Raw genomic sequence first — 56,081 nt, forward strand, 5'->3', positions numbered from 1 at the left:
CTCCTTCCACTCCCCGCCCTGAAGGACGGGGTTTCTCGGAGCACATCTGATGAAGGCCATTCTTCTCGCATTGCCTGCGCTGCTGGCCGCCGGCGGCGCGGCGCGCGCGCAAACGCTGCCCGATGTGCTGCTGCAGGAATTCCAGCGCCAGTCCGGCGTCACCGGCATGGCGGCTGCCATCGTGCGCGACGGCCAGCTGGCCTGGCACGGCGAAGCCGGCTACGCCGATGCGGCGCACAAGCTGCCGGTCACGCAGCAGACGGAATTCCGCCTGGGCAGCGTCTCCAAGTTCGTCACCATCGCCATGCTGGCGCGCCTGGTCGAGCAGGGCAGGATCGATCTGCAGCGGCCGGTGCGCGCCTACCTGCCGGACTACCCGGCCAAGCAGTACGAATTCACGCCGCTGCAGCTGGCCACCCATACGTCCGGCATGGGGCATTACGAGTTCGGCGACGGCCGCTTCGACGAGCGCGCCGAACCCTACAAGACGGTCGGCGAAAGCCTGGCCGTGTTCCAGGAGCGGCCGCTGCGCAGCCAGCCCGGCACGAAGTATGAATACTCAAGCTACGGCTACAACCTGCTGTCGGCGGTGATGGAAAAGGCGGCGCAGGAAGACTTCCGCGCCATGCTGGCCGGCGCGGCGCAGCTGGCCGGCACGCCGTCGCTGCAGCCGGAATTGCTGGCGCCGGCGGGCGCCCACTGGTCGCGGCTGTACGCGCAGGACGGCAGCGAGCTGCCGCGCCGGAATATCACCTACAAATGGTCGGGTGGCGGCATGCTGGCCAACGCGCCCGATATCGCGCGTTTCGGCCTGAAGACGCTCGATCCGGCCTTCATTGCGCCGGGCACGCTGGCCATGTTCACCGCGCCGCAGCAGTTTGCCGACGGCACCGGCATCAGCGGCAAGGACTACCAGCAGGCCATCGGCTGGCGCGTCAGCACCGATTACTACGGCAGGCGCTACTTCCACCACGCCGGCTCGATCGAGGGCGGGCGCTCCCAGCTCAGCGTCTACCCGGCGCAGAAGGCCGCCGTCAGCCTGCTGGCCAACGCCAGCTTCACGTCGGCGGTGGCGCTGAGCGCCGAATCCCTGCTCGACGCCCACAGCGCGGCGCCGGCCGGCCCCTGCCGCGAGGGTACGCGCGCCTTCAAGGGCCGCTGGCGCGAACAGGACATCGCCGGCCGTGCGCGCTTCTCGCGCGCCGGCGCCTACTGCAAGGTGGAGCTGTCGGCCGACAATGCGCTGGGCGACGCCGTGGCGCGCAAGGGCGCGGCGCCCGCCATCATCGGCTACAGCCGCGCCGCCGACGGCGCGACCTACTTCGTCACCCCGGTCGGCATCTATCCCGGCAAGGCGGCGGGCGACGTGCTGGCCTTGCAGACCTCCGCCGGCCCGGCCGAACTGCGCCTCAATTAAGCTGCGTCAGGTGCCGCCCCAGCCGCCGGCCGAGTGCCAGCAGGGTCAGGGTGGGCGGCAAGCCCCATGGCGCCGGCAGCACGGCGGCATCGCACACATACAGGCCGGGCGTGGCCGTGCGCAGGTTGCTGTCCACCGCTGCCGGTCCACCGCCGCCCAGTGCCAGCGCGCCGCCGGGATGGGCCGCGAAATGCCAGCTCTGGAACACATGGCGCGCGCCCGCCTCGGCCAGGATGCGGCGCGCCAGCGCCGTGCCGCGCTGGAAGCGGGCCCGGTCCTCCGCCTGCAGGCGCTTGTCGACCCAGCGCGGGCCGATGCCGCCGCCGGCCGCATCGCGGATCTTTACCATCAGGCTCAGTGTGCGGCCATGCGCCCACAGGCGGTCGATGCGGCCGACCTGCAGGGCGAAGGCCTGGTACATGGGGCGCGGCAGGGTCAGGTCGGCGAAGGACAGGCCGTCTTCGGGCAGCGCCATGCCGGCCGCCATCGGCACTTCGGCCCCGGCGCCGGGCGCGTCCAGGCCGTCCACCGCGCCCATGACGGCGACCACCGGATCGCTGAAGAAGGGCAGGCTGCGCGGCGCCAGGCCGGACGCATGCAGCAGGCGCGGGCTGCCGATGCCGCCGCCCGCCAGCACCACATTGCGCGCGCGTGCGCTGTGCAGCGCGCCAGCGTGCAGGTATTCCACGCCGGCCGCACGGCCGCCTTCCAGCAGCACGCGCGTCGCGCGTGCATTGTCCAGCAGGCGAGCGCCTTGCAGGCGCGCCTGCTCCAGCAGTTCGCGCGCGCTCCACTTGGCGCCGTACGGGCAGCCGTAGACGCAACGCCAGCAGCCGGTGCGGCACAGGGCAGGGCGGATCATCTTGTCGAGTTTCTGCCAGGGCAGGCCGGTGGCGCGCGCAGCCTGCAGGATGCGCTGCGCCAGCGGTCCCACCAGCTCGTCCGGCAGCTGGCCGATCGGCAGCTCGGCGCGGCATTCGGCCAGCGCCGGCGCCAGGTCGACGCCCAGCGCGGCAAAGCGCTCCAGCGGCGGCGCGGCGGCGGTGGCGAAGTTCAGGGTGGAGGTGCCGCCGGCGGTCAGGCCGCGCACCAGCAGCGAGGCGTCGCTGTGCAGGAAGGCGCCACGGCCGGGCACGGCGGCGATACGCGCCATCTGCGCCAGGGTGCCGCGCAGCGGTTCGGCGCCGCCTTGCTCCAGCAGCAGCACGCGCTGGCCCAGGCGCGCCAGCGTCTGCGCCACGCTGGCGCCACCGGGGCCGCTGCCGACCACGATGGTGTCAAGCACGGGCCGCCGCCTCCTGCTGCGCCGCCTGCGCCAGTTGCGCCGGCGTCAGGCCCATGGCGCGCAGCGCGCGCGCCGTCACGCCCTGCTGCGCAGCGCTGGCCGCCAGCAGCACGTGCGCCCCCAGCAGCGGCCGGCCCGCCTTGTCCAGCGCCGCCAGCGCCTGCAGCAGCGCCTGGCCCGAGGCGCCGGCGCGGTACAGCCCATCGCTGGCCGCCACCGGCGCCGGCGGCGGCAAGCTGGCGCCGGCCACGCCCAGGCCGGCCAGCGCATCCGCATACTGCTGCTCGACCGCCGCGCGGAAGGCGGAGGGCTCGGCCTGCAGGCGGCGCAAAGCGGCAGCGGCGCTGCCGTCCGGCAGCTCCAGCGCCGCCAGCACGAAGTGCTCGGCGCCGGGCTGCTGCTGCCCGGCCGCATTGGCATGCCGCTCGGCAGCCGTGCACAGGGTCTTGATGGTGGCCATATCGCCCAGGCGGCGTTTGAGGGTACTGAACATGGTGCTGCTCCTATGGATGGTCGGGACGGGACAGCCGCTTGTGCGCGGCCTGCTTCGACACGCCGAGCGCTTCCGCGATTTGCGCCCAGCTCCAGCCTTGCGCCAGCGCGGCATCGACGGCGCCGCGCTCGAGCCGGTCGGCCATCAGGCGCAGCGCCACGACAGCCGCCAGGGCCTCGGCCGGATCGTCGGGTGAGGGAAGGGATTTCAGGTTCGCCATATCGTCAACTCTAGTTGACGATATCGGGCGTGTCAACCTTTATTGACGCAGGAAGCCCTGCAAGTCCTTCAGCGCGCCGGCCGACAAGCCGTCCAGCTCCGGCGAGCGGCGGTCGATTTCGTTGGCCAGGTCGGCCAGCAGCCAGTCCATCTCCTCCAGCAGGGCGCGCAGCTCGGCCAGCATGGCCGGATCATCCTGCACCAGGGCCAGCATGCTGTTCAGGTTATCGGGGTCGAAGCCGGCCTGCAGCACCAGCGAACGGATGGTGGCCATGCGGTCGAACAGGAAGGCCATGGGCGAGCCGGGTGCGTCGGCCATGGAGTGCTGCTGCAGCAGCTCCTTCAAAGTGAACCAGGCCTGCAAGGAGCTGGACAGGTGTTCCAGGCGTGCCGCCGTATCGCTGCTGGAGCCAGCGGCGGCCGCCGCCGGCTTGCCCTGCAACTGCAACAGATCGCGCAGGGCCGACGCCACGCTGTGATCGAAGCGCGCCTTGTTAATCCGGTACAGCATCTCCAGGCGCGCCATGTCGAGCCGGCGCAGCACCGCCTCCGCCACATCGGCCGCCGCCACGATGCGCGCCAGCTTGTCCACCTGCTCGCCGCGCAGGCCGTGCGGATAGCCGCTGCCGTCCAGCCGCTCATGGTGCTGCAGCACCGCCCTGGCGGCGGACGGCGGGAAGCCCTTCAAATCCTTCAGCAGCAGGTAGCCGGTCAAGGGATGCACATGCACGAAGCGGCGCTCGTCGCTCGTGATCTGGTGCGACTGGTCCAGGATATGCGGATCGGTGTGCATCTCGCCGAAGTCATGGCACAGCGCCGCCAGCAGCACCGCCGGCAGTTCGCCCGGCGCCACGCCCATGCGCTGGGCGCAGGCAAAGGCGATCACCGCGCTATGCAGCGTATGCAAGAACATTTCCGGATGCTTGTCCGACATGACGGTGAGGCGCAGCTCCAGGGTCGAATGCAGCTGCAGGTTGGCGGTGCAATGTTTGAGCTGGCGTGGATCGCCGGCGCGCGCCAGCAGCTGGCGGTACGGCCCCTCATTCTCCAGCAAGCGGTCGAACTCGATGGCCAGCGCCGCGCCATCGATTGCCTTCTCCGACGACAGTACCTGGTCCAGCGGCGCCGACAGCTTATAGCGTGTGAGCTTCTCGAACTGCCGGCTATCGATGCGCGCGCCCTTGGCCAGCAGCTTGGTGCCGTTGCTGGCATAGATATCCTCGCTGGCGACGACATCGCGCGTATCGCCCATCTCCGTGACCGAACGCACGAAGTGCGGGCTCTCGCCAGGGACCTCCATCGCTTGCATTTCGCTAGCCATAATGTCCACCTTGGGGTCAGGAAGGAATGTGGACATTTTCTCAGAAAATGTCCACTTTTAGTCCTGACCCCAAGTAGGACACTCAGCTATTGTTGCTAAGGCGTATGCGGATGGGGTGGGCGGCGCGCTGGGCGGCTTGGGCGACGTAGGCTTCCCATTGGGCGCGGCTGGTGATGTCGCCGGCGCGGCTCCAGGCGCCGCCGGCGTAGTAGCGCAGCGGCTGGCCGGCGCGCACCGGGGCGAGGATGAGCTCGTTCAGCGCGTCTTCGGCGAAGCCTTGCGCGCTGGGCACGATGACGGCGGTGCCGAAGGCGCCGTTGCTGGCCTGTTCGATCCATTGCAGCAGCACCTGGCCTGCGCGCTGGGTGGCGATCCGCGGCTCCTGCCCCTTGTCGGCGGGATTTTTGTTCAGGCCCACGGCCACCGTCAGCGGCTCGCCGCCGGCGTAGCTGAAGGTGGACTCGATCAGGTCCAGCTGCTGGCCGGCGTCCACCGTGAAGCGCTTGGTTTCGCTGACCGGCAGGCCGGCCGCGTCCCAGGCGGCGTATGTCAGTTCGAATACCGTGCGCACAGGGCCGTTGGCCAGCACCTTCCAGCTGGCGTAGTTGGTGGAGACGTACAGTTTGCCGCCCTGCCAGACGCCGGTGCCCCCGGCGCCGCGCGAGCGGCCCACGTTGTACATGTCCATGCCTTCGCCTTCGTCATGGTGGTAGTGGTCGTGGCCCTTGTTGTACCAGCGGTCGACAACCGGGTACGGCACGCGCTTGAACCACAGGTCCAGGCCGGAAGTCACCAGTACCTCCTTCACCACCCCGGCCGGCGCGGGCGCGGCGAGGGCGGGACCGTACGTGCGGTGCGCCAGCTTGTCGTTCTCCCAGGCGAAATCGTCGAGCCGCTCGGGCACATAGCGGGCGAAGGTTTGCGGCGGCGCGGGCGGCGCCACCGTGTCGATCTTTTCCACCGTGTAGGTGGCGCTCTTCTCGCCGGCCGCGAAGCTGTGCTGGAACAGCAGCTCGCCATAGGCGATGCCGATGTTCTGCGGGTCCTTCGCTTGCGGCGCTACGTTGGTGACCTGGTGCGGCACCACGCGGCCGCTGGCGTCGCGCACGGCGATCTTCTGCACCAGCGCGTGCGGCAGGGCCTTGTTCACTTCGGACCAGGGCACGGCCACCGTCTCGGACGGGCGCGCAATGTCGAGGTCGTGCTGCAGCGTGATGGTCAGGCGCTCGCTGGCGCTGGCCGCCAGCGCGGGCAGGGCTGCGGCCAGCGCGGCCAACAGGCGGGTGGTCGTCATGGCCTCTCCTCAGTGGTGTTCGCGATAGTCGGTGGCGCCGCCCTTGGGCACGTAGTGGTACGTGCGCACGCGGAACTGGATGTCGAACCTGGGGTTGGTGACCAGCTTGATCATCTCGGCGCCGGCCAGCAACAGCGGGCCGTAGCCGTGCAGGGCGTGCTTGCTGGTGGGGCGGTTGTAGTAGTACACCATGTCGCCGGCCAGCGTGGTGCCGACGCAGGTGCCTTCCACCTCGCCCTTGTCGGTGACCCTGGTCTGCAGGCCGGCCCAGCCGGCTTGCGCAATGGAGCCGTACGGCGCCGGCGAGACCCAGCCCTGGTTGACCGCGTGCGCGATCACATAGGTGAAGATGGCGGAGGCCGAGGTTTCCAGGTAGGAGTCGTTACGGTCGATCATCTGGTGCCACAGGCCGCTGCCGGACTGGCGCTCGGCAATGCCTTTCAGCGCCAGGCGCAGCTGCGCCAGCACTTTCGGGTAGCCGGGATGGTCTTTCGGCAGCACGTCCAGCAGGTCGGACATGGCCAGCACCGACCAGCCGTTGGCGCGCGACCAGTAGAAGTTCGGCGCGTCCTGCATGCCGGCGTGCCAGCCGTGGGTGTACAGGTTGGTCTGCGGGTTGAACAGGTAGGCCGACATATTCAGCACATTCTTCACCGCGTCGTCGAAGTGTGCGCGCTTGCCGCTCATGCGGCCCAGTTCCGCCAGCGCAGGCACGCTCATATACAGGTCGTCGGCCCACAGCGATTCGGCCTGCGGGCGCTTGCGCGCCAGGGTGCCGTCCTGCAGGCGGAACTGCTGGTTGGCGACCCAGTCGCTGCAAGTGGCGATCATGTCCGCCAGGTCGGGCCCGACCCTGGCGGCGCGCGCACGCATCAGGGCCGCGCACATCGAACCCGAATCGTCCAGCGAGCGCGGGTCGAGGAAGCGCGAGAAGCTGTTGCCGCGTTCCAGCTTGAACAGCTTTTCCTGCGCGGCGAAGTAAGGCTTGGTCGCCTTGAAGAAGTTGAAGTGGCGCTCAGTCATGGCGGTGAAGCTCTTGTCGCCGGTGGCTTCGGCCGCGCGCAGCAGGCCGGAATGCACCACGCCCATCTCATACACCTGGATGCCGAAGTCGCCTTTGCTCGGCTCGAAGATGGCATCGGCCACCGGCGTTTTCAGGTCGCTGATGGCGGCGCCGGTCTTCTTGCTGATGATGCGGGTCGGCGTGACGCTGTCCATATAGCCGCGCACCTTGTGCAGAGTGCCGGTGATCTCGGCCACGGTCGGCATCTTGTACGGCACCGGGTAGGTGCCTTCGCCCACGTCGTTCGGGTTCTTGTTGTCGGGATTGCGGTAGGGGCCTTCGGCGTGCGCGGGGCTGAGGGCGAACAGGCAGGCCAGGGCGGCTGCCAGCAGGGGCAATTTCGGCTTCATAGGTCTCCGGGTGCGACGTTTTAAGTGTGGTGAAAGTGCGTCATCTGGTCAGGCCATTCTAATTTGGTCAGACCAAAACTGCAAGGTGGACTAGCCAATCTCATTTTGTGTGTGGCATACTGAAAACGTAGGCTGGACCATCCAAAGGACTTCTCATGAAAATCGCACGCTACATCAAGATGCACGAGGCAGACAATGTTGCCATCGTCGTCAATGACGGCGGCTTGCCGGCCGGCGCCGTGTTCGACGACGGCCTGGTGCTGGTCGAGGGCGTGCCACAGGGGCATAAAGTGGCGCTGGCCGACCTGGCCGAGGGCGATGCGGTGACGCGCTACAACGTGACCATCGGCTATGCCGACCGCGCCATTGCGCGCGGGTCCTGGGTCTCGGAGAAAGTGCTGCGCATGCCGGGCGCCCGTTCGCTGGACGGCCTGCCGGTCGCTACCCGCAAGCCGGCCCCGCTGCCGCCGCTGGAAGGCTATACCTTCCAGGGCTACCGCAATGCCGACGGCTCGGTCGGCACGCGCAACATCCTGGCCGTGACCACCACCGTGCAGTGCGTGTCGGGCGTGGTGGATTTTGCGGTGCGGCGCATCAAGGAAGAGCTGCTGCCGCGCTACCCGAACGTGGACGACGTGGTGGGCCTGGAGCATATCTACGGCTGCGGCGTGGCGATCGATGCGCCGGGCGCCGATGTGCCGATCCGCACGCTGCGCAATATCAGCAAGAACCCGAATTTCGGCAACCAGGTGATGGTGGTGTCGCTCGGCTGCGAGAAGCTGCCGCCGAGCCGCCTGTTCCCGGCCGGCTCGATCCCGATCGCCTCGGCCAACGCCAGCGCGCCGGCCGGCGAGCCGGACGTGGTGTGCCTGCAGGACGGCGCCCACGTCGGCTTCATGTCGATGATCGAATCGATCATGCGGACCGCCGAGCACCACCTGGAAATCCTGAACGCGCGCCGCCGCGAAACCGTGCCGGCCTCCGAGCTGGTGGTGGGGGTGCAGTGCGGCGGCAGCGATGCGTTTTCCGGCGTGACCGCCAATCCGGCGGTGGGCTTTGCCACCGACCTGCTGGTGCGCGCCGGCGCCGCCGTGATGTTCTCGGAAGTGACCGAGGTGCGCGACGGCATCGACCAGCTCACCGCGCGCGCCGAATCGCCGGAGGTGGCCGCGGCCATGATCCGCGAAATGCAGTGGTATGACGATTACCTGAAGCGCGGCGGCGTGGACCGCAGCGCCAACACCACGCCGGGCAACAAGAAGGGCGGCCTGTCGAACATCGTGGAGAAGGCCATGGGTTCGATCGTCAAATCCGGCTCGGGCGCCATCCACGGCGTGCTGTCGCCGGGCGACAAGCTGGCGCGGAAAGGGCTGATCTACGCCGCCACGCCGGCCAGCGATTTCATTTGCGGCACGCTGCAGATGGCGGCGGGCATGAACATCCACGTCTTCACCACCGGACGCGGCACGCCATACGGCCTGGCGGCGGTGCCGGTGATCAAAGTCGCCACCCGCAACGAACTGGCGCAGCGCTGGCACGACCTGATGGACGTGAACGCGGGCCGCATCGCCAGCGGCGAAGCGACCATCGAAGACATCGGCTGGGAGCTGTTCCGCCTGATGCTCGATGTCGCCAGCGGCAAGAAGACCTGGGCCGAACACTGGAAGATCCACAATTCCCTGGCGCTGTTCAACCCGGCGCCGGTTACCTGAAACGGAGCAAGACAACATGACGCAAACCGCAAAACCCTTCAAGCGCATCCTGATGACCGGCGCCGCCGGTGGCCTGGGCAAAGTGCTGCGCGACCGCATCAAGCCGTGGGCGGAGGTGGTGCGCCTGAGCGACATCGCCGACATGGGCGAGGCGCGTCCGGGCGAGGAGCTGGTGCGCTGCGATCTGTCCGACAAGGCGGCGGTCATGGCGCTGCTGGAGGGCGTGGATGCGGTGCTGCACTTCGGCGGCATCTCCACCGAGGCGCCGTTCGAGGACATCATGCAGGCCAACATCCTGGGCGTGGCCAACCTGTACGAGGCGGCCTACAAGCACGGCGTGAAGCGCCTGGTGTTCGCCAGCTCCAACCACGCCATCGGCTACTACAAGACCACCGATGTGCTGGACGCGAACATGCCGACCCGGCCGGACAGCATGTACGGCATCTCCAAGGTATTCGGCGAGCAGATGTCGCGCTACTACTACGACCGCTTCGGCGTGGAGACCGTGTGCATCCGCATCGGCTCCAGCTTCCCCGAACCGGCCAACAAGCGCATGATGTCCACCTACCTGTCCTACGACGATTTGACCGAGCTGCTGCGCTGCTCGCTGTTCGCACCGCGCGTGGGCCACACCATCGTGTTCGGCATGTCGGACAACGATTCGGTGTGGTGGGACAACCGCTATGCGGCGCACCTGGGCTACCGCCCGAAGGATTCCTCGGCCAAATTCGCGCACCTGTTCCCGGACACCAGCGAGTTCCCGGCCAAGGATGACGTGACCACCATCTACCAGGGCGGCAAGTTCCTGCTCGACGGCCCGATGTTCAAATGATCGAGCTGCGCACGGGCAGCCTGCGGGCGGTGGTCTTGCCCGCTGCCGGCGGCGGCCTGGCGCGCTTCGACCTGCTGCGGGACGGCGCAGCACCCGGCGCTGCCGCCGACGTCGTGCCCATCCTGCGGCCTGCGCCCGACGGCGTGGCGCAACCCTTGCCGGGCCAGCTGGCCTGCTTCCCGCTGGTCCCCTGGTCCAACCGCATCGCCCCGGACGGCTTTGAATTCGAAGGCCGCCGCTACAGGCCCGCGCCGACGCGCGAAGGCGAGCCATGCCCGATCCACGGTGACGGCTGGCGCCTGCCGTGGCAGGTCGAATCACGCGACGAATCCAGCGCTGTGCTCACGCTCGACCGCCGCAATGCGAGTCCGTTCGCCTTTACCGCCCACATGGCCTACACGCTGCGCGCCGACACCCTGCGCGTGACGCTGAAGGTCACCAACCACGGCGCCCACGCGCTGCCCTTCGGCCTGGGCCTGCACCCGTGGATGCCGCACCCGGAAGATGCGCTCCTGCGCGCCGCTGCGGATGGCGCCTGGCTGTCCGGCGCGGACAAGCTGCCCAGCGGGCATGTGCCGCCGCCGGCAGCGTGGGACTTTTCCAGCGCCGAGCCGCGCCCCTTGCCGCGCGAAGGCGTGGACAACGCCTTCACCGGCTGGGACGGCCGCGCCCAGATCGACTGGCCGGCGCGCAAGCTGCGCCTGCGTATCGTGGCCGACATGGACTACTACATCCTGTACGCCCCGCCGGGCAAAGACTTCTTCTGCTTCGAACCGGTCGACCATCCGGTCAACGCCTTCAACCTGCCGGGCGGCGCAGCAGCCAACGGCCTGACCGTGCTGGCGCCGGGGCAGGACCTGTGGCGCAGCGTGACGTTCGCCGTTGAGGAGATCACATGATGCCATCGCGCCCGCGCACGCGCGCTACCGCTCCTTTTGCCAACGTCGCGCGCCGCGCTCTGGCCGGCGCCTTGCTGCCGCTGGCCGCCCTGGCCGCCGCCGAGCCAGCCCGTCCAAGCGTGCCGTGGACGGCGGACCTGGGCAATGGCCGCTACCGCAACCCCATCCTGCACGCCGACTACTCCGACCCCGATGCCATCCGCGTCGGCCAGCGCTACTACATGACGTCGTCCAGCTTCAGCAACGTTCCGGGCCTGCCCCTGCTGGAATCGGACGACATGGTGAACTGGCGCCTGGTCGGCCACGCGCTACCCCGGCTGGTGCCGGAAGCCGCCTTCCGCGCGCCGCAGTACGGCAAAGGCGTCTGGGCACCAAGCCTGCGCCACCATGCCGGCAAATTCTGGATCTTCTACCCCGATCCAGACCACGGCATCTACGTCATCACCGCCAAAACTTTCGCCGGACCGTGGAGCAAGCCACGCCTGCTCATGTCCGGCAAGGGCTTGATCGACCCCACGCCATTGTGGGACGAAGACGGCAAGGCCTGGCTGCTGCACGGCTGGGCGAAATCGCGCGCAGGCTTCAACAACGTGCTAAGCCTGCGCCCCATGGCGCCTGACGGCAGCCGCATGCTGGACGACGTCAGCCGCGTGGTCATCGACGGCAATACGCTGCCCCGCTACAAGACGCTGGAAGGCCCCAAGTTCTACAAGCACAATGGCTGGTACTACGTGTTCGCGCCAGCAGGCGGCGTGGAATTTGGCTGGCAGTCCGTATTCCGCTCGCGCCATGTCGACGGCCCTTACGAAGCGCGCATCGTGATGGAGCAGGGCGCAACCGCAACCAACGGCCCGCACCAGGGCGCCTGGGTGCGCGCCGAAGATGGTAGCGACTGGTTCTTGCACTTCCAGGACAAGCGTGCCTTTGGCCGCGTGGTGCACCTGCAGCCAATGCGCTGGCAAGATGATGGCTGGCCGATCATCGGCGGACCTTCCGACAAGCCCGGCGTGGGGCAGCCGGTGAGCGAACACGCCAAGCCGATGGCGGCGCGCTCGCGTGCCGTCGGCGCGGCATCACCTGCCGTCGGAGACGAGTTCACCGCCCCGCAACTGGCGCTGCAATGGCAATGGGTCGCCAATCCGCAGCCGGGCTGGTATTCACTCAACGCGCGTGCGGGCCATCTGCGCCTTCATGCACAGCCCCTGCCGGCTGGCGCTGCGCCATTGCGCGCCATGCCATCCGTGCTGACGCAAAAGCTGCCTGCACCGGCTTTCACCGCTGTCGCCAAACTGGAACTGCACGCCGTCGCCGACGGCGATGCCGCAGGCCTGGCGATGTACGGCCAGAACTACGCCTGGATCGGACTGCGCCGCGAAGGCGGAGAGCTGCGTGTGGTGCTCGTGCGCTGCGAAGCGGCCAATGAGAAATGTCAGGAGCAGAGCGCCGCTACCTTACCCGTGTCTACGTCGGCGGCGGCCATGCACCTGCAAATGCAAATCGCCGCCAGCGGCCAGACTACGTTCTCCTTCAGCGCCGACGGCGCAACGTTCACGCGCATCGGTACTCCATTCGAGGCCGCCATGGGCCGCTGGGTCGGCGCCCAGATAGGCCTGTTCGCGCGCGGTGCCAATGGCGCTTACGCAGACATCGACTACCTGCGCATCACCCCTTAAAACGGGAGCAGTCGGAGACATATATTGTTTTCGGGTTCTGACTCTTTCCAACTCTCTTATACGCAAGTGCACTCTTTTTCACTCTTTTTGTCTAAGCGTATTTGACGCGGAGACAGAAATGGAAGACCTAAGCGAATTCACTTTTAGCGTACCAGCAACTGCGCAGGCATTTACCGATATCTGTGCTTACATGGATGCGCACAATATCAACGATCCCTTGGTTGTGATCGTCACACGCGCTTTGTACGATTGGATGGCGGCGCAGGATGCCGCACGAGACCCGCGCAGTTCGTTAACCTTGCGCATGGCTTCCGCTGCAATGCCTGGTCGGGGATCTGGTTGTTGCTACCAGGCCAAAAAGAGTTGAAAAGAGTCGCAAAGAGTTAGGCCCCCAATTCCACATAGGTCACCCGGCGCGGCGCATTTAGCGCGGAGCGGGCCGCAACAGGCCGAGGCGGCCCGCGCCCGCGTTGGACATGACGTTGGGCTGCACGTCCGCCGCAGGCAGGGCAGTGAACGTGTAAGGCACGCTCCAGCCCACATCCCCCGGCAACCCGCACTCGGCCAGCGGCTTGCCGTTCAGCTGAGAACCGCGATCGAGCACCGCGCCGCCCTCCGTCCCGCCTGGATTGCGCAGGACGTCGCCGCAACCGCGCGCGCCTTCGATCTCGTAGGCGTTGGCATCGATGATCACGCGTGCCTGTTTGGCGATGCCCACGCTGTAGCTGTGCGCATACTCGGCATGCTTGCGCGAGCCCTTATGGAAGTTGTTCAGCAAATGCACCTGCCCGAAGCGCACGCGCGGCGCGCGCGACGACACATGGTCGAAGAAATTGTGAGAGAACGTCACCCGCAGGCGGCCCTCGTCGCCGCTGGCGTTATCGCTTGCCCCGACCAGCGTGTTCTTCTCATGCAGCGAGAAGTGGTTGTACGACACGGTGACAAAGTCCGAACCGCCCGTAATATCCAGCGCGCCGTCGTGGCACTGCTTCAGCATGCCGTTCTCGCGCTGCGCCTGGCCGTCAGTCTGCGGCGCATCGGTAAAGCTGTTATGGTCGATCCACACATGGTGCGAACCGAAGACGGTGATGCCGTCATAGACCGAATTCCAATTGCCATGCGCGCCATCCTGCGGGTCCCACTTCGGCGCAGGATCGCAGGGATTGCGGATCGACAGGTTACGGATGATGACCTGGCTGGCGTTCGACACCACCAGGCTCGCGTTGACGAAACCCGCATCCTCGCCAAGTCCGATCAGCGTTGTATTGGAAGGCAAGCGCACTACGCCCGGCTTGGCGCCATCCGCCATATCGAGCGTGCCGCGCACCTGCACGATGCGCGCGGATGGTGCGGCAGGTGTGGCAAGCGCCGCGAGCAGCTCCGCCCGCGATGCAACGGTATGCACGGCAGACGGCGCCGCGTCCGCACCGCCACGCGTTCCGCCCTCCATGCCCGCCCAGCCATCGGACGGCGCATGCTCGCGCGCCACGCCCCGCGCCGTGTCGGCGGGATCGACCAGCGGGCCCAGGGCGGGGAACAGGCGCGCCAGCTCGCGCGCCGCCATATCGCCGAAGATGCGGCCGCCCTTAGGGCCAAGATGGGTGTAGTCGAAGCCCGCCCCCTTAGGCGCCGCCAGCGTATCGGCCTGCTCCGGCCCCATCTCCTGCACCGCCGCCAGCGACAACGCATTCAGGTCCAGCAGCGCCGCACCTTCACGCCGCGCCACCTCGCGCGCCCCCGCCGCCCACGGCGCCAGGTCGTTCCACACATAGCCATTGCGGAAGCTGCGGCGGGTGAGGGAAGTCACCAGCACCGGCACGCCGCCGCCGGCCTTCACATCCGCCACGTAGCGCGCCAGGTTGGCCGGGTATTCGCGCACCAGGTCGGTCGAGCGCCCCGGCTTGCCCGGCTGGTCGTTGTGGCCGAACTGCACCAGCACATAGGTCTTGTCGAAGCCCGCACGATCGCGCAGCAAAGCCTGCACCTGCTCCCAACGTCCTTCCGCGCGGAAGGAGCCCGAGCTGCGGCCATTCTTGGCCAGGTTCAGGCACAGGGTGCCGGGACGCTGCCGGCGGCACAGGTAATCGCCGTAACCGCCGCCGCTGGCGACTGTCGAATCACCGACCAGGATGATGCGGTCAGCCGCCTGCGCGGCGGGGAGGGAAACGAGACAAGCGAGGGACAGCAAGGCGTGGCGCAGCATGAGGCTCCTCCATAGGATGCCCCATTCTATTTTGGCCTGACCGCATATGCAAGTGGTCAGGCCAAAAAATATTGATCTTAGCCGCGCGAGAAGGTTTTGGTGACGCGTTCCAGGTGGGCGCGCATGGCCTGGCGCGCGCCGGCCGCATCGTGCGCTGCGATGGCCGCCACGATTTTGCGATGGTCGTCCAGCGTATGCTGGCGCAGCTCTTCGGTCTGGAAGTGTTCTTTCAGCTTATGCCACATGGTGCCGCGCTGGTTCCACAGCGTTTCCACCACGCCCACCAGCGCCGTATTGCCGGTCGCGCGCGCAATCGCCAGGTGGAAGTTGCGGTCGGCCTGCTCGTTGCTGGCGCGGTCGTCGTGGTGGCGCTCCATATCGGCCGCCGCGCGCAGGATGGCGTCGATGGCCGAATCGGTCGCCATCTTGGCCGCAATGGCCGCCACCTCGGACTCGATCAGGCGGCGCGCCGCCAGCACTTCGAAGGGACCAGGGCCGCCTTCTGCCACATCGGAAGGGGAGGACGCCTGCTCGCTGACGTACACGCCGGAACCGCCGCGCACCTCCACCACGCCCGACAGTTCGAGCGCGATCAAGGCTTCGCGCAGGGAAGCGCGGCTGACGTTCAGCTTGACGGAGAGTTCGCGCTCGGCCGGCAAGCGCGTGCCGGGCTTGATGTTCTCGGCGCGGATCAGTTCCTGGATCTTGGCGGCGACCACGCGGTACAGGCGTTGTTCGCTGGCTGGATGCGACTCCGTTGCGACAGTCTTTTTGTTCATGCGGCCAATCTCTTTAAGTGGTCGCCCGATTTTAATTTGGTCTGGCCAATTTCGCAAGAAATGCGCGGGCAGAGATGTCTCTGATATGATGTCAGACATCTTTTTCGCATGTATAATGTGCCCATGACTATCCCCCCACGCAAGCGACACACCCTGGCCCAGGGCGTGGTCGAACAGATCAGTGCCAGCATCAACGGCGGCGTGCTCAAGCCCGGCGACAAGCTGCCGACCGAATCGGCCATCATGGAGCAGCACGGCGTGAGCCGCACCGTGGTGCGCGAAGCGATCTCGCACCTGCAGGCGGCCGGCCTGGTGCAGACGCGCCACGGCATCGGCACCTTCGTGCTGGACAAGCCGCGCCAGGGCAGCGGGCTGGGGATCGACGCCGAAAGCATCGTCACCGTGCGCGACGTGCTGGCCATTCTCGAACTGCGCATCAGCATGGAAACCGAGACTGCCGGCCTGGCCGCCGCGCGCCGCAGCGAAGAGCAGGTGGCCGAACTGGCGCAAGCGCTGGCCGACATGCGGCAAGCGATGGAGCAGGGTCGCGCCTCGGTCGAAGCCGACCGCCGCTTCCACCTGGCGATTGCCAAGGCCACCGGCAACCGCTACTTCGTCGACATCCTCGGCCAGCTGGGGCAAGCCATCATCCCGCGCGCCCGCGTCAACACCGCCGGCCTGGCGCAAGACCGCCCCGCCGACTACCTCGAACGCGTGCACCGCGAGCACGAAGACATCTACCGCGCCATCCAGCGCCAGGACGCCGAAGCCGCCCGCGCCGCCATGCGCACCCACCTCTCCAACTCCCGCGAACGCCTGCTGCAAGCCCAACAGCGCTTCGAAAGCGAAAAAAAAATGGGGACGTACCCCATTTAATTAGCAACATTCTCGAAGAGAATGTTTCAAATTAAATGGGGTACGTCCCCATTTTTTTTCCATTTTTTTCTTGCGTGCGTTTCGATTGAGTTGTACGATGACTTACAACTGATCACCACTTCAAGGAGTCAAAGATGTCGCTGTCCCCGCAAGAACTGAAAAAAGTCATGTCGTCCGGCTTGCTGTCCTTCCCGATCACGGACTTCGATGCCCAGGGCAATTTCAATGCGCAGTCGTATGCCGGCCGCCTCGAGTGGCTGGCGCCATACGGTGCGAGTGCGCTGTTTGCGGCGGGCGGCACGGGTGAGTTCTTTTCGCTGACGGCGCCGGAGTATTCGCAAGTCATCAAGGTGGCGGTGGAGAGCTGCCGCGGCAAGGTGCCGCTGCTGGCCGGTACCGGTGGTCCGACCCGCCAGGCCATCGCGCTGGCGCAGGAGGCGGAGCGCCTGGGCGCGGATGGCTTGCTGTTGCTGCCGCATTACCTGACCGAGGCGAGCCAGGATGGTTTGATCGAGCACGTGGCGGCGGTCTGCGCGTCGGTGAAGATCGGCGTTATCGTCTACAACCGCGCCAACTGCCGCCTGTCGGCCAATTCGCTGGCGATCCTGGCCGAGCGTTGCCCGAACCTGATCGGCTTCAAGGACGGCATCGGCGACATCGAACTGATGGTGCAGATCTACCGCAAGCTGGGCGACCGTTTCTCCTACCTGGGCGGCCTGCCGACGGCGGAAGTGTATGCCGGCGCCTACAAGGCGCTGGGCACGCCGGTGTATTCGTCGGCCGTGTTCAACTTCGTGCCGAAGCTGGCGATGGACTTCTACCACGCCACCGCTGCCGGCAACACGGCGGAAACGGACCGCATGCTCGATGAGTTCTTCCTGCCTTACCTGGAGATCCGCAACCGCAAGGCCGGCTACGCGGTGTCGATCGTGAAGGCCGGCGCGCGCCTGGTGGGCCATTCGGGCGGTCCGGTGCGCGCGCCGTTGACCGACCTGACGGCGGAGGAAGACGCGATGCTGCTGGCGCTGATCAAGAAGCAGGGTGCCCAATAATGCAGCCCACCGGTGAAATGATCATTGGCCGGCAGCTGGTGCGCGGCGCGGCCGGTACCCAGCTGGCCTTCAACCCGGCCACCGGGGCGACCATGCTGCCGGAGTTCGGCCTGGCCGAGACGGCCGATGTGGAGCGCGCCTGCGCGCTGGCGGAGCAGGCTTTCGATGCCTACCGCAGCACCACGCCGGCGGCGCGCGCCGCCTTCCTGGAGGCGGTGGCCAGCAATATCGATGCGCTGGGCGCGACCCTGACCGAGCGTGCCATGGCCGAAACCGGCCTGCCGCAGGCGCGCCTGGAAGGTGAGCGTGGCCGCACCGTGAACCAGCTGCGCCTGTTCGCCAAGGTGGTGCGCGATGGCCACTGGCAGCAGGCGACGCTCGATTCGGCGCTGCCGCACCGCACGCCGCCGCGCCCCGACCTGCGCCTGCGAAAAATCGCGGTGGGTCCGGTGGCGGTGTTCGGCGCGTCCAACTTCCCGCTGGCGTTCTCGGTGGCGGGTGGCGACACCGCGTCGGCCCTGGCGGCTGGCTGCCCGGTGGTGGTGAAGGCGCATGGCGCCCATCCCGGCACCTCGGAACTGGTGGCGCGCGCGGTGCAGAAGGCGGTGGCCGATTGCGGCATGCCGGAGGGCGTATTCTCCATGCTCCACGGCGATGGCCGTAGCGTGGGCCAGGCGCTGGTGGCGCATCCGTCGATCAAGGCGGTCGGCTTTACCGGCTCGCGCCAGGGCGGCACAGCGCTGATGCGCACCGCCGCCGCGCGCCCGGAACCGATTCCGGTCTACGCCGAGATGAGCAGCATTAACCCGGTCTTCATGCTGCCCGCCGTGCTGGCCGGCGGCGCCGAGGCGCTGGGTGTGGCTTTCGTCGAATCGCTGACCATGGGCGTGGGCCAGTTCTGCACCAACCCTGGCCTGGTGATCGGCGTGGCCGGTCCCGACTTCGACCGTTTTGCCGCCGCTGCCGCCGCTGCGCTGCAGCCGAAGGGGGCGGGCACCATGCTCACCGCCGGCATCCACAGCGCCTACCAGGCGGGCGTGGGCCGTCTGTCGCAGGCTGCGGGCGTGCAGGTGCTGGCGCAGGGGCAGCAGGAGGGCGCCGGCTGCGCCGCGCGGGCCGCGCTGTTCCGCGTCGACGCCGAGACCTTCCTCGCCAGCCACGCGCTGCAGGAGGAAGTGTTCGGCCCGGCATCGCTGCTGGTCGCCTGCCGCGACGAGGCGGAAGTGCTGCGCCTGGCGGCCGGTCTGGAAGGCCAGCTGACCGCCACCGTGCATTGCACGGCAGGCGACCATCCGTTTGCAGCGCAGCTGCTGCCGACGCTGGAGCGCAAGGCGGGCCGCGTGCTGTTCAACGGCTTCCCGACCGGCGTCGAAGTGTGCCACGCCATGGTGCACGGCGGCCCGTTCCCGGCCACTTCCGACACGCGCAGCACGTCTGTCGGCGCCACGGCCATCGAGCGCTTCCTGCGCCCGGTGTGCTACCAGAATGTGCCGCAAGCCTTGCTGCCGGCGGCCCTGCAGGACGATAATCCACTGCGCCTGGCGCGCCTGGTGGATGGCGAGCTGCGGCCGGCAACTTAAAATGTGTAGTACGGCCGGGGGAGACACCGGCCGCTTTGACTGATATTAAAACTATGAATCAGCACAACCCGCAAGCCGTCGGCCTGGCCGACGCGCCGCCTGCCGCCATCGGCAAGTACCGCTGGACCATCTGTGGCCTGCTGTTCTTCGCCACCACCATCAACTACCTGGACCGCCAGGTGCTGTCGCTGCTGGCGCCCGCGCTGTCCAGGGAATTCAACTGGTCGAACACCGACTACGCCAATATCGCCGCCGTGTTCCAGTTCGTGTACGCGATCTCGATGCTGTTCGCCGGCCGCGTGATCGACAGGATGGGCACGCGCCGTGCCTTCGTGCTGGCCATTGTGGTGTGGTCGTTCGGCGCCATCCTGCACGCCTATTCGGTGGCGATCGGCACCGCCGTCAGCAACCTGTTCGTGGCGGTCGGCCTGGCCGCCGTGCCCATTTCGGTGGCCGGCTTCATGGTGGGCCGCGCCGTGCTGGCGCTGGGCGAGGCCGGCAACTTCCCGGCCGCCATCAAGGCCACCGCCGAATACTTCCCCAAGAAGGAGCGCTCCTTCGCCACCGGCATCTTCAACTCCGGCGCCAATATCGGCGCGATCCTGGCGCCGATCACGGTGCCGATGATCGCCGAGGCCTGGGGCTGGCAGGCCGCCTTCATCGTCATCGGCGCAGTCGGATTCGTGTGGATGGGCTTCTGGCTGCACTTCTACGAAACCCCGGCGCGCCAGAAGCGCCTGTCGCGCGCAGAACTCGATTACATCAACAGCGATGCGGCCGATGCCGTCGCCGCGCCGGCCGCCGCCAGCGCCGCGCCAGCGCCGCGCAAGGCATCCTGGTTCAAGCTGCTGGCCTACCGCCAGACCTGGGCCTTCACGGCCGGCAAATTCCTGACCGACGGCGTGTGGTGGTTCTTCCTGTTCTGGCTGCCCAAGTTCATGGCGGCGCAGTACGGCATGACGACGACGGAAATGGTGGTCCCGCTGGCGGTGCTGTATTCGATGACCATGGTCGGTTCGATTGGCGGCGGCTGGTTCCCGGCCTACTTCATCAACCGCGGCGCCAGCGTCTACCACGGCCGCATGCGCGCCATGCTGACCATCGCCTTCTTCCCGCTGGCGGTGCTGCTGGCGCAGCCCTTCGGCTATCTGGGCGTGTGGGTGCCGGTGATCCTGATCGGCATTGGCGCCTCGGCGCACCAGGCCTGGTCGGCCAACCTGTTCACCACCGTGTCCGACATGTTCCCCAAGCATAGCGTCGGTTCCGTGGTCGGTATCGGCGGCATGGCCGGTGGCCTGGGCGGCGTGTTGATCACCAAGGTGGCCGGCAGGCTGTTCGACCACTACAACGCCCTGGGCCAGATCCAGACCGGCTACATGATCATGTTCACCTTCTGCGCGCTGGCCTACCTGCTGGCATGGTGCATCATGAAGGCGCTGGTGCCGGCGCATAAGGAAATCACGGACCTGTAATGGAAAAAGTCAGCGGAGTTCACTGCACGGTGGGCGAGAGCCCCACCTGGCACGCGGCGCAAGGCGCGTGGTACTGGGTCGATATCCCGGCGCGCCGCATCTGGCGCCTGGACTACGCCAGCGGCGCCACGCGCTACTGGGAGGTGCCGGAGATGGCGGCCTGCATCACGCCGGCCGCGCGCGGCGGCCTGGTGGCGGGCATGGAGAGTGGCATCTTCCGCCTGGCGCTGAATGGCGATGGCAGCGTGGCGGCCGAGCGCCTGGCTGCGCCGCCGGCATCGGAGCTGTTCGACGGCATGCGCTTCAACGACGGCCGCTGCGACCGCCAGGGGCGCTTCTGGGCCGGCACCATGTTCATGGACATGGCGGCGGCGCGCGCCGTCGGCAAGCTGTACCGCTATAGCGCCGAAGGCGGGCTGTCGGCGCCTTTCGTGTCCGGCCTGCTGACGCAGAACGGCACCGCCTTCTCGCCGCGCGGCGACGTGATGTACCTGTCCGATTCGCACCCGCAGCGGCGCATGGTGTGGGCCTTCGACTACGACATCGACAGCGGCGTCCCGCACAACAAGCGCATCTTCCTCGACCTCGGCGCGCAGCAAGGCCGCCCGGATGGCGCGGCGGTCGATGCCGACGGCTGCTACTGGAGCTGCGCCAACGACGGCGGCCTGCTGCAGCGCTTCACGCCAGCCGGTGCACTCGACCGCGAGATCGCGCTGCCGTTCGCCAAGCCCTCCATGTGCAGCTTCGGCGGCCCGGCGCTGGATACCTTGCTGGTGACCTCCATCGACCCTGGCCACGCGGCCGACGGCTGGCCCGGCAGCGTGCTGCTGCTGCGCCCCGGCGCGCAAGGCGTGGCGGAAGTCCCGTTCGCCGCCTGAGCGGCGCCTGTTGCGGATTCGCCGCGCCGCACCTTTGATGCAGCGCAAAGCCTGGCGCAATGACGCCGCCGCGGCGCCGCAGGGCGGCAGATCGCTGCCTACAATCGCCCCTACTACTTCAACCCGTGGGGGCGATGATGAGATTCGAAGTCTACAACGACGGCTCGGGCGCTTTCACCGGCGCCGACGAGGCGGAACAAATCGCGATCGAGCAGTTCCTGGAGTTGCTGGCGCCGCTCGACAAGCAGCGCATCAGCGACAAGCGCATGGCATCCATCCTGGAGCGCTGCATCAGCCAGACGCCCGCCTACCTCGACCCCTACGACGCCCTCGCTTCCCTGTACCTGATGACCGGCAAGCCCGCCAAGGCGCTGAAGCTGGCGCGCAAAGGTATCGCCGTGGCCAGCGCCTTGCTGCCGCCCGGATTCGCCGGGCGCATCCCGTGGGAACACGAAGGCAACCGTTCCTACCTGACCTTGATGCGCACCGTGGTGACTTGCCTGTGCGGCATGCGCCAGCATAAGGAGGCCGCCGCGCAAGCGGCCCGGATCCTCGCGCTGGACCCGAGCGATGGCGCCGCAGTCCGTTTCTCGGCGGGGCATGAGGCGCTGCGCGCGGGCGACACGGAGACGGCGCGCCACCTGTTCCGCGACTATGCGCATGAATACCCGCCGTTCTGCTATGAGCTGGGTTTAGTCCTGTTCAATGAGCGCCAGCTGGTGGCCGCCGCGACGGCATTCCGGCGCGGCATCGCGGCCAATCCCTATATTGCGATGCTGCTCTCGACCGGAACGCCGCCCAACGCCTTGCCCATCGCGCATTACCACTGGCGCGAAAGCCCCGATGCCGCCGCGCGCTACCTGGACGTCTATGGCAGCGTATGGGATGGCAAGGGGGAAGCGCAGCGCTTCCTCTACTGGCTCTTCAATCATTCGCAAGTGATGCGCGAACGCGCCGCCATCATGGCGTGCCGGGAAGAGCGCCCCTTCGTGGAGACGCCCGACCTCGCGCACCCCGCGCTGGCGCACGAAGCCGCCCTGGTCGAGGCCATTGACGACACCTTGTCGGCCGCCATCGTGCAGCAGCGCGCCACACCGGCTGGGCTGATCTGGCCATGGGATACCTACGAAGGCGCCGAGCCGGCCCACACGCTGCACTGAGTGCCCATCCGGCACGAGGGGCAGGATTGGTGTAATTTAGGGGTGAGGCGATGGAAAAGCGGACTCCACATTGGAAGCTGTCTTTCGTCCACGATTTGGTCCGGGCTGGAAGGGTACGCGCTACGCTGTCTGCCTCGACCGGTGCGGGGACGCTAGAAATCTACAGCTTGCGAGGCATGTGCGAGGTCGTGCTTTCCCTGTCGCGCAATGATTTTCACAAGAGTATGACCAGTTCTGCCGATCATAGAGTCTGGCAAGATGTTTACCACGGACGCACACGAACTGGACGTGCGGCATACGTGAAATTGACAGTCATTGATGACGTTCTGATCATTTCGTTTAAGGAGCTTTGAGCATGAAGTGTCCTTTCTGCGGACGCGCGGAGTTGCGGCGAGTTGTTCGTGATGTTGCGCTGGAATTCAAGGATCAGCATTCAATGGTTGCTGACGTTTCCGGGGACTTTTGCGAAGCTTGCGGCGAAATGATTTTGGCCGAGGGCGAAACCGATCGTGTTGGGTCTGCATTGCAAGAGCTTCAGCAGCGCTTTGAACAACGATTGGTGTAGAGGGGGGAGCGATCTGCGGACCACTGCTATCTAATCGCGGCTGCAATTCGCTATTCCTTCCACGGGCTGTTTCGGCTGCCTCCGCAGGAGGCGTGAAGTTTCGTGGCAATCTGTTACATTGGCTTCGTTAATAGGTGCAGGAGCCTTTTTATGTTATGCCCAGTTTGCGGTGAAGCGACGCTGATTCATGCAACGCGAGATATGCCTTTTTCTTACAAGAGTGCGTCTACCTTCATTCCTAATGTTGAAGGGGACTTCTGCAACTCATGCGGCGAGTTGATTATGTCGGATGCAGAAACTATGCGGGTAGGCAAAGCGATGCGGCAGTTTCAGCAAGAGGTGGACGCGCTGGAAGGGGGCGTCGGCAGCTAAGTTGTCGAAAATATTTACATAAATTTAACCTGCTAAGTTTAAAGGGCTGATTCTTAAAGAATATTATCGATGGTATGAATGTTGCATAAGCGATAGCACCCTAATTGCTATCGCATTTGCTCATGAACCTTGTTCCAAAGTTGTCGCTCACTCTCATACTGACCTCCACCGTTTTTCCTGCTCACGCCGGGATTTTTGCCAATATTGAGGTCAGGGAAGTCCGGCACTCGGTGAATGGAAAATACGTCGATGGATCGGGCATTCCTTTTGCCGGAAGCATGTCATCGAATTTCGTACTTGCGAAATCTAAGTGTGTTGAATGGCAGTTCCCAGAATATGCAGGCTCTATGTGCAGGTACCAGGCGGACTTCTCCGGCCTTGAGTCACCCTACATCAATGCGTTCAACTCACGATTTCAAAGTGCATCGCCGATCACCAATCAATTGAGTGTCTCTTTATTCAATAGGCCGGATGGCAGTTACTTTGGCTGGTTCACTTTTTTGCAGGGCAAGACCGAGTTCTATACGAACGATACGGGCAGCTACCAAGCAAGCTTGACTAGCAATTACCAGTTTCGTTTTGAAGGAGCAGGACCTTCTGCGAGCCCCACATCTGATCTCAACTTTGCTCGTCGCATTTGGAGCGAGGGTATCTTCACCGAACGGAATTTCTTTAATTCGTGGGATGTTTTCCAGCTTCGTGACGCAGGCGACTTAGTGGTTGAATCGGAGTACTGGTCCGGCAAATTTGCCGCAACGGTAGGTACAGTTCCCGAGCCGACGACATCGTTGTTGATGATCGCCGGTTTGGCGGCACTGATCTTCCGACGCTCTCCCCAGAATCGTGCCCACGGCATCCGCTAAGCACTTGATCCAGTGCTCGGGCGACGAAGAGTCCGCTGCGTGGCCATAGGGGCTGGCTGATTCTCTCGTGCGGCGCGTTACGTGTGGGGCAGCTCGCGCACTTCCACCGTTCCCCCCGCTTCGTACACTGGATTCCCGGCCAGCAGGGCCTGGGCGGCAGCCAGGCTTTCCGCGCGCAGGCGGATAAAGCCGGTGCAGCCGGGCGGGGCGGGCTGGGTGTCGCTGCCTTTCCTGCAGCGCAGGCCGGCGCCGATGGCGCTGCCGCCGTCGAACTGGCCGCTCGCTTGCAGGCGCGAGATGTAGGCGTCCCACAGGGCGCCGTCATCGGCCATTCCGGCGTCGGCGGCGTCGCCGAACATCAGGAAAATGTATTCGTTCATGGCTGTCCTCCCGCCAGCGCGCGGCAGAAGGTGGCGCTGGCTTCGTCGGTGGGGAAGCAGGATTCCACATGCAGCTCCTCCAGCGTCACGTCGCGCGGGGTGCCGAAGGTGGTGATGGTGGAGAAAAAGGCCACGCGCTGGCCATCTCGTTCAAACACGGTTTCCAGCAGCGGTGCCGGCACCGCGCGCAGGTCGCGCTGGCGCCATTGCTGCGGCACGCCGGGGTAGGACAGCACTTCATCCAGCAGCGTGCGTGCGCGCTGGTCGCTGGGCGCGCTGGCCACCAGCTTGTGCAGGTGGGCCAGCAGGTGGCTGGCCACTTCCTCCCAGTTGGCCAGTGCGCCGCGCAGATCCTGCGGGTCGAACACGTTGTGCAGCATGTTGCGGTGCGGGCTGTCGCGCCCCGCCAGCAGCCAGCGGTTCATGCGCAGCGCGGCGTCGTTCGCCATCACGATGTCCCAGTGCCGGTTCATGAGGAAGGCGGGGTAGGGTTCCTGCTGCTTCAGCATGGCCTCGATGGCGCGCCGCATCGGCGCCAGGTCCGGGTTGGCCAGGGCCGATTCCGTGTAGCGCGGCGCGTAGCCGGCCGCCACCAGCAGGGCGTTGCGGTCGCGCAGCGTCATCTCCAGCGTGTCGGCGATGCGCGCCAGGATCTCGCGGCTGGGCTGGGCCTTGCCGGTCTCGATATAGCTCAAGTGGCGGGTGGAGACGCCGGCGTCCAGCGCCAGGTCCATCTGGCTCAGGCGGCGGGCGGAGCGCCATTCGCGCAGCAGGGCGCCGACGTGGGCGATGGGGGTGTTTGCGTTCATGTGGCAATGGTAGCAAGTTTCGCCGCCGCGCTTCCATGACCTCGCAGGTAATGGCTTTCCGCCTGCGGCGCGCCCATCATGCACTCCATCCAAACCACTGCCCTGAAGGAGATTTGCCATGATGCGCCGCGACTTCCTGAAATTTGCCTTTTCCTCCGCCCTCGCCAGCAGCGGGGCGCTCGCCGCCCATTTCGCCAGCGCCGGGCAGGCCGCGCCGGCCGGCCACGGCGCGGGGCTGACGCGGGCTGAAGCTGCCGCACGGGCGGTGGCGGCGCGTGACGCGCGCGCCTGGCATGCGGCGCGCCGCATGGTGCCGACCAGCGTTGGCCGCATCGCCGTGGTGGAACGCGGCAAGGACCCGCAAGCGGCCCTGTTCCTGCACGGACTGCCCTTGAACAGCTTCCAGTGGCGCGGCGCGGTGGCGCGCCTGGCGCCGCACCGGCGCTGCATCGCCCCCGACTTCCTGGGCCTGGGCCACAGCGAGCCGGCGGCCGGCGCCAGGCTCGACCCGGACAGCCAGGCCGCCATGCTGGCCGAGCTGCTGGACCAGCTGGGCGTAGGCAAGGTTGACATGATTGCCAGCGACAGCGGCGGCGCCGTGGCGCAGATTTTCCTGGTGCGCTACCCGCAGCGCGTGCGCAGCCTGCTGCTGGCCAACTGCGACACCGAGATCGACTGCCCGCCGCCGGCCATGCTGCCGGTGATCGACCTGGCCAAACAGGGCCGCTTCGCCAGCGAGTGGCTGGAACCTTGGCTGGCCGACAAGGACAAGGCGCGCTCCGCCGAAGGCCTGGGTGGCCTGTGCTACGCCCGACCGGCCGCGCTGGCCGATGAAGTGTTCGAGGCTTACCTGCGCCCGCTGGTCGAGCATCCGGAGCGCCTGCACGGCTATATCACGGCGCTCGAGCGCAACGTCCTGCAAGGCATCCGGCCCGCCCTGCAGGCCAGCACTGCGCCGGTGCGCGTGCTGTGGGGCATGGCCGACGACATCTTCCTGCCGCGCGGCGCCGACTACCTGGAGCAGGCCTTCGGCAACGGCCAGGGCGTGCGCCGCATCGCCGGGGCCAAGTTGTTCTGGCCGGAGGAGCGCCCCGAACTGCTGGCGCAGGAAGCGCTGGCCCTGTGGCGCGCCCGCGCATGACGGCGGTGGACCAGGCCGGGCTAGGGTAAAATGCCCGGTTTGGTTCTAGTTCGAGGTTTTGCGATGAAATGGGCTGTTGTCGGTTTTTACATATTGTCCGTATTGCACATCCACTTCCGTGGCAAGGTACGCCTGCCGATCGGGCGCCAGCTGTTCGACCACTCGTCGTTCATGGCGCCGATCAATATCTTCATGCACTGGTTCTCGCGCGTGCCGTCCACGCCTTTCCTGCCGGTAGACACCTTCAAGGAGCTGCAGCCGCTGCAGGATAACTGGCAAGTGATCCGCGCCGAAGCGGAGAACCTGCTGCGCCTGCAAAAGATCAAGGCCTCCGAGAAGAACGACGACGCCGGCTTCAACTCCTTCTTCAAGAACGGCTGGAAGCGCTTCTACCTGAAGTGGTACAACGCCAGCCACCCGTCGGCCCAGGAACTGTGCCCGCAGACCTACGCGCTGCTGGCCGCCATCCCGTCGGTGAAAGCCGCCATGTTCGCCGAGCTGCCGCCGGGCGGCAAGCTCAATCCGCACCGCGACCCGTTCGCCGGCTCGCTGCGCTACCACCTGGGCCTGGCCACGCCGAACGACGACCGCTGCTTCATCGACGTCGACGGCGAGCGCCACTCCTGGCGCGACGGCCAGGGCGTGATCTTCGACGAAACCTATATCCACTGGGCCATCAACGGCAGCGAGAGCGACCGCATCATCCTGTTCTGCGACGTCGAGCGCCCGATGCGCTACCGCTGGGCGCAGGCGGTCAACCGCTTCCTCGGCCGCACCATGATGACCGCCGCCGCCTCGCCCAACGAGCAGGGCGACCAGGTTGGCCTGGTGTCCAAGCTGTTCCGCATCTCCTTCTACGCCGGCAAATACCGCCGCGCCTTCAAGGCCTGGAACAAAACGGTATACAAAATCACCAAGTTTGGCCTTATCATCGGCCTCGCAGCAGCAATCTACTACATCTGAGGCAGCGCGCTGCCTCGCCCGAGGAGGCAGCATGCAGCGATACCTGCGCGGCGCCGTGGCCATAGTGCTCGGTGCCGCAACCATCCTTTCCCACGCCGGCCCCCTGCGCGACAAGCTGCAGGAACGCCGCGCCGCGCGCGCCGCAAGCGAAGCGTCCGTACTGCGCGACATCCCTTACGGCAGCGACCCACGCCAGCGCTTCGACGTCCACCTGCCGGCGCAGCAGGCGTCCGGCGCGCCGGTCATCTTCATGGTGCATGGCGGCGGCTGGCGCACCGGCGGCAAGGCCGAAACGGCGGTGGTGCAGCACAAGGCGCCGTACTTCACCGGGCGCGGCTACGTCTTCATCTCCATCAATTACCGCATGCTGCCGGACGCCGACCCATGGCAGCAGGCGCAGGATGTGGCGCTGGCGCTGGCGGCCGCCCAGGCCAAGGCGCGCGAATGGAACGCCGACCCGCGCCGCTTCGTGCTGATGGGGCATTCGGCCGGCGCCCACCTGGTGGCCTTGCTGGCGGCCGATCCGGCGCTGGCGCCCGGCAGCAGCTGGCTCGGCACGGTGGCCCTCGACAGCGGCGCGCTGGACGTGCCGGACATCATGGAACAGCGCCACATGCGCCTGTACGACGAAGCGTTCGGCGCCGACCCCGCCTTCTGGCGCAAGGTCTCGCCGCTGCACGCGCTGCGCCCGGGCGCACAGCCCTTCCTGCTGGTGTGCTCCAGCCAGCGCGACCGCGCCTGCCGCCAGGCGCACGACTTTGCGCGCCGCGTGCAGGCCACGGGCGCGCGCGCCGAAGTGCTGGAACAGGACAAGAGCCACCGCGAAATCAACCTGCAGCTGGGCGCCGACCCGGCTTACACCGGCGCCGTGCAGGCATTCCTCGACAGCCTGCGCTAGCGGCAGCCCGTCGCCAGCGGGAAGTGGTAGCGCTGCGCGATGCGGCGCCACTCGCGGTCGCACGGCATGGCCGCCGCAATGCGGTCCAGTTCGCGCGCCAGCTCGCTGTCGCCCGGCGCCAGCACAAAGTGGCGGCCGAACTGGTTGAACGGCTTGTCGCCCACATGCAGCTGCCCCACCGGCAGTTTTTCCCTATCCATCTGGCGCCGCAGGTAGCGGAAAGAGCTGAGCGGCATCACCGTGAAATCGGCCTCGCCGCGCACCAGGCGGCGCAGGTTGCTCATTGCATCGTAGGCATTGCTGCGCGGGATACCCTTGCCCACGAATTCATCGATGCCCGGATAGCGGTTGCCGTAGATGCCGGCAAAGCGCAGCCCCACCAGCGAGGACGGCCCCTCGTAACGCACCGGATTTTCCAGGCGCGAGACGATAGCGTTGCTGTCCTCCAGGAAGGGCGGGCTCCAATGGAAGCGCTTTTGCGGCACATCACCGATGAAGATGGGCGCCAGGAACAGCGCCACGCCGTCAAAGCCGCCCGGCGCCTCCATCAGCTGGTTCAGGTCGCGCCGCGTCAGGTTCACCAGCTGCAGCTGGTAGCGGCCCTCCAGCTTGCGGTTGACGTAGGCCACCAGTTCCGGCGCCAGGCCGCGCTTGCCCTCCAGATAAGGCGCGCCGCCGTAACTGTTGTAGGCTTTGACGGTGGTGTTGGCGGCGGCAGGTGCGCCGGCAAACGCGCCGCACAGCGCCAGGAGGAGGGTGGAGCGAACCATTGCTTAACGCGCGTTCGGCGCACGCAGGCGCGCTTCCTCGCGCGTCAGGATCCAGACCCGGTCGATATAGCCGTTCATGTCTTCGGTGTAGTTGACGACGACGTCCTTCTCACGCAGCGAACCCGGCGTGATGGTCATATTGTCATCGCTGACGATGCGCGCCGCCGGCGACAGCTGGCGCAGTTTGCCGTCGATGTAGATGTCCGGCGCATAGCCCGGCGACATCTTGCCGCGCTTGGCGTTCGGCGGGAAAGGGCGCGGTTCCTGTTCGGCCAGCGCCGGCAGGGAAATAAAGGCCGCAAGGGCCAGCAGGAAGTGTCGTTTGTCCATGCGCGCTAGCTTACCATGCTGGCGCACATGGCCAGCACCGCCAGCGCCATCACCAGCGTGCACGACCAGCCCAGCCAGCGCAGGCGGCGCGACAGCACCACCGCGCCCATCACCCCGCGCCGGGTCGACAGCAGCATGGTCACCGCCATCACCGGCACCGCCACCACACCGTTCACCACCGCGCTCCAGTACAGCGCCCGCATCGGATCGAGCGGCAGGAAACCGATGCCCACGCCGGCCAGGGTCGCCGCCACGATAATCGCATAGAATTTGCGCGCCGCCAGCGGCTGCAGGTCAAGGCTGCTGCGCCACTTGAACGCCCCCGCCACCGCGTACGCCGCCGAACCGGCCAGCACCGGGATCGCCAGCAAGCCGGTGCCGACGATGCCCAGCGCGAACAGCGCAAACGCCAGCTCGCCCGCGATCGGCCGCAGCGCAGCCGCCGCCTGCGCCGACGACTGCACCTCGAAGATGCCATGCGCATGCAGGGTCACCGCCGTGGTCAGCATGATCGACCACGCCACCGCATTGGAAAAGCCCATGCCCACCGCCGTATCGAGCTTGATGCGGCGCAGTTGCGGCCGCACCTGGGGCGGCGCCCGCTTCAGCGGCTGTGCCAGCGGATCGGCGTGCAGCTCCTCCACCTCCTGCGACGCCTGCCAGAAAAACAGGTAAGGACTGATGGTGGTGCCGAACACCGCCACCATGGTGGTCAGGTAAGCCTTATCCCAGGCCAGCTGCGGCGACACGGTGCGCAGCGCCACCTCGCGCCACGGCACCTCGATCACCAGCACCGTCGCCGCGTACGCCAGCAGGGCCAGGGTCAGCCACTTCAGCAGATGCGCATAGCGCTGGTAAGGAACGAACACCTGCAGCAAGACCGACAGCACGCCAAAGCCCAGCGCATACCAATGGGCCTGGCCGCCCGCCACCAGGCGCAGCGCATCGCCCATGGCCGCCAGGTCGGCCGCGATATTGATGGTATTCGCGAACAGCAGGAGCGAGACCATGCCATACAGCAGCCAAGGCGGGAAATACAGGCGCATATTGGCCGCCAGCCCGCGCCCGCTGGTGCGGCCGATACGCGCGCTGGTTTCCTGGATGCCGACCATGAGCGGATAGGTAAACAGCACCAGCCACAGCATGCCGAAGCCAAACTGCGCCCCCGCCTGCGAATAGGTAGCGATGCCGCTAGGATCATCATCCGCCGCCCCCGCCACCAGGCCCGGCCCCAGCTTCCCCAGCCAAGATTGACCCTGCTGTTCCATGCCCCGATGCTAGCACGACCGAAAAAATGGGGACGTACCCCATTTAATTTGAAACATTCTCTTCGAGAATGTTGCTAATTAAATGGGGTACGTCCCCATTTTTTCTCCCAGGCGGCGAGGGCGGTGCGGTAGCGCTCGAGGTCTTCGTAGTAGAGGTCGAGCACGCACCAGGTGCAGCCGCTGTGGCAGCAGTCGTCGGGGCCGGGCTCGACTGGGGGCTGGGGCTTGGGGTCGGGTTGCTGGTCGTTCATGATTCTTCGATGGCGAGCTGGGCTTGGTTGCGGCCGCGCTGCTTGGCGCGGTACAGGGCTTCGTCGGCCAGGCGCAGCAGTTGTTCGGGGCGGCTGTGCTCGCTTGGCACGAGGACGGCCACGCCAATCGAGATGGTGACATGGCCGAAGGGGGAGGCGTCGTGCGGCAGCTGCAGGCGCGCCAGTTCCTGGCAGATGGCGTGCGCCACGCCAAGGGCGTCGGCGCCGGCGGTGGCGACCGACAGCAGGGCGAATTCCTCGCCGCCGTAGCGTGCCACCAGGTCCGAGCTGCGCCGGCCGTGTTCGGTGATCAGCGCGGCCACGGCGCGCAGCGTAGTATCGCCGGCCAGGTGGCCGTAGCGGTCGTTGTATTTCTTGAAGTAATCGACGTCGAGCATGGACAGGGCCAGCGGCTGGCCGGTGCGCGCGGCGCGCCGCCATTCGGCCTGCAGCGCCAGGTCGAAGCCGCGCCGGTTGCTGACGCCGGTCAGGCCGTCGGTCATGCTGAGCGCTTCCAGCTTGCGGTTCGATTCTTCCAGCTGGGCGGTGCGGGCCGTGACCAGCTGTTCCAGCTCGGCCTGGTGGCGCGTCAGGCGCCGGATGCGCCAGTGGTACAGGCTCCACAGCGTGCCCAGCACCATGCCGGCCGCCGCCAGGCGGAACCAGGTGGTTTGCCAGAACGGGGGCGTGATGGTGACCTGCAAGGTGGCGGCTTCGGTGCTCCACAGGCCGTGGTGGTTGGCGGCGCGCACGCGGAACACATAGCGTCCCGGATCGAGGTTGGTGTAGGTGGCGACGCGCCGTTCGGCGTCGGTTTCCTGCCAGTCGGGGTCGAAGCCTTCCAGCTGGTAGGCGTAGCGGTTGTGCGACGGTTCGGTGAAGTGCAGCGCGGCAAATTCAATCGTGAAGGCGGTCGCCTGCGAGGACAGCACCAGGCCGGTCGGCGCCGTCAGCGGGCCTTCCAGCCGGGCCTGGTCGCGGAAGCGGCCTTCGCTCAGCGACTGGTTGAACAGCTTGATGTCGGTCAGCGCCACCTGCGGCGGCACCGAGGCGCTGCGCACCTGTTCCGGCTGCACGCCGGTCATGCCGTGCACGCCGCCGAAATACAGCTGGCCGTTGGCGCCGCGCGCCGAAGCGTTGGTGGTATAGCCGCCGGTCATGCCGTCGGCCACGGTGTACAGCTGGGCCGAGCCGTTGCCGGGGTTCAAGCGGAACAGGCCGGCCAAGGTGCTGACCCAGATCCTGCCCTTGGCGTCGCTCTGGATCGACAGCGTTTTCTGGTGCTGCACGGCCGCCGCGTGCGAGCGCAGGCGCAGGCTGCCGTCGGCCAGCTCGTCCAGCTGCATCAGGCCGCGCGCGCTGCCGACCCACAGCACGCCGCTGGCATCCTCATGCAGGGCGGTGACATTGTCGTCGATCATGCCTTCCGGGCCGCCGGCGCGGAAGTGGCGGAACTTGCCGCTGGCCGGGTCCAGCAGGTCGAGCCCGCCGCCATTGAATTCCGAGCCCATCCACACGCGGCCCTTGCGGTCTTCCAGCACCACGCTGGTGCCGCCCACGCTGCGGCTGTGCGCGTCGTGCGGGTCGTGGAAGAACAGGGTGGAGCGGTCGCGCCGCTTGTCGTAGCGCACCAGGCTGTTGCCCGTGCCCAGCCACAGCACGCCACCCCTGCCGGGCGCAATCGCGTTGATGAAATCGCTCGCCGTGTTGCCGAAACGCAGGTGGCGGAACTTGCCGCTGGCCGGGTCCAGCCGGTTCAGGCCGTTGGCCGTGCCTACCCACAAGGGGCCGCCGTCTTCCTGGTACAGGCTGTAGATGATGTTGTTGCTGAGCGAGCCCGCCTTGCCGTCGGCCTGGTACTGGCGCAGCACGGCGCCGCGCGCCGGGTCGAACTGGCCGATGCCGAGGCTGCCGCCCATCCAGAGCGTGCCCTGCGGCCCGCTCGCCAGGCTGAGCAGGGCGTTGTTGACGCGGCCCTGGCTGCCATCCAGGCGGTAGGGCAGGTGGCGCGTAAAGCCCGCGCTGCCCAGGTTGACCAGGGCAATGCCATCGGTGTACGAGGCCAGCCACAGCATGCCGCCGCGGTCCTGCACCACGGCGCGCAGGTTGTCGCCGGGCAGCGAATGCGGGTCGTCGCTGTTGTGGCTGTAGCGGTCGAAGCGCTGGCGCGCCGCATTCCAGCGCAGCAGGCCGGCCGACAAGGTGGTCGCCCACAAGGTGTTATCACTGTCGCGGTAGAAACTGGTGATGCGGCTGTCGGGCGCCGCGACCTGTTCGCGCCGCTCCCACGGCGTGCTGCTGTCCCAGCGCAGCACGCCGCCCTCGGTGCCGATCCACAGCATGCCCTCGCGGTCCAGGTGCAGGGCGCGCACGATATTGGCGCGCGCATTCGGATCGCTGCCCTTGTCGACGCGGCGGTGCTCGAAATCGCTGGCGCCGGGCGGCAGGTAATCCAGCCCGCCGGGCCAGGTGGCGGCCCAGACGCCGCCGCGCCCATCCACCGCCAGCGCGTTCAAGTCGTTGCCGGCCAGGCTGGCGGGGCGCGCCGGGTCGTGCACATGCAGAGTGAATTTGCCGCTGGCCGGCTCGAAGTGCTGCAGGCCGCCCCAGGTGGCCAGCCACATGCCGCTCTTGCCGTCCGACACGATGGCCTTGATGATGCGCCCGTTATTGGGCGCCCGCGGCGGCACAAACGTGGTGAAATCGTTGCTTTCCGGGTTAAAGCGCGCCAACCCGTCCTGGGTGCCGGCCCACAGGCGGCCCTGGCTATCCTCGTACAGGGCCGCCACGCGGTCGTGCGGCAGGCTGCGCGGCTCGCCCGCCTTGCTGCGGTACTTGCTGGCGCGGTAGCCGTCATAGCGGTACAGGCCGTTGGACTGGGTGCCGATCCACATGAAGCCGCGCCGGTCTTGCAGCAGCGTCAACATGGACGGTTCTTCATTGCCGAGCGGGCCGAGCTTGCGGAAGCGCAGGGAAGGGGCGCCCGCCTCGCTGGCGGCCGGGGCTGCGGCGCACGCCGTCCAGCTGGCCACGAGCAGGAGCAGCGCGGAAAAAATGCGGCCTAAGTGCCGGCCGCGGGCGTGGATAGCATTCATTTAGTGACATTATAGCTTCCAGCTCGGCAATAATTTATCCTCGCTAAGGCCCATTCCAAGCGCTTTGCAGCCGATATCGGGTATCATGCGGGGTTGGCCGCTGTTAATTAAAGAATTGTATGTCTGACATTGAGAACACTCCTGAGCAAGTACGTTTCGCCGATTTCGGCCTGGCGCCGGAAATCCAGCGCGCCCTGACCGAGCAGGGTTATGTGCACCCGACGCCGATCCAGGCGAAAGCGATCCCCATCCTGCTGCAGGGCCGCGACGTGATGGGCGCCGCCCAGACCGGCACCGGCAAGACAGCCAGTTTCTCGCTGCCGATCATCCAGCTGCTGCTGGCGCACGCGAACACGTCGATGAGCCCGGCGCGCCACCCGGTGCGCGCCCTGGTGCTGGCGCCGACCCGCGAGCTGGCGGTGCAGGTGGCGGAAAACGTGGCGGCCTACTGCAAGCACACCCCGCTGCGCTCCACCGTCGTGTTCGGCGGCATGGACATGAAGCCGCAGACGGAAAAGCTGCGCAGTGGCGTGGAAATCGTGATTGCCACCCCGGGCCGCCTGCTGGACCACGTCGAGCAAAAGAATATTTCGCTGGGCCAGGTGCAGATGCTGGTGATGGACGAAGCCGACCGCATGCTGGACATGGGCTTCCTGCCCGACCTGCAGCGCATCATCAACCTGCTGCCGAAGAAGCGCCAGAACCTGATGTTCTCGGCCACCTTCTCGCCCGAGATCAAGAAGCTGGCCTCCAGCTTCCTGACCGACCCGATCTCGATCGAAGTCGCACGCTCCAACGCCACCGCCGACAAGGTGACCCAGGTGGTGTACAAGGTCAACGAAGACCACAAGCGCGACGCCGTCGCCCACATCCTGCGCCAGCGCGACCTGAAGCAGGTGATTGTGTTCTCCAACACCAAGATCGGCGCCTCGCGCCTGGCGCGCGGCCTGGTTACGGAAGGCATGAAAGCCGCCGCCATCCACGGCGACAAGACCCAGCAGGAACGCATGCAGGCGCTGGACGCGTTCAAGAAAGGCGAGATTGAAGTCCTGGTCGCGACCGACGTCGCCGCGCGCGGCCTCGACATTTCCGACCTGCCGGCCGTGATCAACTTCGACCTGCCGTACAACGCCGAAGACTACGTGCACCGCATTGGCCGCACCGGCCGCGCCGGCGCCTCGGGCGACGCCATCTCGATCTACTCCGACAAAGACGAACGCCTGCTGGCCGACATTGAAAAGCTGATCAAGCAGACCGTACCGCGCGGCACGCTGGAAGGGTTCGTCCCGGGCGGCTTCCGCAGCGACGAACGGCACGGCGAGCGGCGCCGCGACCGCACCTCCGCCGACCGCCCATCGTACGAGCGCAGCAGCGCCCGCGCCCCAAGCGGCATGGCCCCGCGCCGCGAGAAAGTCGACCCATGGTTCCTCAAGCCATACGAACCGACCCGCAGCAACGCCGCCCCGGCCGCCGCCGCCCCGGCCGCCCCGGCCAAGCCCAAGCAGAAGATCGCCGCCCTGCTGGGCGGCCTGCCGAAGGGCTAAGCCCCCGGTCCCCCACCAAAGCCCGCCCGCCAGCGGGCTTTTTCTTTTTCCCTTCGCCAAAACCCGCTGCCCAAAACCGGTGCCAGGTCTGTCATTCGGACACGCACGCGCAAAGTTTGATATTCCTCAATACCTGAAAATCGTGCTTTTCCCGTATTGAGGAAGATCAAAGAAGTGGTTCGGCTGTCCGAATGACAGACCTGGCACCGGTTTTCTTCTCCCAAACCGGTGCCAGGTCTGTCATTCGGACACGCACGCGCAAAGTTTGATATTCCTCAATACCTGAAAATCGTGCTTTTCCCGTATTGAGGAAGATCAAAGAAGTGGTTCGGCTGTCCGAATGACAGACCTGGCACCGGTTTTTGGCACCGGTTTTTCTCGTGAGTATTCGTGAGCTTTTAATTTCTGAACTATGTTATCGTTGTCCGATGACTTGCACAGTATGTAACTCGCCAATGAGCGCTGGGCTGTCGGCCTGGCATATGACCTGCCGCAGCTGCGCCTATGAGAGCGCGGTCTTGAGCGCGGCTATTAACCATGCCGAAACCCAGGCAATGATCGATGAGGATGCGCGCGAGATCGCTTTGCGCACCTTGCGTCAGCAGAACTTCCGCCGCGTCGTCGCCCTGGCGTGCCAGCATGCCTCGCCTTCGGCCCGCACCTTGCTCGATGTCGGCAGCGCCCATGGCTGGTTCCTGGATGTGGCGGCCGAGCACTTCGAGGCGCATGGGGTGGAGCCGGACGAGGCCGTGGCCCGGCGCAGCGTGGCGCGCGGCCATCAGCCGCGGGTCGGCTTCTTCCCGCAAGTGCTGCAGCCCGGCGAGTGCTTCGATGTGATCGTCTTTAACGATGTCATCGAGCATATTCCCAATATCCGTGCGGCCCTGCGCGATTGCCATGCGCGCTTGCCTTCCGGCGGTATCCTGGTGCTGAACCTGCCCAGCAGCCGTGGCCTGTTCTACCGTTTGTCGAAGCTGATGGCGCGCCTTGGCCTGCGCGGCTTGTTCGATCGTCTGTGGCAGGTGGGCCTGCCGTCGCCCCATGTGCATTATTTCGCGCCCGATAACCTGGCGCGGCTGGTGCAGAGCGAGGGCTTCGAGTTGCGCCATAGCGATGAGCTGGCGGTGGCGACATCGGAGGGCCTGTGGCAGCGCCTGAACATGGTGGGACAGGTCCATCCGCTCAAGGCTGCCTTGCAGTATGTGGTGGTGCGGGCCGTCGTCATGCCGCTGGCGAAGCTGTTCCCTAGCGATATCATGGTCTGCATCTTTGCCAAGCGCTGACAAGCTGTTACTGTTTTTGAAAAGATTTCAAGGTAGAATCCGGCACACTTATTCCTTCATAGAATGTGCCCGTGCTACAGCTTGCCGACCTTAATATTGCGATCCTGCTTCCTTGCTATAACGAAGAACTGACCGTCGCTAACATCATCCGCGATTTCAACGCTTGCCTGCCTCAGGCGAAAGTCTATGTCTTCGACAATAATTCGAAGGACCGTACGGTCGAGGTGGCGCTGCAGGCTGGCGCTATCGTGCGCCGCGTGGCCCAGCAGGGCAAGGGCAATGTGATCCGGCGCATGTTTGCCGATGTCGATGCCGACATCTATATCATGGTCGATGGCGATGATACCTACGATGCCAGCGTGGCGCCGCAACTGGCGGCCAAGCTGCTGGATGAGGGCCTGGATATGGTGGTCGGTACGCGCGTGACCGAGGAGCGCGAGGCGTACCGCTTCGGCCACCGTTTCGGCAACCGTTTGCTGACCGGCTGCGTGGCGACCGTGTTCGGCAATACCTTTACCGATATGCTGTCCGGCTATCGCGTTTTCTCGCGCCGTTATGCCAAGTCTTTCGCGGCCCATGCGGCGGGCTTTGAGACCGAGACCGAGCTGACCGTGCATGCGCTGGAGCTGCGCATGCCGGTGGCGGAGGTGCCGACTGTCTACAAGTCGCGTCCGGAGGGTTCCTTCAGCAAGCTGAATACTTATCGGGATGGTATCCGCATCCTGTGGATGATCATCAAACTGTACAAGAACGAGCGTCCGCTGCAGTTCTTTGGCGCCGCTGCGCTGGCGAGCCTGCTGGCGGCTTTGCTGCTGGCGCTGCCGTTGCTGTCGACTTTCCTGGAAACGGGGCTGGTGCCGCGCCTGCCGACCGCTGTGCTGTGCACGGGCCTGGTGCTGCTGGGTGTTGTGCTGCTGTCCTGCGGCTTGATCCTGGATACCGTGACCAAGGGCCGGATCGAGGCGAAGCGCTTTGCCTACCTGGCCGTGCCCGGCCCGCGCCGCTAAGCCATGCGGGCCTTGCGCGAGATCGATGCCGCCGGCTGGCGCCGGGCGCTGTTGCTGGGCGTGCTGCTGGCGGGCCTGTATTCGATGGTGCTGGGGCAGGATGCAAACTGGGATTTGCGCAACTACCACCTGTATGGCCCGTACTCGCTGTTGAACGGTAAGGTCGGCGTCGACCTGGCGCCGGGCCAGTGGCAGGGCTATTTCAACCCGACCCTGGATTTGCTGTATTACGGCCTGGTGATGCACTTGCCGGCACCGCTGACCAGCTTGCTGATGGGCTTGCTGCACGGCGTGAACTTCGTCCTGCTGGCGCTGCTGGGCGTGGCGCTGCTGCCGCGCCGCGATGGCCAGCCGGCGCGCGGCCTGGCGCTGCTGCTGGCGGCCTTGGGTTGCCTGGGGCCGGCTTTCCTGAGCCAGCTGGGCAACACCATGGGCGACAATGCTACTGCCTTGTGCGTGCTGGGTGGCTTGCTGGTGGCGGTGCGCGGGGCGCGTGCGACCACGGATGGGGCGGCCTGGCAGGTGCCGTCCACGCGCCATGTGCTGGGCGCGGGGCTGTTGCTGGGCATCGGCGCGGGCCTGAAGCTGACCAACGCGACCTATGCGCTGGCGCTGTGCCTGGCGTTGCTGGTGCTGCCGGGACGTCCGTGGCTGCGCGTGCGCGCGGCCTGGCTGTATGGCTGGGCGGTGCTGGGCGGGATGGCGCTGGCGGCCGGCCATTGGTATTGGCGCATGTGGCAGACGTTCGGCAATCCGCTGTTCCCGCAATTTAACAACCTGTTCGGCAGTCCGCTGGCGGCGCCGGTCGGCATCGGTGACACGGCCTGGCTGCCCAAGTCCTTGCTGGAGCGGGTGCTGTGGCCTTTCATTTGCCTGCTGGACCCGCGCCGTATCAGCGAGCTGCCGTTCCGCCACCTGCTGTGGCCGCTGTTGTATGTGCTGGGCATCGTGCTGCTGGTGCTGGCGCTGCGGGCTGTGTGGCGGCGCCGGCCGGGGCCGCTGGCGGGCCAGGGCGGGACGGCTTTTGTGCTGGCCTTTTCCGGCATCGCCTACCTGTTGTGGCTGAACCTGTTCAGCATTTACCGTTACCTGGTGCCGCAGGAATTGCTGGCGCCGCTGCTCTGCTGGCTGGCGCTGACGGCCTTGCTGCCGGGCGAGCGCGGCCGGCGCCTGGCGCTGGCCTGCGTGCTGCTGGGCGGCTTGTCGCTGCTTTCGCGCGGCCAATGGGGCCATGCCGGGCGGCCGTGGGAGCCGTTCCATGTCGAGCAGCCGAAGCTGCAGGCGCCGGCGGCGACGGCGGTGGTGACGCTGGCGGCCGATCCGCCGCTGGGCTGGCTGGTGCCGTTCTATCCGAAGGAGGTGGTGTTCATATCGCTCAGCGCCGGTTTCCCGGAGTCGCCGGGCTATGTGGCGCGCGCTAAACAGGTGCTCCAGCAGCGGCCGCAGCGCTATGTGATCATGGGCCCAGGTCCGATGCCGACGCTGGAACTCGCCCAGCCGCAGTTGCTGCGCTATGGCTTGCAGGCGTCGCCGCACACCTGCCGCCAGTACGGTGCGCATATCGGCAACGTGCGCACGCCTTATACGATGTGCGAGCTGGTGATTATTGAATAGATTTCCTTGCTGCCCGGGCGGTTAAGATTCCCGCGTTTTTGTTCCATATTTTTTGAAGAGACCACCATGGATGCACGCGAAGTAGATGTACGTATCGGCAGCAAGCAGTGCAAGATCAGCTCGGACGACGATTACCTGGAGCATATCCGCGGCGAGTTCGAGCCGGCCATGGTGCGGCTGTTCCAGTGCTTTGCGCAGGATAGCAAGGTGGCTTTCGATATCGGTGCCAATATCGGCTGCACGGCGGTGCTGTTCAGCGATTGCTTCCGCCAGGTGCATGCTTTCGAACCGTCGCCCAGCACCTTTGCTTACCTGCAGCGTAATGTGGGGCGCAATGCCGGCGCCAATGTGGCTTTGCATAACCTGGGCCTGGGGGCGGAGGCGGGCAGCAGCACCATCACTTTCGCGCCGAACAACCGTTCCGGCGCCTTCGTTTCAGACCGTGAGAAGGCTAACTCGGACCACCGCAGCGAGCAGATCGAGATCAGTACCCTGGACCGGATGGCGGCGTCGCTTGAATTGCAGGCGCTGGATTTCATCAAGATCGATGTGGAGGGCTTCGAGGGCCATGTGCTGCGCGGCGGCCAGCAGACCTTGCAGCGTTTCCGGCCGGTGGTGGTGCTGGAGTTGAACCACTGGTGCCTGAATGCGTTCCAGCGCACTTCGGTGCCGGAGTTCTTCGACCAGCTGCGCGCTACCTTCCCGCTGCTGTATGCGGTGGAGGGCAATGAGTACCTCGACCTGCATTCCTCCGGCGAGAGCTATGCGGTCATGTACCACCACATCCTGGGCCTGCGTTTCCTGAATATCGTGTGCGCCTTCGACGAGGCGCAGCTGGAGCATTTCCGTGCGCGCTACAGCCACGGTTACGGCGGCCCGGCGGACAGCGGTAGCGGTGCGCGCCGTTTCGTGCGGCGCGCGATCCGGGGTGTGAAAGGCCTGGTCGGCCGCGCCTGAGCGCTGCCTCAGGCGGGGGCGATGGCCCGCAGCAGCGGGATCTTGCGCACGATGGCGATCAGGGCGGCGGACAGGGCGAGAGCGGCCAGCGTCAGCAGCGGAATCGCCAGCCACGGGTTGGTGAAGTTGAAGTCGATCTCGTAGCGGTCCAGCACGTACAGCACCCAGACATGCGCCAGGTAGATGCCGAAGCTCACGGGGCTGAAGCGGTCCAGCACGCGCCCGGCCCAGGCGCGGCCGGCCAGGCATTTGCCGTGCAGTTCGCGCAGCGCGATGAAGGCGGCGCAGGCGCCCAGCGCGACAAACGGTGAGGAGTACACGTAAAACAGCTCGTGCGGCTGGCCCACGCGCAGCGAGTGCTGCCAGGTGAGGAAGGCGGTGGCTGCGGTGCTGCCGGCCCACACGGCGCAGGCCCATGGCAGCGGCGAGCGGGCGAAACTGACCTTGCGGTACAGCGTGGCGCCCAGCACCATGTAGCCGGCGTACAGCGGCAGGAAGCCCCAGTTGATGCCGAGGTATTCGCGCTGCGTCAGGCCGAACACGGTCGGCACGATGGTGGCGCCGATGAACCAGGCGCCCAGCACGAAGAGCAGAGTCGGCAGGCGGTTGGCCTGGAAGAAGCCGGCCATCACCGGCAGGAACAGGTAGGCGCCGATCAGGGTGTACAGGTACCACAGGTGGCCGACCACCGGCGCCTGCAGGATGCGCGGCAGCCAGTCGATGAGCGGCAGGTGGACGAACTGCGGCTCGCCGATGGAGACGAACCAGCACAGGTAGAGTACCGACCAGGCCAGCAGCGGCACGGCGACGCGCCAGGTGCGCGACAGGATGCTGCGCACGGTGACTTCCTTCTGCAGCACCAGGGCGCCGGTGACCATGAAGAACAGCGGCACCGAAATGCGCGAGACGCTCTCCCAGGCGTTCACGCCCCACCAGTGGGGCTGGCCGATGCTGCCGAAGCCTTTGGTCGAGGCGTGGATGCAGATGACCATGAAGGTGGCCACCAGGCGGATGAAGTCCAGCGAGTAGTCGCGATCAGTTTTTTGCACGGCGGAAGGTCACGGTTTTATGCAGGAAGAAGCTGAGCACCGGGCCGGCGGCGATCACCATGGCGATGCCGGCCAGGTAGTGCCAGCGCATGGCTTCGGCCAGGCTGGAGAGGCCGATGGTCAGGCCCAGGCTGACCAGCGACACCGCCAGGAATTTGCGGTAGCGTTGCCAGCTCGGGCTTTGCTTGAAGGTCAGCCTGCTGTTGGCGAAATACGAGAACAGGTTGGCGAGGAAGAAGCCGGCCACGTGCGCCGGCACCGGCGTCGCCAGCGCAGCTTCCACCAGCAGCACCACGGTGCCGGAGTGCAGCACAGTGGCGAAGCCGCCGACGAAGATGAAGGCGAATACCTGGCGGTAGCGCGCGGCGAGTTCGCGCACGCGCGCTTTAAGCTGCGGCATCGTGCTGGTCCCGTCGCGGATGTTCTTCGCGCACCAGGTAGACCGGCCGGCGTTTCACTTCACTGTAAATGCGTCCCACGTATTCGCCCAGCACGCCGATGCCGACCAGCTGCACGCCGCCCAGGAACAGGCCGGCCACCATCAGCGAGGCGTAGCCCGGTACGTCGATGCCCCACACCAGCGTCTTGATGACGACGGCGGCGGCATACAGCATGGCCAGGCCGGAGGCGGCGGCGCCGATATAGGTCCAGATGCGCAGCGGCGCGGTGCTGAAGCTGGTGATGCCTTCCAGCGCGAAGTTCCACAGCTTCCACATATTGAAGCTGGTGGTGCCGGAGTGGCGCACTTCCACGTCGTACGGCACGGTCACGGTGCGGAAACCGACCCAGGCGAACAGGCCTTTCATGAAGCGGCGGTTTTCCGGCAGCTGGCGCAGGGCCTGCACCACGGCGCGGTCCATCAGGCGGAAGTCGCCCACGTCCGGCGGAATGTCGATGTCGGAAATCTTGTTGTGGATGCGGTAGAAGAAGTTGGCCGACAGCTTTTGCATCTGGCCGTCGGTCACGCGGTCGTTGCGGCGCGCCAGCACCACTTCGGCGCCTTTGTTCCATTGCTCCAGCATCTCGGCGATCAGTTCCGGCGGGTGCTGCAGGTCGGAGTCGATCGGCACCACGGCGTCGCCGTTGGCGCGGTCCAGGCCGGCGGTCAGCGCGGCTTCCTTGCCGAAGTTGCGCGACAGGTCGACCACGTGCACGAAGTCGTAGCGGCGGTGCGCCGCTTCCAGTTCGCGCAGGGTGTTGTCGCGGCTGCCGTCGTTGACGGCGATCACTTCAAAGCGGTACTGCGGCAGCGTGGCGATCACGCCCGCCACGCGTTCGAAGAAGGCGGCGGCGCCGCGTTCTTCGTTGTAGAAGGGGGCGACCAGGGAAATCAGTTTGCTCATGGCTTGTTCTCCTTGGGCTTGCAGACCCAGGCAAAATCGACGGCGCCGCATTGCACGGGCAGGGCGCCGAACAGCTGCTCAACGGCGGCCAGGTCGGGGAAATCGGCCTGCGCGAAGACGTAGGCGGCGTGCGCCGCCGGGCCTTGCCTGCTGGCGGCGCGCGCGGCAATGTCCTGTGCGTAGTTGTCGCACGGGCGCTGGGTGCGCGCCATATAGCCGGTGCTGATGGCCAGCTTGCGTTCCGAGGCATAGTACATCAGGGGCAGCAGGGTCTTGTGCGGCTGCACCGTGCCGCAGCGGAACGGCGGGTACACGTTCAGCGCCTGCACGTCGGGGCCGAGGGCGCGGTCCCAGGCGGCGTAGCTGATCGGCGCCGGCGAGGACTGGTTCGATTTCACGCGCAGCAGCTCGTGCGCCGGGCCCAGGTCCCATGCTTGCAGGGCCAGCACGGCGCCGATGACGGCCGGGCGCCAGGCGGCCGGTGCGCGGCGGTGCAGGCCGATGACGGCGAAGATCACCATCGCGTAGCCGACCGTCCAGAAGAAGCGGCCGGAGGCGCGCAGCTGGCTGGTGATCGGCAGCATCCATTCGCGCACGTGCCAGGTGAACAGTTCCTGCTTGCCCAGGAAGGCCTGGTTCGACAGCGCGTAGAGCCAGGATAGCAGCAGCACCAGGGCCAGCGGCCAGTGGCGCAGCAGGAAAGTCTTGTCGCGCGCCAGGCGCCAGGCCAGCAGCAGCGGGAAGGCCAGCAGCACGGCCAGGCCCAGGTAGTTGTAGCCTTCGCCCTGGCCGTCGGTGGCGACCGCCGCCGCGAAGGGCAGCAGCTGGCCGCCGGCCAGCGGCGCCAGCACATTCATGGAGTAGAAGCCGAAGCCCCATTCGCGGCCCACGCCGCCGGCCGCCAGCGGCAGCATGGTGGCGAACAGGCTGGTGCCCAGCACCAGGAAGGGCAGCACCAGGTTGCGCAGCGTGCGCTGCCAGCGCTCCTGCCACGCAAAGCGCAGCCAGTCGGCGCCGAACACCAGGCACACCATCACCACCAGGTAGATATTGGTGTAGAAGGCGACCGGCACCAGGGCGGTCCAGCCCAGCCAGGAGAAGGTGTGGCGGCGCGAGCTGCGCAGGTAGAGGGCGAAGGAGAACACCAGCAGCCATTGCGACATCAGGCTGACGTGGCTGACGCGGAAGCCGAACGCGGGGAAGCTGGCCAGCAGCAGCGTCATGGCGCCCAGCGTGGCCCAGGAGCGCAGGCCGGCTTCGCGGCAGATCCACCAGGCGCCGGCGCCTTGCAGCAGGTAGCACAGGGCGATCCACAGGCCGAACGGGTTCCAGAAGGCGGCGTCGGCGCCGCCCACCAGGGCTTTCAGCACCAGCGCGTAGAGCGGGATGGCGTCGACGAAGGTGGTCAGCGTGCCTTCCGGCGCGTTCAGCGATTCGATGCGAAACAGCGGCCAGTGCCAGGCTTCGCGCGCGTAGGCGTTGTAGCCGGCGATGTACTGGGTGATGTCGGTGTCAAGCTGGCCCCAGTAGGGCGAGGTGCCCAGCAGGAAGCCGGGCGGATAGATCCAGCAGGCGTACAGCAGCGCGAGCGCGGCCGCTGCGAGCAGGCCGGCCATGCCGTCCGCCTGCAGCCAGGCGGGGCCCACGCCGGCGCGCGTGAACAGCGGGCGGCCGTGGGGGCGGATGCGTTGGCTCAGCATGCGGCGCCTTTCCGCTGTTCGATCAGCGTCAGCAGCTGTTCGGCGTTCTCGCGCCAGGTGCGCCACGGCATGCCGGCCGGGTCGGGGTGGCGGCCTTCGGCATGCTGCGCCAGCCAGGTGCGCACGGCCTGCGCCAGGTCCTCACCCTGCATGCCGCTGAAATAGGCGGCGCGCGCGCCGGCCACTTCGCGGAACACCGGGATGTCGCGCACCAGCAGCGGCAAGCCGTAGCGCGCGGCCTCGATCAGCGGCAGGCCGAAGCCTTCGCCTTCGCTCGGCGCCAGCAGGCAGGCGCTGGCCAGGTAGATCTGCTGCAAGGTGGCGTCGTCGATGCCGGTCAGCCACAGCAGGCGGCCGCCGCGTTCCGGGTGGTTGCCCAGGCGCTGCATGATGCGCGGGATGGTGCGGCGTTCATGTTCGGGCAGCGGCTTCCAGCCTTCGTTGCCGACGATGACCAGCTGCGCGTCCACGCCCGCGGCCCACAGCTGCTCGAAGGCGTCGAGCGCCTGCAGGTGGCCCTTGCGCGGCTCGATCGTGCCGACCATGAGGAAGCTGGGGCGCGCCGCGATCTGTTGCAGCAGCTCGCTGTCCTGCTGCGCCTCCGGCACGGTGCCGACGATGTCGGCGCCGTGGTGCAGCACGTCCAGGCGCAGGCCCGGGCGGCGCGGCACTTCCTGTTCGGTGAGCCAGGTGTCCAGTTCATCGGCCACCGCCTGCGAAATGCTGATCATGCTGTCCGCCTCGGCCGCCATGCAGCGCAGCCAGGCGGCATGCCGCAGGTCGGTGTGGAAGGGGAAGAATTCCGGGCGCAGCACCGGCAGCAGGTCGTGCACCAGGAAGTGGATCGACACGCCGCGCGCGCGCCACGCGGCGAAGATGCCGGCACTGGCGGCCGCCATCACCGGCACCGGCGTGTGGTCGGCGCTGTAGAAGGCGTCGCCGGCCTGCAGGTCCAGCGGCGGGTCCTCGCCCTGCAGCACGTGGTCGATGCCGAGCAGGCCGGTCACGTAGCGGCGCGCATAGCGGTAGTGCGGCGTGCCGCCTTCCTCGCTGAAGTAGACCGGCTCCACGCGCCAGCCGCGCGTCTGCGGCAGCTGCATCAGTTCCAGCAGCTGGTGGCGCACCACGCGCTCGATGCCGGTGCGCAGGTCGTGGCGCGCGATATTGCTCACGTCCACCAGCAACTGGCGCTGCTGCAGCGGGTCGGGCGCGCGCGCGGCGCAGCGCGCCAGGGTTTCCAGCGTGGCCTCGTCGGCCGCCAGGCCCGGCACCGAAAGCAGCGCCTGCAGCAGCGCGCGCCGGCCAGCGGGGCGGCGCTCCAGGTCGCGCGCCAGCGCCTGCTGGTACAGCCAGCCGCAACGCTCAGGGCTGTTGCGCGTGCCCATCAGGGCGAAGCCGGCGGCGGCCAGCGCGGCGCGCCGCTCCGGCTGGTGGCGCAGGGTGTCCAGCGCTTCCACCAGCTGTTCCTGGCTGAAGCTGTCGGGCAGCATCCACAGCGCGTCGTGCGGGAATTCGGCCATGGAGCCGTTGGCGTTGATGACGGTGGGCAGGCGGTAGATCAGGCAGTCCAGCACCGTGCCCGAGGTTTCGCCGCGCGAATCGGCGCGCAGCTGGATGCCGACGTCGGCCGCCTGCAGGTAGTTCAGGTAGTCCTCGTCCGAGGTCCAGCCGGTGATCTTGATGCGGTCGCTGCCTGAACCCTTGATGATGGACGACAGTTCCATGCCGTAGTCGCCGCCATGGTTCTCGCCCACGAACACCAGGTGGCACTGGCGGTCGGCGTGCAGCGAGGAGGCCAGCCAGGCCTTCAGCAGTTCGTGGCAGCGCTTGGTCGGCGCCACGAAGCCGAAGTTGGCCACCACAAAATCGTCCGGCCCGATGCCGAGCGCCTGGCGCGCCGCGGCGCGGTCGTGCACGGCCGGCACCGCGCGCGGCAGCTGGGCGTAGCTCCAGTCGCGCCCCGCGTCGGGGCCGTACCAGCGCTGCGCCAGGGTGCGCGCGAAATCGCTGTGCACGATCACGTGCGCGGCGTCGCGCAGCACTTCCAGGTTGGACGGGTACTCGCGGCGGCCGAATTCGTGGCCGTCCGGGCCCACGCTGTCGCGCACCGCCACATAGCCGTGCGACTGCAGCAGGGCGCGCGTCCACACGTCCGGCGAGCGGCCGGTCATCTGCTCGAACGACAGCATGCCGCTCAGGAAAAAGTCGTGCAGCACCACCACGCCCGGATGCTCGCGCAGCAGGTCGAGCATGAAGCTGTGGAAGGGGCTATTGCCCATCTGGTAGACGATGTGGTCGAGCTGGTCGGCGTTGGCGCGCAGCCAGCCGGCGTCGCGCACCGGCAGGTGCTGCAGTTCCGGCGGCAGGCTCACCTCCGGCTGCTGCACCACGATCTCGACATCGAACCAGGGCAGCAGGGTTGGCAGCAGGCGGGTCGAATAGTCGGCCACGCCGGTGCGCTCCGGCAGCATGGGCGAGACGAAGGCGATGCGGCGCTTGCGCGTGCCGGCCGGGATCGCACCGGCGGCGCGCAGCGCGGCGTCGCGTTCCTGCCGCTGCGCCTGGGCGCGCGCATGGTGCGCCTCCAGCGCGGCGATGGCCTTGCGCGCCGAATGGTCCCAGCTGAATTTCTCGCGCTGCAGCTTGCCGTGCGCGCGCAGGCGCTGCTGCAGTTCCGGGCTTTCCAGCACTTCGGCGATCTTGGCCGCGATGGCGGCCGGCTGCAGCGGGTCGAACAGGGCGTCCGGCGTGCCGATCACTTCCGGCACGCTGGTGGCGTCGGAGCCGATCACCACCGCGCCGCAGGCCATGGCCTCCAGCGCCGGCAGGCCGAAGCCTTCGTGCTTGGACGGGAATACGAACAGGGCGGCGCTGCGGTACAGGGTGACCAGCTCGTCGTCGCTGATGTAGCCGGTGAAGATCACCTCGTCGGCGCCCAGGCCGCGCGCACGCGCGTGGTCTTCCATCTTGCCGCGTTCATGGTCCGAGATCTTGCTGGCCACCAGCAGCTGGTGGCGCGCGCGCAGCGCCGGCGGCAGCAGGCTGAAGGCGGTGATCAGGCCGTCGATGTTCTTGCGCGCGTCAAAGCCGCCCGGCGCGTACATCACCAGCTCGCGCACGATGCCGAAACGCTGGCGCAGCGCGGCCAGCTGCGCGGCATCCGGCTCGCCCGGCTGGAAGGTGTCGTCCACGGCGGTGGAAATCGCCACCACCTTGTCCGCCTCCAGCTGCAGCGCGTCGATCGCTTCCTGGCGCGAATAGTCGGAAATGGCCAGCAGCAGGCCGGCCCGGCGCAGCGAGGCGATCTTGCGCTCGTAGTAGGCGCGCTGGGTCGGCTGGCCCAGGTAGGCGGCCGGGTTGAGGAAGGGGATCAGGTCGTACAGCACCACGGCGGTGTGGGCGGCGCCGGCCAGGGTGCCGACCGACACCACGGAATCGTCCACATAGCCCTCGAACAGGCTGGTCACCAGCACGGCGTCGGGCTGCAGCTGCTCGATGAAATGCTCGCGCAGCAGCTCGCCGGCGCGCGCGCGCGGGCTGTTCTCTTCCAGCTTTTCGGCGCAAGGGTGCGGAATGTCGAACACGCGCATGCGCTCGGGCGGCACCAGGCCGGCGAACTGGGCGCGCAGGTCCTCGATGGCGGCCGGCAGGGCGCCGTTCATCACCAGCCAGATTTCATGCTGGCCGGCGTTGCGCGCCACGCCCAGCGCCAGCGCCAGGGAGTAGCGGCCAATGCCGCGGAAGCGGCTTTCCGATTGGGTACCTTGCAGGTCAATTACGATGCGCATCTTGTTTCCTTGCTTGTAGCGCTTGCATCTCGCGCAGCACGCGGGCCGCGCGCGGCGACAGGCCGGAGCCGCCTTCGGCCAGCAGCGGCTGGGCTGGCGCCGCGTCGTGCGAGAGCATGAGGTTGTACAGGCGCTGGCGCAGGCCCGGGGTAAAGCGCAGCAGGTACAGCGCCATGTACTTCAGGCGGCGGTTGCCCAGCACGAAACCGCCGGTGCGGTGCAGCGCCTTGCGCGCGCGGTTCTTCAGCGCCTGCAGCAGGCGGCCTTCGCGCCGCGCCGCGTTCAGGCGGCGCACGATGCCGCCCACGTAGCGCCAGGGTTTGGTGATGCGCCAGGAGCTGCTGTTCATCATGGCGATGACCTGCTGCGCATACATGTCGGCGCGCTGCTCGGCGGCGATGATGCGCTGCTCCAGCAGGCCGGCGCGGTGTTCGTTGGCGCCGAAACGCTGCTCATGCTGGTCGGCGCGCTGCAGCAGGTGCGCCAGCTGGCCGGCGGCCTGCGCGTTTTCGCGCCCCAGGCGCGCCAGGTTGTTGTGGATTTCGCCGTGGCGCTGCGCGCCCTGTTCCTCGTAGCGGTGCGCCAGCAGGCCGAGCGCAATGCCGTATTGCTTGCCGAAGGCGGCGTCGAAGGCGGCCAGGGTGTCTTCGGCGGCCGGCTTTTGCGCCACCACGGCGTAGTCCGGGCTCACGCCTTCCAGCACGGTGATCAGGCCCAGGCGCGCGTCTGTGTGCAGGCGCGGGTCTTCCTGCAGCCGCACCACCTTGTTGCGCAGGAAGCCGGCATGCTCGGTCGCGAACGACAGCAGGTTGGGCGGCAGCGGATGCAGGTGGGTCGGGTCCATGTAGAAGCTGGTGGCGCCGACGGTCAGGTTTTCCGGGTTCGGCGTTTCCAGGATCAGCAGGCCGCCCGGCTGCAGCGCGCGCAGCGCGGCCGCGATCATCTCGCGCACCAGCTCGAACGGCAGGTGCTCCACCAGGTGGAAGGACGACACCAGCGCCAGGCTGCCCGCCGGCACGGCTTGCAGCGCGCTGACCGCGTCTTTCAGCTCCACGTCCAGCCCGCGCTCATGGCAGGCGGCCAGCATGCCTTCGTCCAGGTCGATGCCCTTGGCGGCAAAGCCTTGTTCGCCCAGCAGCTCCAGCCACTCGCCGCGGCCGCAGCCCAGGTCGAGCGCGCGGGCGCCGGCGCCGGACTGCGCCAGCAGCGCTTGCAGGAAAGGCGTGTAAGCGCGCAGGCGCTCTTTGATGGTCTCGCGCGAGCCGCGGTAGCGGTCCTCGAAGGCGCGGTAGAAGGGTTGGTTCAACGTGAAATCTCCACTTCGGGTTCCAGCCAGCTGGTGCCGATGAACGGGCGGCGGTTCATGTTCATGACGATGAACAGGGACGCCAGGTCGCGCCATTCGAAATTGTCGGCCAGGTGGGTTTCATTGCTGGTCAGCGCGGTCGTGATGGAATAGCTGCCTGCGCCCAGGTTGAGCGCGAAGCGGAACGCGTATTCCAGCTCCTCGCCCGCCTTCAGGTTCTCCAGCGGCCGGTGCATATGGTGGGTGTTGGTGCCGAAGATCTGCTGGCCCAGGCGGTCCTTGATCATGAAGCCTAGCACCAGGCGCGGCACGTCGCGCTTCACGCTCACCTTGACGCGCAGCGTGACCTGCTCGCCCACGTTCAGCACTTCCTTCGCCTCGCCCGCCTCGTTATGCAAGGCGATCTCGCTCACGGTGGCCTCGCCGGTGCCGGAGCTGGTCTGCACGCGCCCGTCGCCGGTCAGCAGCTGGCGCACGGTGGTGCCTTCGCGTTCGGCGATCAGGGCGTTGTAGAAGTCCATGACTTCCTCCGGCGTGCCCTGCTTGGCCAGGCGCCCGCCTTCCAACAGGATGGCGCGGTCGCAGATGGCCTGCATGGCGGCGCGGTCGTGGCTGACGATCAGCAGGGTGGTGCCCTGCTTGCGGTATTCGCGGATACGTTCAAAGCTCTTGTGCTGGAAATAGGCGTCGCCCACGGACAGCGCCTCGTCCACGATCAGCACGTCCGGCCGGCGCACGGTGGCCACGCTGAAGGCCAGGCGCATCTGCATGCCGGAGGAATACACGCGCACCGGCTGGTCGATGTAGTCGCCGATTTCGGCGAAGGCCTCGATCTGCGGCATGAAGGCGGTGATTTCGTCCGCCGTCAGTCCCAGCAGCTGGCCCGCCATGTACACGTTCTGGCGCCCGCTGAAATCGGGATGGAAGCCCATGCCCAGTTCCAGCAGGGCGGCCACGCTGCCGCTGATCGACACACTGCCGGTGGTCGGCTGCGCGGTGCCGGTGATCATTTTGAGCAGGGTGCTCTTGCCGGCGCCGTTGATGCCGATGATGCCGACCGCCTCGCCCGGCGCCAGCTGGAAGTTAATGTCCTGCAGCACCCACTTGACGCTGTGGCGCTGGCGTTTGCCCGGCAGCACCCACTCGGCCAGCCGGTCCCATTGCGTAGGGTAGGTCTTGTACGCCTTGCCCAGGTTTTTGACGACGATGCTGCCCATTACAATTCATCCACCATTTCACCCGCACGCTTGCGGAACAGTTGCAGGCCGATCGCGCACAGCGCCAGCGACAGCACGGCCACCGGCAGCAGCGAGCGCCAGTCGGGCATGCTGTGCGCGACGAAGATGCCCTGGTAGGCCGCGACCACGGACGCCATGGGATTCCACACCAGCCAGCCGCGCACGCCGTCCGGCAGGGTGCTGACGGGGTAGACGATGGGCGTGAACCAGAACCAGAATTGCAGCGCCATGGTGAAGAACTGGCCGACGTCGCGGAAGAAGACATTCAGCACGCCCAGGATCATGCCCAGGCCGACCGAGAACAGCACCTGCAGCGCGAGCACCGGAATCATGGCGAGGAAGATCCAGCCGGGGAAGGTGCCGGAGATCAGCAGGAAAATGACGAACAGGCTGAAGATGATGCCGAAGTTGACCAGCGCATTGAGCACCACCACGATCGGCAGGCAGATGCGCGGGAATTGCAGCTTTTTCAGCAGGTTGGCGTTTTCTAAAAATACGGATTGGCAGCGGCCGGTGATTTCGGCGAACAGGCCCCAGGTGAGCACGCCGGCGCACAGGTAGATGCTGTAGGCGAAGGCGCTGTCGATGCCTTTCAGCCGGTTGCCCATTACTTGCGAGAAGATCACCGTGTACACGACGATCATCGCCAATGGATGCAGGATAGCCCAGGCTGCGCCCAGCAGGGAGTTGCGGTACTTGGCCTGGAATTCGCGTTTCACGCTGCCGCTGATGAAGCCGCGATAACGCCAGATCCCGCCCAGCATATTGCGTGAAATCATAGGGGAAGGGGGGCTGAACAAAAGGCTGGCATTATACCACCAGCAACTTTTGCGACTTTCGTTGGATTGTGTCCAAACGTAAGCGTTTAACCCCGGTAGGGCGGGGTCTGACCCAAGGGTCAGACCCCTGTCAGCTCAACCGCCGGTGGCGGGGTCCAAACCACCAGCAGACGAGCAGACAGGGTCTGACCCTTGGGTCAGACCCTGCTTTACCGGGTTTAACAGTGGCAGGGTTGTGCACCTTTGACCTTCTGAAAAGATCAACAGCCCCCAACCTAAACCCCAACCGACGGGCGGGGTCTGACCCAAGGGTCAGACCCCTGTCAGCTCAACTGCCGGTGGCAGGGTTGTGCGCCTTTGACGTTCGAAAAAGATCAACAGCCCCCAACCCAAACCACCAGCAGACGAGCAGACAGGGTTCAAGACTGCACCAGCTTCTGCAGAGCATCCGGCCGCACAATAATCAGCCGATGCTGCCCCTTCTGAATAATCCCCTGCTGGGTCAAAGCCAGCAAAGTCCGGGTAACAGTTTCCCGGCTCGTGTTGATCATATTGGCAATATCCTGATGAGTCGGCAGGTTTTCCACCACCGCCTGCTGCCCATCCCCCTCAGGCTTTTTAAGCAGATCGATAAAGGTATAAATCCGCTTCGCCGTATTGTGAATGGACAGCAGCGCCCGGAACTCCGAATCGCGCTGCACCTTCTCCGCCAGGAATCGCAGCATCCGGTTCGCCACCGAAGGCGAATGCGAAAACAGATGCAACGCCGTCGCGCGCGGCAGCAGCGCCACCAGCACCGGCGTCAGCGCCACCACCGACGCCGAGCGCATCGAACCGTTGATCACCGCGATCTCGCCAAAGAAATCCCCCGGCTGCAGCATGCGCAAGCCGATCGCCCGGCCATCCTCGGTAATATCCACCACCTGCAGCGAGCCGCTCAGCAGGAACAGCAAGCTATCCCCCGGCGCCCCCTTCTGCAGCACGATATCGCGCTTGGCATACTGGCGGATACGGAAGTCCGGCTTGATGCGCAAGATCTCCTCGTCGCTCAGCTCCGACAGCAGCGGAATCTTGCGCAGGTGGATCTGCAGGTTAACCTGTTGCTGTTCCGCAGGCGCAGCAGCCACCTTGGCCGCCTCCGCCGGAGGCACCAGGTCTTCCACTTCCTGCAGTTTTTTCTTGCCTGTTGTCATAGAGTTAAAAACGCACGTATCAGCAGCACCGCGCCCGCCGCGCTGGCAATGCCAGCCGCATTCGCAGCCATATCCTGCCAGCAGAAATTGCGGCCAGGCACCAGCTTTTGCAAGACCTCGATCAGCCACCCCAGGACCAGCAGTCCCAGCAGGCAGAAAGGCCACAGCGCCCAGTCATCCAGCGCCAACGACGCCAGCAGCGTCAGCAACGCGAACGCCAGGAAGTGCAACAGCTTGTCGTGCTTGAGCACCGGCAGCCAACCCGCGGGGGCCAAACAGCCCGCCACAACACCGGCCATTGCCAATGCCAACACCACGACTTCCCAATTCATTACCGTTCGCTCAGAGATTATCCCAGCGCAAGCTCAATTGCAGCGCGCGGCTATTATATTGGAACAGCGAGATGTTCTCCCGATTGTGCACCACCCGGCCTTCCAGGTGCAGGCTCAGGTTGGGCTGGAAGTACCACTGCAGCGCACCGCGCAAGGTGGTGGTGTTCTGGCGCCGCACGATATCGATCAGCTTGGGCGAATACAGGCTGTCGCTGCGCCAGTACTGGTGCGTAAGGTTGGCATCCGCATACAGGCCGCTGCGCAACGCCGTGTACCACTGCGCATTGGCAAACCAGCCATTGCGGTCGCCGCCCGGACGCAAATCCTTGCCGTGGTCGTGCAGGCGGCTCATGGTGAACTGCAAATGATCGCGCTTGCTGCGATAGGTCAGCACCAGGCTGGCCTCCACGGTGTTTGAATCGTAGGTGGGGCGGGTAGGGTAGGCCACATGGCTGACGTTGAGGGCCGCCGCCAGGTCCATATTCCCTGGCAGGCTGATCGGCGGCGAGGCGCGCAGCTGCGCCTGGTGCTGGCGCTGGTACATGCGCCCATCCAGCGTAGCCAGGCCCACCGCCCCGGTGGCGCGCACGCGCCAGCGGCCAAGCGCCATCGAGTGCTCGACCCCGGTCAGCAGCGACGTGCTGTCCTGCTCGCTCAAATGGTCGTGGCGCCGCGCATAAGCCTGCACGATGCCGAGCGTGCCCTTGCTGGTCAGCGGCCGCACATAGGACGCGTTGAGCACCGAGAAACTGTCCGCCTGCGGCAGGAATTCCGGGTCCAGCTCACCGCTGCCCTGGTTGCTGCCGGTGCCGATGGTGAAGTAAGGATTGCTGGTGCCCTGGTTCACGTTGTTGTCGCGCCCGCGCCCCACGCTGACCAGCCAGGTCGCCGGCCGTTCCGCCTTGCGCTCGCAGCCGGAAGCGCGGCCCTGCTGGATCACCTCCATGATGCCGGGCGGCGGGTTGAATCGTTCCTCGATGGTGGCGAACAGCTTCAGCGCCTGGTCCTTGTTGCCAAGGCCGCAATGCGCCAGCGCCAGTTCCAGGAAAGCGCCGGCATGGCGCGGCTCATCGATGATGAAACGCTCCAGCAGCGCCGCCGCATCCTCCAGCCGGTTCTCCGCCACCGCCTGGAGCGCCTGGCGGTACAGGAATTCCTGGCGCACCGGCTCGTAATCGCTGTCGCCCGCCGCATCGGCCAGCACGGCCGCCCCGGCCGCCGCGCTGCCGGACGTGGCGCCCGGCGCCGCCAGCTGCGCAGCCGCCAGCACCGGCGCCCCGGACAGCGCCGTCCACAACAGCCATGGCAATGCGCGACGAATCATCGTTGCGCCTCCAGCGTATCCAGCGTGTAGACCTTGATTGGTTTCTCCTTGCCGCGCAACTGGCGCTCCCCCAAAGGCAGGAAGCGATGCCGGCGCGCCCGCTCCACCGTACCCTCGCCGATGATCACCGAGTACGGATAATCACGCCCCGCCTGTTCCAGGCGCGACGCCGTATTCACACTATCGCCCACCGCGGTATAGATGCTGCGGAAGCTGGTGCCGTAGTCGCCCGCCATGGCCGCGCCGCTCTCGATGCCGATGCGCACGCGCAAAGGCGGCAAACCGCGCTGCGCGCGCAGGGCGCTGAAACGCGCCACTTCCACCAGGATCTGCTGCGCAGCATCCAGCGCCAGGTCGGCGTGCTCCTCATTGGGCAGGGGCGCACCCCAGAACGCCACCAGGCCGTCGCCCGTGTACTTGTCCAGCGTACCCTGCATCTCCAGCACGGGCCGGGTCAGGCAATCGAGGAAATCCGTCGTCAGTTTGGCAGCCTCTTCCAGCGAGAGCGATTCAACCTGCGTAGTGTAGCCCTCCATGTCGGCAATCAGGGTGGTAACTTGCAACAGGCGCGGCGCCAGCGGGTCCTTCAAGTCGCTGCGCAGCAACTCATCCACCACCGCCTTCGCCACATACTGGCGCAAGGTACCCAGCAGCTGGCGCGAACGCACCTGCGCCTGCTGCCAATGGAACGGCACCGCCACCGCCAGCATGAACAGCAGCGACAGCAGCGGCCCGGCCAGCGCCACATTCGGATCGTGCGGCGCAATCACCCAGGCCAGGCCCAGCCAGCCAGCGGCCGCCGCCGCCAGCATGCCGGCATTGGCCGCCGCCGACAGGCGCGGCAGGGTATAGCTCGACAGCACCACAATGCCCAGGGTAAACAGCAGTGCCAGGGCCGCGCCCGGCCAACGCGCCGGCGCCAGCCCCGCGCGCTCATCGAGCTGCGTGCCGAGCATGGCCGCATGCACCAGCAGGCCCGCCGTGGACGCGCCCAGCGGCGTCGCCACCCGGTCGCCAATGCTCAGTGACGAGGAACCGATCAGCACCAGCCGGTCCTTGATATATTCCGGCCCTACGCGGCCTTCCAGCAGGTCGGCCGCCTTGGCCACGTCATACGAATCCCAGGTGCGCGCATACGGCACCCGCACATGGCCGCCCTGCAAAGGCAGCGCCGCCGCCCCGCTGCAGCAATCGAGCAGCGCGCGCGACAGGGTAGGGTAGAGGCGGCCCTGGTACCAGCTGGCCATGGGCACGCGGCGCAGCACGCCGTCCGCATCCGGCACCACGCCGATATTGCCGAAGTAACGCGCCTGCTGCAGGCCGCTATGGTTGCCCAGGTAGCCATAAGCCGGCACCGCATC

Annotated in this window: 51 protein-coding genes (1 of these 51 running past the window's edge); 24 read left to right on the forward strand and 27 right to left on the reverse strand. The window is 66.7% G+C overall.

Features of this window, described 5'->3' with window-relative positions; genetic code table 11:
• Positions 1-49 precede the first annotated feature (49 nt).
• Positions 50-1,417, forward strand: a complete 1,368-nt coding sequence (locus ACE3TQ_RS13125; protein WP_374582679.1) for a serine hydrolase domain-containing protein — start codon at positions 50-52, stop codon at positions 1,415-1,417.
• Here the strand turns inward: ACE3TQ_RS13125 and ACE3TQ_RS13130 are convergent.
• The 6 genes from ACE3TQ_RS13130 to ACE3TQ_RS13155 all read right to left on the reverse strand — a co-directional run bounded on the left by ACE3TQ_RS13130 (position 1,410) and on the right by ACE3TQ_RS13155 (position 7,442).
• Positions 1,410-2,702, reverse strand: a complete 1,293-nt coding sequence (locus ACE3TQ_RS13130; protein WP_374582680.1) for a GMC family oxidoreductase N-terminal domain-containing protein — start codon at positions 2,700-2,702, stop codon at positions 1,410-1,412. The two genes, ACE3TQ_RS13125 and ACE3TQ_RS13130, sit on opposite strands and share 8 nt — an antisense overlap.
• Positions 2,695-3,195: a Clp protease N-terminal domain-containing protein gene (locus tag ACE3TQ_RS13135; RefSeq protein WP_374582681.1), complete on the reverse strand. Its 501-nt coding sequence runs from the start codon at positions 3,193-3,195 to the stop codon at positions 2,695-2,697. The genes ACE3TQ_RS13130 and ACE3TQ_RS13135 overlap by 8 nt, the downstream gene beginning before the upstream one ends.
• A 10-nt stretch (positions 3,196-3,205) precedes the next feature.
• A complete protein-coding gene (locus ACE3TQ_RS13140) occupies positions 3,206-3,415 on the reverse strand; it encodes a helix-turn-helix domain-containing protein (protein ID WP_374582682.1) in 210 nt (69 codons plus the stop codon).
• Positions 3,416-3,454: 39 nt separating this feature from the next.
• Complete coding sequence (locus ACE3TQ_RS13145; RefSeq protein ID WP_374582683.1) at positions 3,455-4,735, reverse strand: HD-GYP domain-containing protein; 1,281 nt, start codon at positions 4,733-4,735, stop codon at positions 3,455-3,457.
• Positions 4,736-4,817: 82 nt separating this feature from the next.
• Entirely contained in the window at positions 4,818-6,029 is a 1,212-nt protein-coding gene (locus tag ACE3TQ_RS13150; RefSeq protein ID WP_374582684.1) for a DUF4861 family protein, read from the reverse strand.
• Between the two features lie 9 nt (positions 6,030-6,038).
• A complete protein-coding gene (locus tag ACE3TQ_RS13155) occupies positions 6,039-7,442 on the reverse strand; it encodes a glycoside hydrolase family 105 protein (protein WP_374582685.1) in 1,404 nt (467 codons plus the stop codon).
• 155 nt (positions 7,443-7,597) lie between these two features.
• On the opposite strand from ACE3TQ_RS13155, the gene garD reads away from it, so the two are divergent.
• The 5 genes from garD (at position 7,598) to ACE3TQ_RS13180 (ending at position 12,925) form a co-directional block, all read left to right on the forward strand.
• Positions 7,598-9,154 (forward strand): galactarate dehydratase, encoded by a 1,557-nt coding sequence (gene garD / locus ACE3TQ_RS13160; RefSeq protein ID WP_374582687.1) that lies wholly within the window; start codon positions 7,598-7,600, stop codon positions 9,152-9,154.
• Between the two features lie 16 nt (positions 9,155-9,170).
• On the forward strand, positions 9,171-9,986 hold the full coding sequence (locus ACE3TQ_RS13165) for an NAD-dependent epimerase/dehydratase family protein (protein ID WP_374582688.1): 816 nt from the start codon (positions 9,171-9,173) through the stop codon (positions 9,984-9,986).
• Positions 9,983-10,885: an aldose 1-epimerase gene (locus ACE3TQ_RS13170; RefSeq protein ID WP_374582689.1), complete on the forward strand. Its 903-nt coding sequence runs from the start codon at positions 9,983-9,985 to the stop codon at positions 10,883-10,885. Before ACE3TQ_RS13165 ends, ACE3TQ_RS13170 begins: the two co-directional genes overlap by 4 nt.
• A complete protein-coding gene (locus ACE3TQ_RS13175) occupies positions 10,882-12,558 on the forward strand; it encodes a glycoside hydrolase 43 family protein (protein ID WP_374582690.1) in 1,677 nt (558 codons plus the stop codon). Before ACE3TQ_RS13170 ends, ACE3TQ_RS13175 begins: the two co-directional genes overlap by 4 nt.
• A 118-nt stretch (positions 12,559-12,676) precedes the next feature.
• On the forward strand, positions 12,677-12,925 hold the full coding sequence (locus ACE3TQ_RS13180; RefSeq protein WP_374582691.1) for a hypothetical protein: 249 nt from the start codon (positions 12,677-12,679) through the stop codon (positions 12,923-12,925).
• Positions 12,926-12,982: 57 nt separating this feature from the next.
• On the opposite strand, the gene ACE3TQ_RS13185 is transcribed toward ACE3TQ_RS13180, so the two are convergent.
• Together ACE3TQ_RS13185 and ACE3TQ_RS13190 are read right to left on the reverse strand one after the other, a co-directional pair.
• The gene (locus ACE3TQ_RS13185; protein WP_374582692.1) at positions 12,983-14,761 is read right to left on the reverse strand and encodes a GDSL-type esterase/lipase family protein; all 1,779 of its coding nucleotides are present in this window, start codon (positions 14,759-14,761) and stop codon (positions 12,983-12,985) included.
• Positions 14,762-14,838: 77 nt separating this feature from the next.
• On the reverse strand, positions 14,839-15,540 hold the full coding sequence (locus ACE3TQ_RS13190) for a FadR/GntR family transcriptional regulator (protein ID WP_374582693.1): 702 nt from the start codon (positions 15,538-15,540) through the stop codon (positions 14,839-14,841).
• Positions 15,541-15,663: 123 nt separating this feature from the next.
• Here ACE3TQ_RS13190 and ACE3TQ_RS13195 point away from each other — a divergent pair, with 123 nt between their 5' ends.
• From ACE3TQ_RS13195 to ACE3TQ_RS13240, 10 genes are all read left to right on the forward strand, one after another.
• On the forward strand, positions 15,664-16,416 hold the full coding sequence (locus ACE3TQ_RS13195) for a FadR/GntR family transcriptional regulator (RefSeq protein WP_374582694.1): 753 nt from the start codon (positions 15,664-15,666) through the stop codon (positions 16,414-16,416).
• Positions 16,417-16,550: 134 nt separating this feature from the next.
• Positions 16,551-17,468 (forward strand): 5-dehydro-4-deoxyglucarate dehydratase, encoded by a 918-nt coding sequence (gene kdgD, locus ACE3TQ_RS13200; RefSeq protein WP_374582695.1) that lies wholly within the window; start codon positions 16,551-16,553, stop codon positions 17,466-17,468.
• Positions 17,468-19,048, forward strand: a complete 1,581-nt coding sequence (locus ACE3TQ_RS13205; RefSeq protein WP_374582697.1) for an aldehyde dehydrogenase (NADP(+)) — start codon at positions 17,468-17,470, stop codon at positions 19,046-19,048. The genes kdgD and ACE3TQ_RS13205 overlap by 1 nt, the downstream gene beginning before the upstream one ends.
• A gap of 53 nt (positions 19,049-19,101) precedes the next feature.
• Positions 19,102-20,520, forward strand: coding sequence for an MFS transporter (locus ACE3TQ_RS13210; RefSeq protein ID WP_374582698.1), 1,419 nt, complete (start codon positions 19,102-19,104; stop codon positions 20,518-20,520).
• Positions 20,520-21,398: an SMP-30/gluconolactonase/LRE family protein gene (locus ACE3TQ_RS13215; protein ID WP_374582700.1), complete on the forward strand. Its 879-nt coding sequence runs from the start codon at positions 20,520-20,522 to the stop codon at positions 21,396-21,398. Before ACE3TQ_RS13210 ends, ACE3TQ_RS13215 begins: the two co-directional genes overlap by 1 nt.
• Positions 21,399-21,532: 134 nt before the next feature.
• On the forward strand, positions 21,533-22,558 hold the full coding sequence (locus ACE3TQ_RS13220; RefSeq protein WP_374582701.1) for a hypothetical protein: 1,026 nt from the start codon (positions 21,533-21,535) through the stop codon (positions 22,556-22,558).
• A gap of 50 nt (positions 22,559-22,608) precedes the next feature.
• Entirely contained in the window at positions 22,609-22,911 is a 303-nt protein-coding gene (locus ACE3TQ_RS13225; protein ID WP_374582702.1) for a type II toxin-antitoxin system MqsR family toxin, read from the forward strand.
• Positions 22,912-22,913: 2 nt separating this feature from the next.
• A complete protein-coding gene (locus tag ACE3TQ_RS13230; protein WP_374582703.1) occupies positions 22,914-23,123 on the forward strand; it encodes a type II toxin-antitoxin system MqsA family antitoxin in 210 nt (69 codons plus the stop codon).
• A gap of 150 nt (positions 23,124-23,273) precedes the next feature.
• Positions 23,274-23,495 (forward strand): type II toxin-antitoxin system MqsA family antitoxin, encoded by a 222-nt coding sequence (locus ACE3TQ_RS13235; RefSeq protein ID WP_374582704.1) that lies wholly within the window; start codon positions 23,274-23,276, stop codon positions 23,493-23,495.
• Between the two features lie 122 nt (positions 23,496-23,617).
• Complete coding sequence (locus ACE3TQ_RS13240; RefSeq protein WP_374582705.1) at positions 23,618-24,358, forward strand: PEP-CTERM sorting domain-containing protein; 741 nt, start codon at positions 23,618-23,620, stop codon at positions 24,356-24,358.
• Between the two features lie 77 nt (positions 24,359-24,435).
• Here ACE3TQ_RS13240 and ACE3TQ_RS13245 read toward each other — a convergent pair whose 3' ends face one another.
• The gene (locus ACE3TQ_RS13245) at positions 24,436-24,738 is read right to left on the reverse strand and encodes a hypothetical protein (RefSeq protein ID WP_374582706.1); all 303 of its coding nucleotides are present in this window, start codon (positions 24,736-24,738) and stop codon (positions 24,436-24,438) included.
• The gene (locus tag ACE3TQ_RS13250; protein ID WP_374582708.1) at positions 24,735-25,547 is read right to left on the reverse strand and encodes a helix-turn-helix domain-containing protein; all 813 of its coding nucleotides are present in this window, start codon (positions 25,545-25,547) and stop codon (positions 24,735-24,737) included. Before ACE3TQ_RS13250 ends, ACE3TQ_RS13245 begins: the two co-directional genes overlap by 4 nt.
• Positions 25,548-25,665: 118 nt before the next feature.
• On the opposite strand from ACE3TQ_RS13250, the gene ACE3TQ_RS13255 reads away from it, so the two are divergent.
• The 3 genes from ACE3TQ_RS13255 (at position 25,666) to ACE3TQ_RS13265 (ending at position 28,549) form a co-directional block, all read left to right on the forward strand.
• Positions 25,666-26,688: an alpha/beta fold hydrolase gene (locus ACE3TQ_RS13255; RefSeq protein ID WP_374582710.1), complete on the forward strand. Its 1,023-nt coding sequence runs from the start codon at positions 25,666-25,668 to the stop codon at positions 26,686-26,688.
• A 63-nt stretch (positions 26,689-26,751) separates the two neighbouring features.
• Entirely contained in the window at positions 26,752-27,651 is a 900-nt protein-coding gene (lpxO, locus tag ACE3TQ_RS13260) for a lipid A hydroxylase LpxO (protein ID WP_374582711.1), read from the forward strand.
• Between the two features lie 31 nt (positions 27,652-27,682).
• Positions 27,683-28,549: an alpha/beta hydrolase gene (locus ACE3TQ_RS13265; protein WP_374582712.1), complete on the forward strand. Its 867-nt coding sequence runs from the start codon at positions 27,683-27,685 to the stop codon at positions 28,547-28,549.
• On the opposite strand, the gene ACE3TQ_RS13270 is transcribed toward ACE3TQ_RS13265, so the two are convergent.
• From ACE3TQ_RS13270 to ACE3TQ_RS13290, 5 genes are all read right to left on the reverse strand, one after another.
• Positions 28,546-29,319 carry a substrate-binding periplasmic protein gene (locus tag ACE3TQ_RS13270; RefSeq protein WP_374582713.1) on the reverse strand — a complete coding sequence of 258 codons (774 nt, stop codon included), beginning with the start codon at positions 29,317-29,319 and terminating at the stop codon, positions 28,546-28,548. The genes ACE3TQ_RS13265 and ACE3TQ_RS13270 overlap by 4 nt on opposite strands.
• A gap of 3 nt (positions 29,320-29,322) precedes the next feature.
• Positions 29,323-29,649 (reverse strand): hypothetical protein, encoded by a 327-nt coding sequence (locus tag ACE3TQ_RS13275; protein WP_374582714.1) that lies wholly within the window; start codon positions 29,647-29,649, stop codon positions 29,323-29,325.
• Positions 29,650-29,654: 5 nt separating this feature from the next.
• Positions 29,655-30,917, reverse strand: coding sequence for an NRAMP family divalent metal transporter (locus tag ACE3TQ_RS13280; protein WP_374582715.1), 1,263 nt, complete (start codon positions 30,915-30,917; stop codon positions 29,655-29,657).
• Between the two features lie 74 nt (positions 30,918-30,991).
• Positions 30,992-31,168, reverse strand: coding sequence for an oxidoreductase-like domain-containing protein (locus tag ACE3TQ_RS13285; protein ID WP_374582716.1), 177 nt, complete (start codon positions 31,166-31,168; stop codon positions 30,992-30,994).
• The gene (locus ACE3TQ_RS13290) at positions 31,165-34,263 is read right to left on the reverse strand and encodes a diguanylate cyclase (protein ID WP_374582717.1); all 3,099 of its coding nucleotides are present in this window, start codon (positions 34,261-34,263) and stop codon (positions 31,165-31,167) included. The genes ACE3TQ_RS13285 and ACE3TQ_RS13290 overlap by 4 nt, the downstream gene beginning before the upstream one ends.
• Before the next feature lie 119 nt (positions 34,264-34,382).
• Between ACE3TQ_RS13290 and ACE3TQ_RS13295 the strand changes: the two genes are divergently transcribed.
• The 5 genes from ACE3TQ_RS13295 to ACE3TQ_RS13315 all read left to right on the forward strand — a co-directional run bounded on the left by ACE3TQ_RS13295 (position 34,383) and on the right by ACE3TQ_RS13315 (position 40,668).
• Entirely contained in the window at positions 34,383-35,807 is a 1,425-nt protein-coding gene (locus tag ACE3TQ_RS13295; RefSeq protein ID WP_374582719.1) for a DEAD/DEAH box helicase, read from the forward strand.
• A gap of 455 nt (positions 35,808-36,262) precedes the next feature.
• Complete coding sequence (locus ACE3TQ_RS13300; protein WP_374582720.1) at positions 36,263-37,090, forward strand: class I SAM-dependent methyltransferase; 828 nt, start codon at positions 36,263-36,265, stop codon at positions 37,088-37,090.
• A gap of 71 nt (positions 37,091-37,161) precedes the next feature.
• On the forward strand, positions 37,162-38,097 hold the full coding sequence (locus ACE3TQ_RS13305) for a glycosyltransferase family 2 protein (protein WP_374582721.1): 936 nt from the start codon (positions 37,162-37,164) through the stop codon (positions 38,095-38,097).
• A 3-nt stretch (positions 38,098-38,100) separates the two neighbouring features.
• Positions 38,101-39,711 (forward strand): hypothetical protein, encoded by a 1,611-nt coding sequence (locus ACE3TQ_RS13310; protein ID WP_374582722.1) that lies wholly within the window; start codon positions 38,101-38,103, stop codon positions 39,709-39,711.
• Positions 39,712-39,777: 66 nt separating this feature from the next.
• Complete coding sequence (locus ACE3TQ_RS13315; protein WP_374582723.1) at positions 39,778-40,668, forward strand: FkbM family methyltransferase; 891 nt, start codon at positions 39,778-39,780, stop codon at positions 40,666-40,668.
• Positions 40,669-40,676: 8 nt separating this feature from the next.
• Here ACE3TQ_RS13315 and ACE3TQ_RS13320 read toward each other — a convergent pair whose 3' ends face one another.
• The 12 genes from ACE3TQ_RS13320 to ACE3TQ_RS13375 all read right to left on the reverse strand — a co-directional run.
• Positions 40,677-41,717, reverse strand: a complete 1,041-nt coding sequence (locus tag ACE3TQ_RS13320; RefSeq protein WP_374582724.1) for an acyltransferase — start codon at positions 41,715-41,717, stop codon at positions 40,677-40,679.
• Positions 41,704-42,117, reverse strand: coding sequence for a GtrA family protein (locus tag ACE3TQ_RS13325; RefSeq protein ID WP_374582725.1), 414 nt, complete (start codon positions 42,115-42,117; stop codon positions 41,704-41,706). Before ACE3TQ_RS13325 ends, ACE3TQ_RS13320 begins: the two co-directional genes overlap by 14 nt.
• The gene (locus ACE3TQ_RS13330; protein ID WP_374582726.1) at positions 42,104-43,060 is read right to left on the reverse strand and encodes a glycosyltransferase family 2 protein; all 957 of its coding nucleotides are present in this window, start codon (positions 43,058-43,060) and stop codon (positions 42,104-42,106) included. The genes ACE3TQ_RS13325 and ACE3TQ_RS13330 overlap by 14 nt, the downstream gene beginning before the upstream one ends.
• A complete protein-coding gene (locus ACE3TQ_RS13335; protein WP_374582727.1) occupies positions 43,057-44,760 on the reverse strand; it encodes a hypothetical protein in 1,704 nt (567 codons plus the stop codon). The genes ACE3TQ_RS13330 and ACE3TQ_RS13335 overlap by 4 nt, the downstream gene beginning before the upstream one ends.
• Positions 44,754-48,548: a glycosyltransferase gene (locus ACE3TQ_RS13340; protein WP_374582728.1), complete on the reverse strand. Its 3,795-nt coding sequence runs from the start codon at positions 48,546-48,548 to the stop codon at positions 44,754-44,756. The genes ACE3TQ_RS13335 and ACE3TQ_RS13340 overlap by 7 nt, the downstream gene beginning before the upstream one ends.
• Positions 48,532-49,854, reverse strand: a complete 1,323-nt coding sequence (locus ACE3TQ_RS13345; RefSeq protein ID WP_374582729.1) for a class I SAM-dependent methyltransferase — start codon at positions 49,852-49,854, stop codon at positions 48,532-48,534. Before ACE3TQ_RS13345 ends, ACE3TQ_RS13340 begins: the two co-directional genes overlap by 17 nt.
• Positions 49,851-51,071, reverse strand: coding sequence for an ABC transporter ATP-binding protein (locus tag ACE3TQ_RS13350; protein WP_374582730.1), 1,221 nt, complete (start codon positions 51,069-51,071; stop codon positions 49,851-49,853). Before ACE3TQ_RS13350 ends, ACE3TQ_RS13345 begins: the two co-directional genes overlap by 4 nt.
• Entirely contained in the window at positions 51,071-51,871 is an 801-nt protein-coding gene (locus tag ACE3TQ_RS13355) for an ABC transporter permease (RefSeq protein WP_374582731.1), read from the reverse strand. Before ACE3TQ_RS13355 ends, ACE3TQ_RS13350 begins: the two co-directional genes overlap by 1 nt.
• Before the next feature lie 419 nt (positions 51,872-52,290).
• A complete protein-coding gene (locus ACE3TQ_RS13360; RefSeq protein WP_374582732.1) occupies positions 52,291-53,064 on the reverse strand; it encodes a Crp/Fnr family transcriptional regulator in 774 nt (257 codons plus the stop codon).
• A complete protein-coding gene (locus ACE3TQ_RS13365; protein WP_374582733.1) occupies positions 53,061-53,396 on the reverse strand; it encodes a VanZ family protein in 336 nt (111 codons plus the stop codon). The genes ACE3TQ_RS13360 and ACE3TQ_RS13365 overlap by 4 nt, the downstream gene beginning before the upstream one ends.
• Before the next feature lie 10 nt (positions 53,397-53,406).
• The gene (locus tag ACE3TQ_RS13370; RefSeq protein ID WP_374582734.1) at positions 53,407-54,720 is read right to left on the reverse strand and encodes a tol-pal system YbgF family protein; all 1,314 of its coding nucleotides are present in this window, start codon (positions 54,718-54,720) and stop codon (positions 53,407-53,409) included.
• Positions 54,717-56,081: the 3' portion of a CHASE2 domain-containing protein gene (locus ACE3TQ_RS13375; RefSeq protein ID WP_374582735.1), read on the reverse strand. The gene runs 477 nt beyond the window's last position; 1,365 of the gene's 1,842 nt are visible here — the last part of the coding sequence; its start codon lies beyond the right edge, outside the window; its stop codon occupies positions 54,717-54,719. The genes ACE3TQ_RS13370 and ACE3TQ_RS13375 overlap by 4 nt, the downstream gene beginning before the upstream one ends.

The sequence above is a fragment of the Pseudoduganella sp. genome (assembly GCF_041914865.1).
GTDB lineage: Bacteria > Pseudomonadota > Gammaproteobacteria > Burkholderiales > Burkholderiaceae_D > Rugamonas.

Bases quoted from the DNA above. Each gene is read 5' to 3' on its own strand.
- ACE3TQ_RS13145 (WP_374582683.1), bottom strand. From the start codon at position 4,735: ATGGCTAGCGAAATGCAAGCGATGGAGGTCCCTGGCGAGAGCCCGCAC.
- ACE3TQ_RS13360 (WP_374582732.1), bottom strand. From the start codon at position 53,064: ATGACAACAGGCAAGAAAAAACTGCAGGAAGTGGAAGACCTGGTGCCT.
- ACE3TQ_RS13245 (WP_374582706.1), bottom strand. From the start codon at position 24,738: ATGAACGAATACATTTTCCTGATGTTCGGCGACGCCGCCGACGCCGGA.
- ACE3TQ_RS13175 (WP_374582690.1), top strand. From the start codon at position 10,882: ATGATGCCATCGCGCCCGCGCACGCGCGCTACCGCTCCTTTTGCCAAC.
- ACE3TQ_RS13255 (WP_374582710.1), top strand. From the start codon at position 25,666: ATGATGCGCCGCGACTTCCTGAAATTTGCCTTTTCCTCCGCCCTCGCC.
- ACE3TQ_RS13350 (WP_374582730.1), bottom strand. From the start codon at position 51,071: ATGGGCAGCATCGTCGTCAAAAACCTGGGCAAGGCGTACAAGACCTAC.
- ACE3TQ_RS13370 (WP_374582734.1), bottom strand. From the start codon at position 54,720: ATGATTCGTCGCGCATTGCCATGGCTGTTGTGGACGGCGCTGTCCGGG.
- ACE3TQ_RS13190 (WP_374582693.1), bottom strand. From the start codon at position 15,540: ATGAACAAAAAGACTGTCGCAACGGAGTCGCATCCAGCCAGCGAACAA.
- ACE3TQ_RS13215 (WP_374582700.1), top strand. From the start codon at position 20,520: ATGGAAAAAGTCAGCGGAGTTCACTGCACGGTGGGCGAGAGCCCCACC.
- ACE3TQ_RS13205 (WP_374582697.1), top strand. From the start codon at position 17,468: ATGCAGCCCACCGGTGAAATGATCATTGGCCGGCAGCTGGTGCGCGGC.
- ACE3TQ_RS13220 (WP_374582701.1), top strand. From the start codon at position 21,533: ATGATGAGATTCGAAGTCTACAACGACGGCTCGGGCGCTTTCACCGGC.
- ACE3TQ_RS13155 (WP_374582685.1), bottom strand. From the start codon at position 7,442: ATGAAGCCGAAATTGCCCCTGCTGGCAGCCGCCCTGGCCTGCCTGTTC.
- ACE3TQ_RS13340 (WP_374582728.1), bottom strand. From the start codon at position 48,548: ATGCGCATCGTAATTGACCTGCAAGGTACCCAATCGGAAAGCCGCTTC.
- ACE3TQ_RS13230 (WP_374582703.1), top strand. From the start codon at position 22,914: ATGAAGTGTCCTTTCTGCGGACGCGCGGAGTTGCGGCGAGTTGTTCGT.
- ACE3TQ_RS13330 (WP_374582726.1), bottom strand. From the start codon at position 43,060: ATGAGCAAACTGATTTCCCTGGTCGCCCCCTTCTACAACGAAGAACGC.
- ACE3TQ_RS13300 (WP_374582720.1), top strand. From the start codon at position 36,263: ATGAGCGCTGGGCTGTCGGCCTGGCATATGACCTGCCGCAGCTGCGCC.
- ACE3TQ_RS13150 (WP_374582684.1), bottom strand. From the start codon at position 6,029: ATGACGACCACCCGCCTGTTGGCCGCGCTGGCCGCAGCCCTGCCCGCG.
- ACE3TQ_RS13315 (WP_374582723.1), top strand. From the start codon at position 39,778: ATGGATGCACGCGAAGTAGATGTACGTATCGGCAGCAAGCAGTGCAAG.
- ACE3TQ_RS13355 (WP_374582731.1), bottom strand. From the start codon at position 51,871: ATGATTTCACGCAATATGCTGGGCGGGATCTGGCGTTATCGCGGCTTC.
- lpxO (WP_374582711.1), top strand. From the start codon at position 26,752: ATGAAATGGGCTGTTGTCGGTTTTTACATATTGTCCGTATTGCACATC.
- ACE3TQ_RS13265 (WP_374582712.1), top strand. From the start codon at position 27,683: ATGCAGCGATACCTGCGCGGCGCCGTGGCCATAGTGCTCGGTGCCGCA.
- ACE3TQ_RS13235 (WP_374582704.1), top strand. From the start codon at position 23,274: ATGTTATGCCCAGTTTGCGGTGAAGCGACGCTGATTCATGCAACGCGA.
- garD (WP_374582687.1), top strand. From the start codon at position 7,598: ATGAAAATCGCACGCTACATCAAGATGCACGAGGCAGACAATGTTGCC.
- ACE3TQ_RS13185 (WP_374582692.1), bottom strand. From the start codon at position 14,761: ATGCTGCGCCACGCCTTGCTGTCCCTCGCTTGTCTCGTTTCCCTCCCC.
- ACE3TQ_RS13275 (WP_374582714.1), bottom strand. From the start codon at position 29,649: ATGGACAAACGACACTTCCTGCTGGCCCTTGCGGCCTTTATTTCCCTG.
- ACE3TQ_RS13195 (WP_374582694.1), top strand. From the start codon at position 15,664: ATGACTATCCCCCCACGCAAGCGACACACCCTGGCCCAGGGCGTGGTC.
- ACE3TQ_RS13270 (WP_374582713.1), bottom strand. From the start codon at position 29,319: ATGGTTCGCTCCACCCTCCTCCTGGCGCTGTGCGGCGCGTTTGCCGGC.
- ACE3TQ_RS13285 (WP_374582716.1), bottom strand. From the start codon at position 31,168: ATGAACGACCAGCAACCCGACCCCAAGCCCCAGCCCCCAGTCGAGCCC.
- ACE3TQ_RS13335 (WP_374582727.1), bottom strand. From the start codon at position 44,760: ATGCTGAGCCAACGCATCCGCCCCCACGGCCGCCCGCTGTTCACGCGC.
- ACE3TQ_RS13325 (WP_374582725.1), bottom strand. From the start codon at position 42,117: ATGCCGCAGCTTAAAGCGCGCGTGCGCGAACTCGCCGCGCGCTACCGC.
- ACE3TQ_RS13210 (WP_374582698.1), top strand. From the start codon at position 19,102: ATGAATCAGCACAACCCGCAAGCCGTCGGCCTGGCCGACGCGCCGCCT.
- ACE3TQ_RS13280 (WP_374582715.1), bottom strand. From the start codon at position 30,917: ATGGAACAGCAGGGTCAATCTTGGCTGGGGAAGCTGGGGCCGGGCCTG.
- ACE3TQ_RS13140 (WP_374582682.1), bottom strand. From the start codon at position 3,415: ATGGCGAACCTGAAATCCCTTCCCTCACCCGACGATCCGGCCGAGGCC.
- ACE3TQ_RS13290 (WP_374582717.1), bottom strand. From the start codon at position 34,263: ATGAATGCTATCCACGCCCGCGGCCGGCACTTAGGCCGCATTTTTTCC.
- ACE3TQ_RS13125 (WP_374582679.1), top strand. From the start codon at position 50: ATGAAGGCCATTCTTCTCGCATTGCCTGCGCTGCTGGCCGCCGGCGGC.
- ACE3TQ_RS13180 (WP_374582691.1), top strand. From the start codon at position 12,677: ATGGAAGACCTAAGCGAATTCACTTTTAGCGTACCAGCAACTGCGCAG.
- ACE3TQ_RS13250 (WP_374582708.1), bottom strand. From the start codon at position 25,547: ATGAACGCAAACACCCCCATCGCCCACGTCGGCGCCCTGCTGCGCGAA.
- ACE3TQ_RS13365 (WP_374582733.1), bottom strand. From the start codon at position 53,396: ATGAATTGGGAAGTCGTGGTGTTGGCATTGGCAATGGCCGGTGTTGTG.
- kdgD (WP_374582695.1), top strand. From the start codon at position 16,551: ATGTCGCTGTCCCCGCAAGAACTGAAAAAAGTCATGTCGTCCGGCTTG.
- ACE3TQ_RS13310 (WP_374582722.1), top strand. From the start codon at position 38,101: ATGCGGGCCTTGCGCGAGATCGATGCCGCCGGCTGGCGCCGGGCGCTG.
- ACE3TQ_RS13165 (WP_374582688.1), top strand. From the start codon at position 9,171: ATGACGCAAACCGCAAAACCCTTCAAGCGCATCCTGATGACCGGCGCC.
- ACE3TQ_RS13135 (WP_374582681.1), bottom strand. From the start codon at position 3,195: ATGTTCAGTACCCTCAAACGCCGCCTGGGCGATATGGCCACCATCAAG.
- ACE3TQ_RS13225 (WP_374582702.1), top strand. From the start codon at position 22,609: ATGGAAAAGCGGACTCCACATTGGAAGCTGTCTTTCGTCCACGATTTG.
- ACE3TQ_RS13295 (WP_374582719.1), top strand. From the start codon at position 34,383: ATGTCTGACATTGAGAACACTCCTGAGCAAGTACGTTTCGCCGATTTC.
- ACE3TQ_RS13240 (WP_374582705.1), top strand. From the start codon at position 23,618: ATGAACCTTGTTCCAAAGTTGTCGCTCACTCTCATACTGACCTCCACC.
- ACE3TQ_RS13170 (WP_374582689.1), top strand. From the start codon at position 9,983: ATGATCGAGCTGCGCACGGGCAGCCTGCGGGCGGTGGTCTTGCCCGCT.